This is a genomic window from Paenibacillus antarcticus, assembly GCF_001637225.1.
Classification (GTDB): domain Bacteria; phylum Bacillota; class Bacilli; order Paenibacillales; family Paenibacillaceae; genus Paenibacillus_AQ; species Paenibacillus_AQ antarcticus.
Window position 1 is genome coordinate 1 of record NZ_LVJI01000027.1, and the last position, 57,671, is coordinate 57,671.

Consider the following 57,671-nt stretch of genomic DNA (forward strand, 5'->3'; position numbering starts at 1 on the left):
TATAAGGGGAGCATATCATTTCCCAGGAGTTGTTCTTGTCCTTGCTATGCATAGAGCATTGTTTACATCTCACATACGTTGAAAATTTACATATCCGGATTAATAGCCTACCGTTTTTCTCCATTCAAAAGATTAATACCACTAATCATGCCATCCTTCCCTTATCCCGAAAGTTGCATTCTCACAAGGCTTCTCGCCCTCTTAAACATCCTATCCTTAATTAATTTTTCGTCGAAAGAATTCATCAAAAACACTTCAATTATTAACAAATGGTTTTTTCATAAAATAAATCTTCAGATTCATTTTATGTATTTATTAGATATTTACTTTTATATTGTAACTTTCATTAATATCTAATTCTCCAAACATACCTTGAGTTTTCACTTCTTATCCCCACTTATACTTGGGTTCTGCTCCAATCAGCTTGTCCCACCCTCACCTCACGAACCTCCCACTACAAACAATCCGTGCCTCTTCCTGACGTCGGTTCGTGTTCACAATGTCTTGACGATGTGCGCCACGAGTCGCAGGTTATGTTCTATAAGCATATTTCGCGCGTAGCCGTCTCCTTCGGCCATCAACTTTAAGTACTTGCTCTCATCTTTCTCGGATAGCGGTTGGGGAAATGCATTGTTCTTGACGTAAGATACCAGAAGCGTGAGTTCCTTGATAAATAAAGCGATCATACTGATCAGTCCAGACAAAGATGACACCTCCTACTGAATACAACAACCTACTGCGTTAACGGTCATTTTATTCTATGTAGGCGTGTGCCTATCTGTGCATGTACGGGGGAAATATGTATCTTAGGAAAGTAAAAAGGGCCTATTTATTCTTGTTGAACTAAGATTAGTCGACAACAAAGAAGTAATATTTAGTGCTATGGAGTAGGAAGGAGGATAGCTACAGTTGAGATAGATTTGAAAAAAACGCAAGAAAACGAAGATAACAAAAAAGGTCAACCATGGTGATAACTGACCATAATCGACCTTTTTATTGTATCGGTTTTGTGATCTTTAGGTAATAAAACTCAGATTGTACCGTGCGTACAATCGAACTGTGATGAATTCATTCGGCACTGGGTGGGAGTCAGACATCCCCCCACGCTGCAGCATTTCATGGAACGTGATTGCCCTGGTCTGTAGACCGTGATCGGTATTGATTCGTTCCCGTTTCATCCCTGTAAACTTACAGCGCCGTCTCCGGCAGTCCTAACAGATGGTTAATGTCGTCCCACAAACGTTTTTTCCAAAAACGCATACAGCATGTCTATATCCCTCTTTTTGTAAAAATTTTGAACAGAAAAGAGCCCATTATTGAGCATGGCAGCATCTGCTCGTGGGCCCTTTTCCTTATGTGCAGCTTATTGTCATCCCATCTAGAATGGCTTGGTCCGCCATAAGAGCAATCTCCATCGCGCGGTAAGCTTCGTCCAAAAGGGGCCAGGATGAAAGATTGTTCTCGATCATAGACAGGAAATAGTTCAACTGGGCGCCCGTCGGCTTCTCAGAGAAATCTATATTCATATGCCGAACGGTTCCCTTTCTGTAGTCTTCATATTCAATCATGTTCCCCAAATGCTGCACTTCGTGGGGTCGGTCGCATTTATAGATGATTCGGATCCGTCCAGCTGGACCAATAAACTCCTTCCGGTTGTCGGAGGGCATACCACTGCCCCATCCCGTTTCGAAAGAGCCGACAGAACCGTCTGACAGTCGGAGAGTAATAAGCCCGTAATTGTACGTGTAAGGCGGAACATCCTCGTCCAGCCGCTGCCCGATGCCATTAACGCTTAGAACGTCCGCCCCGGTGGCCCAGCGCATCACATCGATATAGTGAACCCCGCAGTCCACAATCGGTGATACATCCTTCAAGAGGGAAAGATGAGCCGCCCAATCCTTGGACTGCTTCAACTGGGTGAAACGCATGACCATCGGGGATCCAACAGCTCCGTCATGAATCATCTTCATGACCGCCTGGTAGGTGCTATTGTGTCGAAGGATGTGGCCAATCAGTACTTTCGGCTTGGACTCCCTAGCCATCTTCACGAACTCCAGCGTCTCCTTGGCGCTCTTGGCGATAGGCTTCTCGCATAAGACATGCTTGCCGGCGGCAATGCTTGCTTTGGCGATTTCCAGATGGGAGGACGGATACGTGGCGATTATAACGAAATCCACATCGCTTCGCTCAATGAGGATGCGATAATCGTTGCTCCAGCATTTAGCCCCGTATTTATGGGCAACTTGTGCAGCCTTCTCCTTATTCCAATCCACAACACCGACCAATCGGACCCGCTCTTCGCGTACAATGGCGTCCAAATGGAGGGTTCCCATATAGCCGCAACCGATCAATACCACTCCATACTTTTTCATAATGAATCATACCTTCCCTTGTTCACCCTCAAAGGGTTAATCTGATCTTATTCTATCGTAATCCAGTGCCTTCCTGAGTTGCAGATTTGCTCTCTGCCTGAACCACAGCAAGGGTCTCGGCAGTACTCTCCGGCGTGCATACTTCGATCGGCTGTTCATTCTGAACAGCATTCAGAAAATACACCAGCTCGTTATAATATCCGTTATCTGAAGAGCTCACGGAATGACTAATATCGCATCCGATCCGAGTGTAGCTGACGTTTCCAACCTCAATTCTCCCGATTCGTTCAGGGAGAGTTCAATACCGTCGAAGCCCTTTTTTGGCCAGCTTCGCGCATTCCAGCATCGGCCTTCCTTCCGGGAACAACCAGATGTTAATGCCCTTCTTCATATTCACGCCTCAACTTATTTGTGAAATTATTGAATTTCAAGTATGACGACTCATCGTTGTGAAGCGTTGTTCTTACCTGTATTATAGTAAATACAATGATTGATTTATTTAGTTAATGAAGATACTTTTTGGATTATTCCGTTATTAATCATCCATTTACATAATCTCACCAGAAGAGTCACTATTATCGATTACAATGAAGTAATTAATAAGATCTAAATGAGAAAGTAAGTTCTTAATGGATGTCTTATGTCTCCTTATAATGTTTTTGCAAGCTATATGGTGCCCTCCATTTTGAACACGAACCGCTACCCGTTCGATGTTAAGACGATAATCACCAAGCCCAACATAAAACATAGTGACTTCAAAATCATTCTGCCTTGCATCTCTCATAAGGCGAATAACGTTGCCACCCGCTAAGGTTGTTTCAACGGAAAAATCACGTCTATTTCGAATGCAATCCCTAGAGAGTGTAATTGCTTCTTTTCCTGCTGATATCTTATGACGTTCAGGATGATGTTAGGCATTAATTCCACGAGCTAACGCATCAGGTCCATAATTGATCGTAAGCTCTTAATTTCTTTGATAATTTCTTGCCGTCGCTCCCGAGTCGTGCTTGCTCGACAATGCTCAAGAGCAAGCTTGTAATGCTTTCGGGCGATGGATAGCTTCATATTTTTCAATACTTCCTATGAGCAATACTGTCACATCTCATCTATTCTTTCAGCACTATCAATATTAGACACTCCACATGACTAGTCTACGGGAACGTAGGCTTTTTGGTTTCCAATTTGACAATTCTGGCCCAAGTAGAAAAGCCGTGTAGAAGTTAATAACTAACTTCTAAACGGCTTTTCGTTGATTATTTTGTTATTATATCCGTTAATTCTGGTTGCAATAATGTATGAATTTCTGCTTTCTAGCTGCAATAAGTTCAAGATCATCACAACTGCTTCAGCTCAAGTAACTTTTCCTTTGGGCGGAATGTACCATCAGTATACCCACTAATTACTCCATGTCCCGCTAATACAGCAATCGATTGGTAAGCCCAGTGTGAGTCAATCTCCTTTCTGTGAATCTTGCTGCACCATCTTCTCTAACAGTAAGCGCGAGCTAATACTTTTTCAATAGCAATGATATCTAATTTAAACAATCCATGATCCTCATTTGACCGGCGTCGTAGTAATAACTAATGCCCTCTAGGTAGCACATTATGCTCCATATTACGCTATAGGATATGAGTATTATTCTTCCGAAAGAATCTTCGTTGCTACGATTGCAAGATCTTTGATGGCGACCTCGCCATCTCTGTTGACATCGGCTACTTTATGCCACCGTTTATTTAAATATTAATATCTTTTAAACAATGCTATGTCTAAGAATATAGTCAACTTTCAAGTAATTACATAATTAACCCATTTATAACCCAGCCTATTTTCACAATTTCACACCCGCCATATTGAGCACGTTCTTTTTATCTACAGCAATATATAACAAAGCCCTGGTTTATCAGGTAAATAACGATAGTTGGTTGCACGATATTCTACCCTTCCATTTAACGCAGGGCAGAGAAACTCTCCAGTTGTTGCTTCAATTTACTCCAAGACATGTATTCTCCTATGTTTTATATACAATCACCAACTCATAAAAAAGCCTGCTAATTCAGCAGACTTTGTTAAAAAACTTACTTCTCAATGCTCCCGATGTTCATGTACGGTGTAAAAATGTATCTTCGGAAAACAAACAGTGCCCGTATTTGATAAATTATTTTTATTTCTCCAAATTAAATGTCTCAATTAAATCACTAACTTCGTCTAATGTTTTGTACTGTTCTATTAAACTTTTACCCTTAATTTTATTCTCAAGATCCAGTGTATCTACAACTTGAGAAACATATGAGATGTATAGTTCTAATTTCTGTTTCATTTCATCGTTTGATACTCTACGGGTGATGATGACATAGGGGAATTAAACCTATTTATATTATCAGGAATCTTCACGTACTCACCAACAGCACCATATTTTTGGGTTAGACCAAATGAAATTGAGATCATGAGTCTCTTTTTACTCTGCATAACGGCTTCCCCCCACCATAAAATAATGTTTCACCTAGATACTTATGCGAATCGATTATTACACTACCTATTCGACACAACCCAGTTTCACCCTTTATGATGTTCATAGCAATAGAGCTGAACCTCCCTTCTAATGGTGAGTTTCAACTACTTCTTACAACCTGAATAATGAGCAAACAAAAAATGGTGATATAGGAAATGTCTCCCTGCACCACCACAATTAAATAGTATTATATTTGTTTACAACTCATTCATAGTATCGTTAAAATGCTATTTGTCGCTAACAGTCCAAGTCTGCTGATCATCATCCTCTATAATTCCGAACGTAACATCTACGATATCCGGATCTTGTAATACAAGATTTCGAATATCAAATTTAATATCATCAGCATCAGCCAGGGTTAACCCTTTTTCAAGCTCTATCAGGCCATCTACATGGTAGTAACGCCCTTCTTGCATAATCCGTAAAGAATAAATATCTTTCACATGTGGTGCTTGAAGTATAATATTCGAAATTCTTGTTTCTATTTCTTGTGGTGCTGCTACTCCAATCAGACCCACCATATTGTCGTAACCCACTTTAAAAGCAACGCCAACCATGAGTATACCAATGAGAATTGTAGTTACTCCATCCAAATAGGGCGAAGCCACAAACGAAGTGACAACGATGGTTATAAGTGCAAGAAGTGCTCCTGTTACAGCTACAAGATCCTCATAGAAAACCAGTCTCGTAGGGGGTGCTGAACGACTCACATTTTTAAATGCACCTACCACAATCCCCATACCGTGTACCTCTACTCGAGCTTCATGAAGAATTTCTTTCATCGCTTTATACAAAATAGCCCCATCAACCACAACGTTAATTACAAGTACAGTCACACTTAACCAGAAGTATCCTCCGCTCTGCTCCGGATGCTGGATTAAATGTATCCCTTCGAGGATCGTTTCGTATGCCATAACGGTAACGACGAGGACTGCAATCATACAGAAAATGTTGATGACACGCCCAAAACCTGTTGGGAAACGTCGTGTAGCTTTTTTCTCCGAGAGTACACTTCCAACAAACACAAAGCCTTGGTTAATCGCATCTGCAAGTGAATGCATAGCCGATGCAAACATGGTTCCATTTCCGCTTAATGATGCAGCAACCGTCTTAATTCCAGCCAACACTGCATTACCTGTCATAGCAATCGCAGAAGATTTATTTCCTTTTTTTATTAACTGCCAAAGCGTTTCTTTGTCCGTGGATACTGGTCTCATTGTTCCTCCTAGTTATTCGCAAGTGACGTTATTTAATCTTAAGTCTTCTTGTGAATGATATACACATTATGTACTAAAAATACAATATCAATTATTCGAAATAATTGATACTGTATTTTAGAAGTCCCGTTTTTTTATTTAGAGCTGCTATATCCATCTTGTTTCCATATGTCTACTTGAGTATTGTATCCTGCGCCTGACAATCGTGTTGAAAACCTTACTAGTCTTACCTATTTTCGTGAAAATAGCACCATAACACGAAACATCAAAGGGACACCCTATTGGATGCCCCTTAAGTAACAAGAAGATTTATTATAGTAATGAGCTTGGTACAAGACCGAACTCATTATCAAAGATTACATTGCTGTTAATCCACCGTCGATGACAAATTCAGAACCTGTTGAATAACTTGATTCATCAGATGCAAGGAACAGCACAAGATTTGATACTTCTTCAGATTGAGCTAGTCTTTTAAGTGGAATATGTTTAGCAAATTCCTTGATCGTATCAACTGCATCACCTTGTGTAACCATTGGTGTTTCAATAACACCTGGATGCACTGAGTTTACTCGGATACCCATCGGTGCTAATTGAAGAGCTGCTGCTTTGGTCATTCCACGAACAGCGAATTTCGTATCCGTATAACCAATTGCTCCACCGACTAACCCATTCATTGATGAGATATTTACGATAGAGCCATTTCCTGTCTTTTTCATAGAAGAAGCAGTTGCCTTTATTCCAAGGAAAACAGAAACTTGGTTGATGTCCACTATTTTCCGATAATCTGCTTCTGTCATGTCAAATATGGATTTGCTCATGCTAATGCCTGCATTGTTCACTAGGATGTTGACAGGACCAAATGTATTTTCTGTTTCTGCCACAACCGTATCCCAGTCAGCTGCCTTTGTTACATCTTGTTTCACAAACTTCACATTTTCCCCTAATTCTGCTGCTAAGGCTTGTCCGCCCTCTTCATTCAAATCAGTAAAAACAACTTTTGCACCTTCACTTACAAATTTGCGGACATGAGATTCTCCCATACCACGTGCGCCACCTGTGATAATAGCTACTTTACCTGCTAAACGTTCCATTCAAATCTCTCCTTTAGGTTCTTAGATGTCACTAAATTATACTATAAGTAAAATGATTTTCAAATTTTAAGGGCTTATCTTAAGCCGTTATTATTTTTAGCAGGATCTAAGTCAACATTTCTCATAAAAATAGTTTGCATCCATTTAGAGCAAGACCCTGTTTTCCAATATATTTTTCAAACTGATATGAGACTTTGAAGGTCCGAACTTGATAAGGGAATCTTGAAATTCAGCAAGTTCCTCAATCGATGCGGTTTGTACCTTAATGAGATAGTTATATTCTCCACTAATCCGAAATAAATCAGTTACTTCCATAGCCTTTTCACAAAAATTAGTGAGATCTTGGCAATGTTCTGTTTTTAATAGAATAAAAGTGGTCGTGCCTCGATTCAAATCCCTTAAATTGAAAACAGTATTATACCCAGAAATGATGTTTTTCTCTTCTAACTTGATCATTCTTTCTTTAACGGATGGTTGAGACATTGAAACCTCTTTACTGATTTGAGAAATGGACATTCGTGCATTGTACTGAAGTAATGCCATGATCTTTTTATCAATATTATCCATCATTTGCTCCATATCAATAACCCCCTGACTCATTTGGGCAAAATAAACCTATTCATCTAAAATACCTTATATTTAACAATCACATTACTATAAAAGACTTATATTTTGCATGTAACTCATGTATTAACCCAACTATAATAAATATATATTATATCAGGGAGTGATGATAGATGAGTGTAAAAGGCCTCTCACATGTAGCTATCCAAGCCAGAGATTATAAAGCAACGATTACATTTTATATTGACGTTTTAGGGTTTAAGTTAGGACATCATTGGAGTCTACCGTCTTTTCAAATTAAAGAAGCTTCCATGCTGATTTCACCTGATCAAAGAACCTGCATTGAGATTTTCGATAACGATGCCGTCATCCCCGCTCAAGGGAAGAAAGCATTGTCTGAAGACGATATAGCTCACGGTGCGTTATTACATCTCGCATTCTATGTGGATAATGTAGATGAAATCTATCAAAAAGCTATTGCTCATGGCGCAAGGGCCTTTATAGAACCGGATCACCTTTCTCTTGGAGAACCGCCTCTTGTAATAAAGAACGCTATTATTCACAGTCCTAATGGGGAAATCATCGAATTTATTGAGGATGTTGATTTTGATATGTCTACCAGAGCCCATGTAAATTTACAATAGTTGAACCATAATTAAAAGTCCCTAACCTATGACAGGTCGGGGACTTTTAATTATGCGATATGTGCCAACATTCAGTCGTTCGTCTTTCCAACAATATACTCCGAACCTTCCCCCAACAAAAAATTCTAACACCTTACATGTTTGCGTTTGAAGCCGAGTCTCCCTTTTTCTACTACCTTCTCTATATTAACTGAAGCATTCAAGAGCTTGCTTTTGGCATTACTCAGATTGACTTCTACCGGACCTACCTCCTCCGCGATTTCGACTGCCTTATCATGAAGCGGTAGATAGGATGCCGCCACAGTATATATGAAATTGTTCATCGCATATTTCGTGCGATCGGGAGCATCATGAATAGTATTTTTTATAAGTTCCAACATATCAGCGATCTTCCCTTCGGAAAATTCGCTGTCCGGACGATTGCCTAGCAGCCAGCAGTAACAGTTCCAACCCGCCGACATTTTTAGCTCCATATCGCTTGCAATCCATTTATCGGAAACTTCTTGCGCTATATCTGTTTCTGCCAAGGTAACTGCTACCACAAAATCCGATAGCATATAAAAATAAGCTCCATCAATCCACCGTTCAAAATCCGCCTCAGACATTGCTTTGGGATCGGCTATCACCCCCGCAAAGTACATTGCGTCGTAATTTCCTGTGGCATAAAGCTGTTCGGCCAATGGTTGATTGTGTTTTATTTTCTTGAAGATGGGCTTCATCTCGCCTGTAGCCACGCCAAAAAGCGGTTCATGTGCGCCATTGGATTGGTATATTTTCTTAGTGCGTTCCTTGCCGAGAGCTTCAAGCTCTTGCATAACCGATTCTAGATTCATTATTCGCACTCCTTTTTGATGGTTTGTCCTTAGGGATAAAGCCGTCTTGACTTGAATATATCATAAACCGGCATTAATTCAATGAAATCAAGGCCAAGGTAGGGGCTGCTATGCACCTTTGGCAAATGGCGGATCAATCGAGTTGCTTCAAACGGTATCGACAGGCACCTTTTTGCGGTTGTCATTTCCTAATAGTAACTAATCTTTGAAGGCAAGAGGAAGGGTTTCTTACCCCGTATAGCGGAGAGTTCGTATCACTCTATCGACCAATTTTTAGGGTACCCTCTTTTTTGGGGACAAAGGCCCACGATTTTACGGTGAATCATAGTTATTTTTTAAGATTACATGAAAGCAAGTTCCGCCATTTTCATTATCGGTAACAGTAATTGTGCCGTTATGCTTTTTGATAATACTGTCAACAATTGAAAGACCTAAGCCTGCGCCACCCATTTGACGGGAACGTGAATTGTCGACACGATAAAAGGGCTCAAATATATTCTTTTTGTTGTTTTCGGCAATACCGATGCCTGTATCTTTAATTTTGATTGAAACCTGTTCTTTACTTATTCTGTTTACAATAACATCAACCCTACCGCCATCAACATTGTACTTAATTCCGTTTTCCACAAGGTTGTAAAAAACACGATACAATAAGTCGATATTTCCATTAACAACGCTATTATCAGAATCTAAGTACAGCGTAACATTTTTATCTTTAGCTATGTGAGAAAGATCGGATATAATATCCTCAAAAATAATTTTCACACAGATGCTGCTCTGCTCTTCGTTATCGTTCATATTCGTCATATCTAACAGGTTACCGATGAGTCCTCTCAAGCGGCTTGTTTGCTTTTCAATAACGGAAATAAGAGCATCATATTCCTCGTTTGTATGATCTTTTTTCTTCTTAAATACATCAACCTTTGTTTGCAACACAGCAAGGGGTGTTCTAAGCTCGTGGGCGGCACTTGCGGAAAATCTTCCTTGCATCATAAAAGCATTATTCAACTTATCCGTCATTTCATTAAATGTTACAGTAAGCTCAGCAATTTCATCCATTGTAGGTGGCACAGATAATGTTTCAGATAGATTATGCACATTTATGTTTTTCACTTGGCCATTTAGCGTATCAAGAGGTTTCAATGCCTTGCCGGAAATATAGTAGGTTAAGAATCCCCCGCCTACTATAACGAAAAGCATATACATAATGCTATCAGTTCTAAAATCCTTTCTTGCTGTTTGAGAATCATCAGATGGAACGATCGGGGTCATGTTCCTTGACGGTAATTGAGAGCTTTCATCAACCCATCCATTTTCGCCGATCTCTTTTGCCGGGAGTGTCAAAGTTGCATCAATCCTTGTAGCCATTGTTTCAGCAGATAAATTAAGTATTAAGGTAAGACCTACACAACAAACAGTCAAAAGACCAACAATCATAACCGTAATCCGCAATCGAATTGGCATTTTTTTAAGCATTAACATCACCATACTTTTCTGATAACAAGTACCCTTCGCCGATTTTCGTTCCTATGGGGTCATAGTTCAAAACGTCCTTTAGCTTCTTTCGGAGAGTTGAAATATGAACCCGAATAGCACCGCTAAAGCTGTCCGCATTCTGATCCCAAACATGTTCAATCAGTTCTTCTTGGCTAACCACTCTATCTTTGTTAAGCAAAAAATATTCAAGCAATGCAAATTCTTTTTTTGTAAGTGAGATTTCATCTTCATTAAGAACTGCCATACGCTTTGACAAATCCACCTTAATTGCACCGCAGGAAAGCATACTACTTTCTTGCACAAACTTTCGCCTTAACAAATTTCGTATTCTTGCTTCCAACTCGGCGAAATCAAATGGCTTCTCCAAATAATCATTTGCACCTATGTTTAAACCTTTCACTTTGTCATTAACACTACTTCTTGCACTGAGAATAAGTACCTTTAAATCCGGCTTTTCATCTCGTATCTTTGCTAAAACCTCAAGCCCATCCATTTTCGGGAGGTTTAAGTCAAGTACAACTAAGTCGTAGTTCACTTCATATAAAAGCTCGTAAGCAGCTTCACCGTTGTCACAGGTATCCACTGCATAACCATCTATTCGAAGCCCATCTGCAATCGCTTCTTGCAAATCAAGCTCGTCCTCAACAATAAGTATCCTCATACGCAAATCACCTCTTTTACTAATGTACCTAAGTATAGGTTAAATCTATGTTAAGTATTTGATTCACAACAAAAGAAAATCCTTTAACAGGAATTTAACATCGTTTGTTCTACAATGGTGACACAAGTTTAGGAGGTATAAAAAAAGTTCTACAAAGCGCAATTAAAAAAAAGAAAAACTATTATAGTCGATAGGAGTAAACAAATGTTTGAAATTAAGAATGTATCAAAACAGTATAACAGTGAATTCGCTTTGATATTTCATTTAGAATTTAACAAATATTTAATGAAGGTGGAAATGTAATATGAAAAAAAGGATGATATCGTTAGTACTAATAGGATTGATGGCTAGTATGTTAGTTGGGTGTTCAGATAAACCAACAGAGGTAAATGATAAAAAGGAATCTGGGCAGACTAAAAACTTTCAAAAAGAAGAGAACGATAAAGACCGTGATCAGAAAAATAAAGATTTAAAGGAAGACGATAAAAATAGTCAAAACAATAATGAGGAAGATTGGTACGGAGAAGATCTTGATGATAGAGTAGATGACAGTGACTTGTCTAAAGAAGAACAGGCTTTAAACAGAGAACTTGGGAAACTTGATGATGGACGTTATGAAATTGAAGTCGTTTATCCTTATGAAGATCGTGTACGTTTTAATGTCTTATATCGTTTTGTAGATAAAGACAAACAAGTCAAAGATGGTGTTGGACAGGTATCAGAAGCTGGAAAGATACCTGAAAATGATGATGATGCACTTACTCTTAATCTGGATGACAAACTAAAAGGCAAAAATATTACTCGTCACGGATTATATATAGTAGAGGTTACAGATGGTGTCATTGTTTCAGTGTCCACTAGATAAGGATTTAGAATATTGTATTATAGAGTGAGGTTAAATATTATCTTAAATATATTATGATGAAATTTTTTAGCTTTACTTGATTAGAACATAATTTAACAGAATGCCATCATCTTTCAAAAGGTATACTTTTTGAAAGATTTTTTTTTAGTAAGGATTAAGATGGGTTTATTTTAAACGATTTGTTATTGAAACTGCTATAAAAGAATTTAATGAATTAACAGATAGTGTACCGACTTAACAGGGATTTAACATCGTTTATTATACAATGGTGACACAAGTTTAGGAGGTATAAAAAAGTTCTACAAAGCGCAATTAAAAAAAAAGAAAAACTATTATAGTGGATAGGAGTAAACAAATGTTTGAAATTAAAAATGTATCAAAACAGTATAACGGCGAATTCGCTTTGAATGATATTTCCTTTAAAATGGGAAAAGGATTGAATTTTATAATCGGAGCTTCGGGTAGCGGTAAAACGACTCTTTTGAAAATCATCAGCGGTATGGAACAAGATTTTGATGGCGAGGCTTACTATTGCGGTAAGAGCATTAAAGAATTAACCTCCAATGAAAAAGGCTATTATTACAACAATATTTTCGGATTTATTTGGCAGGATTTTAATTTGCTCGAAGATTTATCGGTCTTAGAGAATGTGTTGTTGCCACAGTATTTAAAAAATAATCAAAATCAAAAGTACGCTGCTACGCTTTTAACAGACCTCAAAATATTTGACCTTGCACATCAAAAAGTGAAATATCTTTCTGGTGGTCAAAAACAGCGTGTTGCTATCGCAAGAGAGCTTATGAAAAATCCACAGGTTATTATTGCAGACGAGCCAACAAGTGCCTTAGATGAAAAAACCGCAAAAACAACAATGGATATTCTGAGAGATATTTCTAAAAAAAGGACAGTTATCGTTGTCACCCATGATACCAATTTGATTGATAATCAATCTAAAATTATACACTTGGATAAGGGAGAATTAATTGCAACACCACAAGAAATTGTAACTACAACAGAAAATCTTAAGTACGATAAAAGTCATCGCTTATCTATCAAAAATGCTTTTGCACTCACCAAATCGAATGTTAGAAGAAAATTCGGGCGATTTTCAGTATCAACCCTAGCTCTAATGGTTGCAGGAATATTATGTCTTACAACTGTAAGTGGGGCAATTGGGGGCAGCAGTCAAGGTGAGTTTGACAAGCTGATTGATACTTATGGCGAAGGACTTAAAGATATTACGGTAGTTGGCAGTTTTACGAGTGCGAAAGGAACAGAAGGTAATACGGAAGAAAAGCCTAGCGCTGATGTCACACAGGATATTGGTGGCTTATATGATAAATATGTAGGCGATGAGCGTGTTGACTTTACTGCTTTTTCACAAGCGGTTGATGATATAAAAGTAACGGTTAGCGGCAAAGAATATCAAATACAAAAAACAGGCAGTGTTCCGACAATCAATAAGCTTGTAGCAGGAAACATGCCGACAGGTAAAAACAACGAGATTGTTGTCCCAGAAAGTTTTGTTAAAACATTGGGAATATCAAATGAGCAATTAATAGGCAAAGAAATTGATTTTAACGGCTCTGTTTACAATTGGGACACTGGTGAGCCTGTTTTAAAAGACGTATCCCTAACCGCTACCATTGTAGGCGTTGCAGATACTACTGCCTATGATGAAGTTGAAGGCAAAGTGATAGAGTATTCCGTTGATGACTCCTTCTTCTTCAGCAAATCCGCACTTGACGATTTGAGAGGACAAGCAGAAATTAAAAATAAACCAATGGATTTTCTTATTCGAGCAAAGACGCCTGCTGATATGATTTCCATTAAAGATGAGCTTAACGAAAACGGTATTGTTCCTCTTGGCAGATTTGAACTTGTTGAAGATATTGTTAGATTAAATAAGCAAACAACCGAACAGTCAGGTACTGCAAGTGTACTCATAGGAATTCTATCTATCGTTATGGTTATTGCTATTTTCCTTATCACAGGTTTTATGAGAAAAAGAGAATTTGCCATTTATAAAGTCAGCGGCTTTCACAATGCTCATTTGAGCCTGCTTAACTTGACGGAGATGATAACACAAACCATTACAGCGATCCTGTTGATGCTTGTTACCTCACCCCTTATTGATTTAGCCACCAAAGGCTTGTTCGGCGTAAATATTCTTACTACAAAGATGTTGCTTACGGGAGTTCTGTTGATTGCTTTATTAGCCATAGTGGCTTACTTTACAACAGCTATTGCTATCATAAAGACGAATACAACCAAAGCTTTGAAGACGGGTGACCGATAATGATTGAGATAAATAACCTTATAAAAAGATATGATAATTCAGTTATTCTTGATGATACGAGCTTTACCTTTCCAAGCAAGGGACTTATTTGCCTTCTAGGTGCATCGGGCTCTGGGAAAAGCACGCTGCTTAATATGATTGCAGGCTTTGACAGCCAGTACAGTGGCGACATTACGGTTGGAGGTACTTCGATAAGCAAGCTAAACGCCGATGAACTATGTGCGTATCGTAGAAATAATATCGGATTTATCTTTCAAAACTACCATCTTTTAAGCGGATATACCGTACTTGAGAACATCTTGCTTTCTTGTGAGCTAAATCCTTCAAGTGAAGAGGTAAATAGAAGAAATGCCCTAGAACTGTTAAATAAACTGGGATTATCACAAAAGGCTGATGAGAAAATCGAAAACCTCTCGGGCGGTCAAAAGCAAAGAGCTGCTATTGCAAGAGCGTTAATTAGCAATCCTCGTATTGTCTTAGCAGATGAGCCGACAGGGGCATTAGACCGTAGCAACTCAAATGAAATTATGGAATTGTTAAAAGAGATTTCAAAAGACCGTTTGGTTATTGTGATTACTCACGATCAAAATATTTGTAACTTTGCAGATGACGTCATTCATATTGAGAACGGAAAAATGATTTCAAAAGATATCGACACTCAAACAGATATTACTGGTGATCATAAACTTAGCTTAAATATGGATATCAAAGTATCTGCATTCAAGCTAGGGCTTAAGAACTTCAATGTTCATCTCACACGATATATTGCTGTCAGTCTGGCAATTTCCATTGGTATCCTTGCATTTATGTTGTCTTTATCTTCCGGAAATATTATGGAAAATTCCATTTCGGATTTCAAGGAAAAAAATACCGCCTTTAACAACGGCTATATCCAAGGCCAAGATGATGGAACAGTTTTGAAAATATTGAATTCCGATGAGCGTATCGAAAATGTTTATTATCAATACAAAATAACGGATGTCACTTTAAGGTTGGGCGATAAAAAAGAAATGTTGACAGAAAAATACCCAATGCCAAAGGCTACTGAAAATATGTCATACGGTACTATGCCAAAAGCAGGTCAAAATGAAATGGCCCTTAGTCCGAGTCTTGCTAAAAAGTTTGAAAATGATATTAGTAATTTGCTTGGTAAAGAACTCACCTTACAATACGGTGAGAAAGAATACACGCTTACGATAAGCGGCATTTATAATGCAGGCTACGATGATTTCTTTGTAAGTTCCGATATTGAACAGGAATTTTATAAAAATGTGGATGGTCAAAAACCCCATTCCATTAGTTACGATGTAAAAGACTTTGAAGATATTGTTTCAGTAAGTCAGATGCTTACTAACAAAAAAATTGACAGTAAAGATTCCGCCAAAGAAGTAGGAGCTTTGCAAAGTACATTCAACAGTCTTAACCACTTGTTCTTTATCGTTTCTATTTTAATTTTAGCAATTGGTTTGTTTATCAGTACAGTACTTCTGATCAAACTTCAAAATTCGAGATACAAGGAATTAGGACTGCTGTCGGCTTTAGGATTTAATAAAGGAAGCATACAAAAAATGATAGTCAGCGAAAATCTGCTTCTATCGGCCATGTCGGCTATCTTTAATGCTGTTCTCGTTGGCTGTGCTTATTTAATAAGTATGGTCTTCAGTATATCAATGGTCATTACCCTATCACAAATCTTACTGTCAATACTTTCTACAGGCGTTGTTGTTATTGTGATTAGCGTAATAGCCAGCCACAAGTTAATTCATACAGAGCCTGCAGTAGCTTTGAGAAAGTAACGATTGCAAGCGAGATAATGCACAATAGTGACAAATTAAACCGGAATTCTTAAATGCCGCCATATTCCCGACACAATCAACTGATATATTAAGTGTGTAGCAACTGAACACCATTATGAAGAATATAAAACACTCTAGGAGGAATTTAAAATGAAAAAATCACTAACAATCGCTTCACTTGTACTAGCTATATCTGCTATCGGAACATCTGTATATGCATCCAGTGACTTCGAAATTGGTAAATCCAGTGAAGCTGTCAGCATAGAAAAAATGGCAAAAGAACAAGGTATCACAGTTGATAAAATGACCGCTAAGCTTAAAGAAGAAGGAAAGCTCTTGAAAGGTGTAAAGCCAACAGACTCCACACCATCCAGTGAAGCTGTCAACTTAGAAGAAATGGCAAAAGAACAAGGCATCACCGTTGATAAACTGATCGCTAAGCTTACAAAAGAAGGAAAGCTTACGAAAGCTGCAACAACAACAGACTCCACACAATCCACACAATCTAGTGAAGCTGTCAGCCTAGATGAAATGGCAAAAGAACAAGGTATCACGGTAGATCAACTAATCGCTAAGCTTGAAAAAGAAGGAAAGCTTACGAAAGCTGCAACAACAACAGCATCCACACTATCCACACCATCTAGTGAAGCTGTCAACTTAGAAGTAATGGCAAAAGAACAAGGCATTACGGTAGATGAACTGATCGCTAAGCTTGAAAAAGAAGGAAAGCTTACGAAGGCTGCAACAACAACAGCATCCACACAATCAGAAAAAATCAATAAATAACATATAGAGCCCAGCTAGGGCTGTCACTAAAGTAAACTTCTAGTCCGGAGAGCTTTTGGGACAGCTCTGTTGTTCAATAGAATAGATATTGGTAAGACTAATACTGTGAAACATCATTATGGAAGGATGGTTATTTCCTTGAAGCGAGTATTATTAGTTGAAGATGAGCTGCCGATCGCAACCTTACTTCAAGCATATTTGGAAAAAGAGAATTATGAAGTCATGTGGAATTCGGGTGAGGGTGAAATCGATGTGATGGAGCAGTTTCTCAATTGGAAACCCGATCTCGTATTGTTAGATCTTATGCTTCCGAATGATCAGAATGGAATTGACATTTTGCATCAAATCAGGCAACTAGGAAGCTGCCCCGTCATCATTCTTACGGCACGCGGCGCTGTACCAGAGCGTCTTCAAGGATTTGACCAAGGGGCGGACGACTATATTGCCAAGCCATTTGATCCCCAAGAAGTCATGGCACGTATTCAAGCAGTACTTCGCCGCTCAGTCTATATGATAGATTCGAATATTATACGACTCGGTAGTTTGGTTATTGACGCGAGCACTCGGAGCGTTACAGTCGGAGCTGAGCAGATCTCTTTGCTTCCCCGGGACTATCAACTGCTTACATTTCTAGCGGAGCATCCCCATCAATGCTTTGAACGCGATCAGTTACTTAATCAAGTGTGGGGAATCGACTTCGAAGGTGGAGATCGTTCAGTCGACACCTCCATTAAACGGCTACGTAAGAGTCTCCAATATTGGCCAGCAATCGAGGGTGAAATCGAAACGATTAGAGGAATGGGGTACAGTATCCGTGTTTACTAAGCATCCGGGCAAGTCCATACACAACAATGTAGAAGCTAAGCAGCAAGCTACCTCTGTTTCCTTGGTGCGATATTGGACATGGCGCTATGTGATGATTCTACTCGTTATGCTTATGGGTATAGGTTTATTTGGCATGTACTGGATTCGAATGAGTAATGTGGAACAGCAGTTTCAGCTACTTGAGGCGAGATCTGCAATGATGAGCGATTCATTTAGCAAAATGGACGATTTCCTGCAATTAGGCACCATGGTGACACCTGCACATTCTTCAGAAAAAATGCCACTAGCCCCCACAGAAAATATCCCATTGCAGGAATCCCTCCCTTCGATCCCCTCAGAATTCGTCCCTTCGATTCCGGATGGTTATCAATTTCAATTATTTAACGTTTCAGGTGAGATGATTTATTTTTTCAGCAATTCATATGCGGAGGAAGGCGTTTACCTCAACTCCCCGCCCAAACAAAACGAAGTCCTTTCAGGTCAGAAAATTCGTGAGAAGGTCGATACACGCTCAGGGAAGTGGCTACGAGTTGGTGTGCCCTTCTATAAACACAACCAAATTTCAGGAACACTCTATATGAGCGCCCAATATAACGAGGGGCGTTTGCCACAAATTTACGGACTCATTGTGGTTGCATTTGGGCTTATTTCCTTATGCGGATGGGCTGTCGTTTTCGTATTATCCCGGTCTCTCACAAGGCCACTCATTCAACTGGCTAGTGCAGCGAAACAACTTTCATCAGGTAATTATCAGCCGTATTTGCCTGATCCGAGCCTCGTCAAGGAAAGTGAGATTAGCGAACTTATTCAAGCTTTTCACGAAATGACTGAACGTCTAAACCAACTTGAACGTATGCGTACCGATCTGCTCGCAGGAGTCTCACATGAGTTGCGTACGCCGATCACCTCAATCCGCGGTATGCTCCAAGCCATTCAGGAAGGCGTAGTTACAGGCAACAAAGCGAACGAGTTCATAAATATAGGGTTAAATGAAGCGAAGCGGATGCATGTGATGGTGAACGACTTGCTTAATTTTTCTTCAATGGAGTCAGGTGTAATTTACCCTAAAAAGTCTCAGGTCTTGCTTGAGCCTTTACTGAGGGAGATCATTCAGCAGTTCAATACCATCCAAACATCTACACCTGTTCAAGTGGAACTTGAGGTGCTTCCTTCCGATTTGGTATGCATCTGTGATCAATCACATTTGAAGCAAATTTTTCTCAACTTGCTAAGCAACAGCGCCGCAGCTGCCGCTGACATCATCAAGATTACTGCGAGATTGACTGAATCGAAGATCACTATCGATATTTCTGACAATGGCAAAGGGATTGCTCCCGATGAAGTTCCATATATTTTCGAACGCTACTACAGGGGGAACAGTCACCGCAAGAAAAAACAAGGACTCGGTCTAGGGTTATCCATCTGCCGGTTACTTGCCCAAGCTAATGGTGGAACAATCGAATTGCTTCAAACGTCATCCACAGGTACCGTATTGCGGCTGTCAATTCCATGCGTTTCTCAACCAATCAAGATATGAACCTCTGTCAAGTTGGTCTAAAGACAAAAAGATAGGAAGCTAACCAATATGGCTAGTCTCCTATCTTTTATATCATGTTGCCCTATCCGAGCGATAAATTTACTTCGGCCTTTGCAACAGCTGCTTCGGCTGAATTAAATTTATCGCTCCCTGCCCACCGGAATAACAAGAGGCGTGTGCGAGATCGGATCATCTATTATTTTGCACTTTAATCCGAACACTTCTTCTACCAGTTGCTCCGTAACAACCTCGCGAGGGGCTCCCTGCGCAATAATTTGACCGTTTTTCATGGCAATTATGTGATTGGCATATCTTGCGGAATGATTTAAATCATGCAATACCGCAATGATTGTACGCCCTTGTTGATTAAGATCTGTAAATAACTCCAGCAGCTCGATTTGATGAGCGATATCCAGGTACGTGGTAGGCTCATCTAGTAGCAACAACGGTGTTTGTTGCGCGAGCACCATTGCGACCCAGACTCTTTGTCTTTGCCCTCCCGAAAGCTCGTCGACAAAACGATGCGAAAGCTCGCTCGTATGCGTAAGCTGCATTGCAGACATCACTGCCGCTTCGTCTTCTTCTGTCCATTGTTTAATAAAGTTCTGGTAAGGGTAGCGACCATGCGCTACCAGATTCGCCACTGTAATGCCGTCCGGAGCTGTTGAAGATTGCGGCAGCAAGCCAAGGCTGCGAGCGACTTCCTTTGACTTATAGGTCGTGATTCCTTTCCCGTCTAATACAACTTGCCCTGCGGACGGTTTAATCAGTTTGGAAAGCGTACGGAGAAGGGTTGATTTTCCGCATGCATTTGGTCCAACGATCACCGTAAACGATCCGTCGGGTATCTTAACGGACAGGTTTTGGGATATGACCCGATCATCGTATTTAATGGTGACATCTTCAGTCCAAAGCCGAGATTCCGATTGGACAATAACTTCGCTTGACGCTGTTATCTTCATATTCCATTTCAACTTCTTTCCATCAGCATATCGCAATATACGAGACCTCAACGAGATATGTAGTTCGGCTTCTTATTTCTAGTTACAATGCCGACCGCGCCTGCCGAAACAGCACCCACACGAGATAAATTCCACCTAGAGATAGCGTTACTACGCCAACGGGAAGAATCATTCCTGAAATGACTCTCTGCGCCACGATGTCAGCCCCGAGTAATAAGAAAGCACCCATCGCCGCTATTGGCGCAAGACTCTGCGATGATTTGTTTAACCTTAAAGCGATTTGGGGAGCTGCAAGAGCAACAAAACTAACAGGCCCCATGACTGCCGTTGGAGCTGCTGTCAACATAACCGATATAAGAATCAGCACGAGTTGGGATCGTTCGATTCGGATGCCATGAGACTTAGCCGCGTCCTCACCTAACTCCATCCCTCTTAAAGGTCTGCTCATCACCGTAGCGCATATCAGTAGAACGACAACAGTTATCATTCCAGGGACTGCTTGGGCCCAACTAATTCCGTTTAAAGAACCAACACCCCACGCCGCTGCGGTAAAGGCAACCTCTGATTTACTTCTCATAAGTAGCACCGAATTCAAGCTACTCAAGATTGTCGATACCGCGATGCCGACGATAATAAGACGAAAACCCTGTGTGCCTTTGCGAAAAGCAAGTATATAGATGAGGATCGCGGTCGTAATTCCTCCGATCAAAGCGCCGGCTGCAATGCCAATGAATGAAGTCGAACTAAAAACAAGAATTACGATAAGCGCACCCGTATATGAACCTGAAGCAAAGCCAATAATGTCAGGAGATCCTAATGGATTACGTGTCAAGGATTGCAAAATCGCTCCGCTTACAGCTAATCCCGCACCGAATATGATTGCCGCCAACACACGAGGCAAGCGCCATTCGACTACGACCGTTCTTATCATCTTTGTCGCTTCACCGCTCAAAGCAGACAACACATCATTCACGCTTAATTGCAACGTACCTACCATTAATCCAAATAGCGCAATTGCAAGGGTCGCTCCAAGGAGAATGGCCGTAACCACAATACTTCTCACATCGATGCGCAGCTTCCAAATACCATTAAGTCGTATATAACGCCTGCCAAAATTAATGGGAGATATACAAATCACTCCTTCTTGCAGACAAACCAGTTCTTCGAACGGTCTGACACATTATAACCTACTCGCTGTACGTCTTCGAACAAGAATGAGCAAGATAGGCGCACCAACAAATCCCATTATGATTCCAACTGGAACTTCCGAAGGGGATATAACAACCCTTCCAATAATATCAGCAAGTATAAGCAGCACAGGGGCTACTACCAAAGAATATAGAAAAATCCAAGGCTGGCTTGGACCAACGAACCATCGTACGCAATGGGGAACCATCAGCCCGATAAAACCAATAGGACCTGCTATCGCGGTTGCACCTCCCGCTAGAAGTGTGATCGCGATCAGACCTATTCCGCGGATCAATCCCACGTTTACTCCTAAAGATATAGCACGGTCTTCACCAAATGCGATAGCATTTAACGCCGGAGCTATTGCTAACGATAATAGCACGCCAATGATGAGAAGAGGCAAGACGAACCAAAGGTCCTCCAGACTCTTTCTCTCTAATGTACCAACGGTCCAATTCAGCATGCGTGAGAAAGCCTCACTATTCATCATAGTCAATGCTGTCGTTATCCCACTCAATGCGGCCCCCAATGCAACCCCGGCTAGTGTAATTTGTACGGGCGTCGGTGATTTCCTTCCGGCGCCTCCACTAATAATATACACAATAATCGTCGCAAATAATGCACCGACAAGGGCTAACCATGTGTAGCCAGATATGGTGCTTACCGAAAATACTCCAACGCCCAATGCAACAGCAAAGGCTGCCCCAGCACTCACTCCAATAATGCCGGGGTCAGCCAATGGGTTTCGCGTCAAAGCCTGAATTAACGCTCCCGATAGTCCGAATGCCGGACCAACCGCGAGCGCTATGAGTGTACGGGGCAAACGGGAGTCTAGAATAATCGTATGATCATAACTATCAGCATTCGAGAACAGCGCCCCCCAAACGACTTCAAAGGAAAGCGGTTTGGCCCCGATCATAAGGCTTAAGAACATTACAGCCCCCAATAGGAAGAGCGCGACGATGAAGCCTATACTTCGTTGCAGCCGCAGGGAAGTAATGGTCTGCGTTTTTTTTTGTACTACTTCGTCCTTTGGCTGCTTTGCCGATACCACTGTGTTCACTCCCCAGCAACTGCCAATTTTTTAATCTGCGGGGTCATGTTATTGATTGTCCACAACAAGGAAGGAATCGTTCCCGTCGAGAATGCATTGGAAGTATCGGCATCGAGAATAATCGATCTACCGTCAACGACAGAAGGGAGTTTCTGGTAGAGCTTATTGTTTGCCACTTCGTTTGGATCTACCCAGATCGGCATAACAACCGTTATATCGGAATCCAAGAGCTCTAACTGCTCATCGGACACGTTAATATAGAAACTACCATTAGCCAGTTTCTCAACTTCATCCTTCGTCTTAAATCCAAGTCGAGTCATGAAATCAATACGAGCGTCACCCTTTACGTAGGCGCCAAAACCATCAGAGGAGTAGGCAGCTACAACAACGGTTTTATCAGCGAATTCAGGGTTTTCTTTGGCCGCTTTCTCGAAGGCAGCATCCACTTCTTTCAGCAGTGCTTCACCTTCTTGTTCTTTACCCAACGCTTTGGCTATCATTCGAACTTGATCTTCTGAGGAAGTCAAATAGCTATCTCCGCTCGCAGGAACACCAACCGTTGTCGCAATTTCTGAAAGACGTTTATAGCGCGTCTCATCCCCTGAAGACTTAACGTCTAATATGAGATCCGGTTCAAGCGCTGCAATTTGCTCATAATCCAGCTCCGTCGTTCCTAGAATGGTCGGCGATGTTTTATATGCGCCTGTGAGCCATGGACCTACTCCATCTCCGCCAAAAGCCAGCCAGTCGCTTGCTCCGATCGGCTCCACTCCAAGACTTAGCGCTGTCTCAGCATCTCCCCAACCGAGTGCTACAATTCGCTTAGGCCGCTCCGTAAGTTTCACTTGTCCAAATTTAGTATCTATGGTCACGTTGTAATCGCTAGAAACGGCAGGAGTATTACTTGGTGTCCCTGATGCTCCTTGGCTATTACCCTCATTCGGATTTGACGAACAACCCATTAATCCAAGTGCTAATGCTACAACGAGTGCTATACTGCCGAAGAACTTCGGCGTTTTGATACTTCTAATCATGTTAGTTCCCCTCTTCGTTCGTAAATGATAATGATTATCATTTATTCTAGTGAATAAATAGATTGTTGTCAAACCTAGTCATGGCTGCTCTGGCTAGCTATACCCTTTGAAACTTCAGGTATTCTACTATTTACTACTCCGAACCTCGGACCGACAGGTTCTCTCATATATGCCTATTTCACGCCCTAATCATTTAATCCTTTTCCATCGAGAATTTGCTGCATATATTTTTCAACCCTTGACACTCGAGTTTTGGATTGTTTAGGTTGAGAAAAGTGAAAAATGTATGCTCTTTGCCGCCCAGGTGTTAATGCTTCAAATGCAGTTTTCAAGGCAGGGTTTTCGTCTAATTTATTTTGAAATTCTTCAGGTATGATGTATTCTTCATTCTTCTTGAAATCCACTTCCAAACCGGATTTTTCAACTTCAATAGCTTCATAAATATAGGCCCTTAAGGTAGCTTCCATTTCAACTATTTCTTGCACATTAGTGAACCGAATCTGGCGCCCAGCTTGTACATTCTCCGTTTGTTGGATTAGAACACCATGGGTATCCTTTAACAAGGAACCTTTGATAAACAGAATCGCACAGTATTCTTTAAATCCATGGATTAAAACGATGTTTTTATTCTCAATCGTGTAGCAAGGATGCATCCACTTAAAATCTTCGGTCAGCTCACAGTCAAGAATAATAGTTCTCAGCTTTTCATATTCTTCTTTCCACTTTTTAGATTTGTTTAAATATTCATCGACCTTAGGATTCAATATACTATTTGTCATCAATGAGAGCCCCTCTTCATCACTTATTTCTTACTTGCGCCTCATAGGTTCAATTGTACTGTTTTTTTATGGATTGTACAGTTTGCGTGCAGACTCTAGTATATTTATCCTATACCAAATAAAATCTATTCAAACTCTGCACCTTCACGCACTGTTTATACACTTACCCCTATTTATGATAAGGTTTACCACGTTGTCTTAAGAGGCAAATTATAAGACCATCTCTCGCGGAATGGCCTTATGTCTATCAAACTATGATTCAAAGTGAATTCATTGCGATAAGGCGATCAACCTCATGTATTGATCATGCTTTTATCATGATTGCTCTTCCCCTTTTTGCTTCTAATCGAATACAGTATGAATAATAAAATAAACCATAACGGGGTAAATAATAGAGCCGGACGTGTTTCTTCAGCGAACAGCATAATGATGAGAATGAAGGCAAACAACGTTAAGACAGCATAATTAATAGCCGGCGTAAACGGTGCTTTGAATTTGGAGTTAGCATGTAAGTCCGGTTGGGTTTTCTTATACTTAATATGACATACGAGAACAACGCCCCACACCCATATAAAACAAATGGCACTTATCGTTGTCACGATTCCAAAAGCCTGCTCTGGAATGAGTTTACTCAAAAGAGCCCCCACAGATATGACAAACGTAGAAATGAATAACGAGTTACTTGGTACATGATTTTTATTCAGTTTGCCAAAATGAGAGGACGCTTGGTCCTTCCTGCTCAAATTAAAGAGAATCCGGCTTGTCGAGAACATCCCGCTGTTGCAAGCAGAAGCGGCTGAGGTTAGTACGACGAAATTGATAATCCCCGCGGCGATCGGAATCCCCACTAAAGTAAAAGTTCTCACGAATGGACTTTCTGCTGGACTGAGCTGCGTCCATGGGTTAATGCACAGCAGGACGAACAGAGCGCCAACATAGAAAAATAGAATCCGCAGAGGAATTTTATTAATCGCTGATGGGATATTTTTTTCCGGATTCGCTGTTTCCGCTGCCGATACACCCACTAATTCCACACCTACATAAGCGAATACAACCATTTGAAAAGAGAGTAAGAAACCTGAAATGCCGTTCGGAAAAAATCCCCCGTGTTCCCAAAGGTTTCGTATCGTCACCGATCCTGCATCCGTCTTAAACCCGATGACCAGTAAAATGATCCCAAGGCCAATCAAAGCGAGAATTGTGATTACTTTGATCAAAGCAAACCAAAATTCGAGTTCCCCAAAACTTTTTACGGTTAATAGATTAAGTCCTAATAAAACGACTAGACATGCGATGGCAGGAACCCATTGCGGGATATCAAACCAATATTGCACATATACGCCAACGGCAATGACATCAGCCATAGCTGTCATGATCCAACAAAACCAATAGGTCCAACCGGTGATGTACGCGGCCCGAGCTCCAAGGTAGTCTTCGGCAATGTCCGTAAACGATTGATAACCTGCTTTAGACAATAGAAGTTCTCCTAGTGCTCTCATCACAAAAAACACGGCAATACCCACGATTAAATATGTGATCATAATGGATGGACCTGCCTTCTCTATCGCCTTGCCCGATCCCAGGAATAATCCCGTACCAATGGTGCCGCCGATGGCGATGAGTTGAACATGCCGATTGGCTAGCTCTCTCTTTAATTCTGGTTGTGCCATACCTAGTTCCCCCTAATACAATATATTGATGCCAATAAAAAAAAGAGATTGGATGTCATCCAATCTCCAGGTTCGTAAGAATATCAAATAATCTCTGCCCTACTGATGGCGATCAGCATGACAAATACATATTCAGTACTCTTCTGTCCTTTTGCCTGAGATTGTGAACCCTTCGGCGCCGCGGAATTTCCACGGTCTCTCCAGAAGCTGCTCCTGCTAAAGTGTGATCCATAGCAATCATAGCTTGCGAATTATGAAATTATTAAATGGTAAAGCTGTTCTGATATTCTATCATATTACTTTCGATGTGAGTATTTAAACAGTGAAAAAAGTCTCTTTGAATTTTGTGGAAATTATTTACTAACATCGTACATGTTTTCGTTTGAAGCTGATCTCCACTTTATATTCCACCTGTTCCACCCGGTCGACTCCCTTCGCGATCTTAACTGCGTTATCATGAAGCGGCAGGTAGGATACTCCTAAAGTGTACATAAACTTGTTCATCGCGTATTCATACTAATGCCTTTCAAATTCGTGATTATCATCTCTTGTTCACGCATAATCTTGAGTCCTGCAATCATTCATCGCAAATATCATTTACAAATTTTTAATTGACAACCTAACTGAAGTGGATATATATTTAATGAAAATGATAATCATTATCATACATAAGGAAAAAACCATCTTTTTCCTATACACTTTCCAACCTCATAATTAATGTGAGTTGTCTCAGCAAAGGCAGTTAGCACCAGCAAAAAATATATTTCATGATAAGGACGGTACACACATGAACACCAAACGAAAGTTCTCATTAACCACATTATTCATATCCTCTGTGCTTGCAATAGCGCTAGTAGGTTGTTCTAATCAGCAAGCCAATTCAACACCCTCTCCGGCTGTGAATGAGTCAGCAAGTACCGAAGCTCCTCTAACAGAAACTCCCGCATCTCAGGACCAAAATTCCCAATATCCGATTGTGATTAAACATGCTTTTGGCGAAACAACTATTGAAAGCAAGCCTGAACGTGTGGCTACCATTCAATGGGCGAACCACGATGTCGTTCTCGCTCTTGGTGTTGTTCCTGTAGGTTTCTCGGCAGCGAACTTCGGTGTTCAGGATGATAGCGGACTTTTGCCTTGGACATCCAAAAAGCTAGATGAACTCGGTGTAAAGGACCCGAATGTTTTCATGGATACGGACGGCCTTGATTTTGAAGCTATTTCAGATTCAAAACCGGATGTCATTCTTGCAGCGTACTCCGGCATAACTCAGGAAGACTACGATCTTCTTAGTCAAATCGCTCCGGTTGTGGCATATCCGACTGCTCCTTGGACAACCACATGGCGTGAGCAAGTCACTTTAAATGCAACGGGTATGGGCATGGTAACGGAAGGCGAGCAACTCATTAAAGACACCGAGGACATGATTAACGAAAAGGTAAGCGCATATCCTCAGATCAAAGGCAAGAAAGTAGTTTGGGTTAACTTCTCGGCTGAAGATATGTCTAAACTACATATTTATACACCGGTGGACTCTCGTGTCTCTTTCTTGCATGAGTTAGGAATGGTTGATCCTGAAAGTATCACCAAATTGATTACAGATCCTAACAGCTACTCCTTGAGTTTAAGTGCTGAGAATGCTGAGGCACTTAACGATGCAGATCTAATCGTTGGATATGGTAATGATGAGTTGTATCAAGCCATTAAAGCCGATCCACTGCTTGGCAAGATCCCTGCAATCCAAAGAGGTTCGGTTGCGTTTATTGAGAGCGATACGCCATTGGTAGCTGCTGGAACGCCAAATCCACTCTCGATTTCGTATACTATTGACGATTACCTGAAATTAATTGGTGGAGCTATTGACAAGATAAATGAATAGTTCATCGATTCCGAACAATAACCAGCCAAGTTCACATATCCCGAAGAATTTCACCTTAGTTCTGATCATTTGCTTTATCCTGCTAGGCGTAAGTGTGTTTGCCTCACTGGTCTTCGGCTCTCGACCAGTGAGATTTCATGAACTGATAGACGGGTTATTTCATCAGGACGTAGACTCCTACGGGGCAAACGTAGTTCGCAAGCGGATTTCCCGAACCGTTTTCAGTTTACTTTGTGGGGCGGCACTCGGAGTTTCTGGGGCGCTTATGCAAGCCGTCACTCGTAACCCGCTTGCCGACCCGAGTATATTGGGAGTAAACACAGGTGCATCATTATTTGTGGTCTTCGGCATTGCGTTCTTGAACATAAGCAGCGCGAGTCAATATATATGGCTAGCTTTAGCCGGGGCTGCAATTACTGCAGTATTTGTATTCGGAATCGGCTCTATGGGGCGTGGCGGAGCCACGCCCATTAAGCTTGTTTTGGCCGGAGCCGCCATAAGTGCCGCGCTCTCTTCTCTGGTCACCGCTATCATGATTCCACGCTCATATGTCATGGATCAGTTCAGATTCTGGCAGGTGGGTAGCGTCGGCTCAGCGACCTGGAGTGGGATTGGTACGTTCATCCCGTTTCTGACCATCGGAATACTCATCGCCTTTATTACAGCCCCTGCACTTAACGCGCTGGCACTGGGGGACGAAGTTGCAACGGGCCTGGGCGTTCGAACAGGAATACTGCGGTTTATTGCAGCTTTCGCAGGTGTTATATTGTGCGGCGCGGCTACTGCTCTGGCTGGACCTATTGGTTTTATCGGACTGTTATCTACTCACGTCGTTCGCCTTATTCTTGGACCCGACTTACGTTATGTTATTCCTATGTCAGCAGTTGCTGGAGCAATCATTCTGACTCTATCCGATGTTGCCGGTAGGCTCATTACTAACCCAGGAGAGCTTGAAGTCGGTATAGTTACAGCCTTTATAGGAGCTCCAATCCTAATCATATTAGCTATGCGATCGAAAGTGCGTTCATTATGACAAATAACACTATTGAATTTATTATGGCGGGCAGACGTCAAAGACGTCGCCGCTGGATACTTGTTACTAGCCTCCTTGCAGCACTTGCATTCATGCTTTGCTGTGCCATGCTTTTACTAGGGAACACCATTTATCCCGCTAAAGATGTACTACGAGCGCTTTCAGGTGAGCAGCTCAAAGGCATTTCTTTTGCCGTTAGTACCATACGTCTACCAAGAATGCTTGCGGGTCTTTTTGCAGGGTTTGCTTTTGGTATTGCAGGTTACACCTTCCAGACCATGTTGCGGAACCCCCTTGCGAACCCAAATGTCATCGGGATTACGTCTGGCTCAAGTGCGGCAGCTGTTTTTTGTATACTCGTGCTTCAGACAAGCGGAGCTGTTGTTTCCCTTGCTGCGGTGATTGCTGGTCTTGTTACGGTCCTATTCATTTATATATTATCCAGAGGGAAATCATTTTCAATTGGGCGATTAATCCTTATCGGGATAGGCATACAAGCTATGCTTGACGCTGTAATCTCCTATTTTCTTGTGGTTGGCTCTGAAAGAGATATTCCCTCCGCACTCAGATGGCTCACTGGCAGCCTCAATGGCTCTCAAATGCGCGAGCTTCCGCCTCTTGTCATCATCGTGGTGATCTGCACACCTATCCTAATCGTGCTGGGAAAACACCTAAGTATATTGGAACTCGGAGAACAATCCGCTTCTTCTCTAGGCGTAGACACGGACAAGACAAGAATTGCGCTGATTGTGAGTTCCGTCTGTATGGTCGCTATTGCTACCGCTACGACGGGTCCGATAGCCTTTGTCTCCTTTCTCGCGGGACCGATCGCAGTAAGACTCGTCGGTGTCGGCTCTTCAAACGCAATTCCGGCTGGCCTTGTTGGTATTAACTTGGTTCTGGCATCAGATCTAATCGGACAATTTGCTTTTGAGTACAGATTCCCTGTAGGTATCATTACCGGATTACTCGGAGCGCCTTATCTGATCTTCTTGTTAATCCGAATGAATCGAAAGGGGGAATTATGATGAAACCAACACATATTTTCCAAGCCGAACAACTCGTAGCAGGCTATGAGAATAAAACAGTTATCCACGGTGTAGATCTTATTATACCTAGTAATAAAATAAGCGTTATTATTGGATCCAACGGGTGTGGAAAGTCTACGCTGCTTAAAACACTAGCCCGGCTTATAAAACCAGCATCCGGTAAAGTCACGCTAGACGGCAGGCCCATCGGCAAAATCCCATCCAAACAATTAGCTCGTGTGATAGGACTATTACCGCAGTCTCCCATTGTTCCGGAAGGAATTTCTGTAGCAGATTTGGTTGGACGAGGAAGGTTTCCGCACCAATCATTGCTCAGCGGATGGACCAAAAAGGACTATGAGGCAGTTGACGAAGCGATGACCATTATGGATATAACCGAGTTCGCCAATCATAATATTGACGAACTATCAGGTGGTCAACGACAGCGTGTCTGGATTGCAATGGCTCTGGCGCAACAAACCGACATCTTGTTTCTAGATGAACCGACAACTTTTTTAGATATCACCTATCAAGTCGAGATTCTTGACCTGCTCACTGACCTTAATCGAAAACACGGAACTACGATTGTCATGGTACTTCATGATATCAATTTGTCCGCCCGTTATGCAGACCATATTTTTGCCCTTCAGACAGGAAAGCTAGTCGCAGAGGGTAAGCCAGCAGAGGTAATTACAAGCACAATGGTTAAAGACATCTTCGGGCTTGATTGCACGGTGATCGAAGACCCCATTTCAGGATCTCCTTTGGTTGTACCCAAAGGGCGATATCATGTTAATAATGTTTAAAGACGATAATTTCGCATTATTTATGATAAGGCTCAGCTTATCAAGCTAATCGCGAAATTAAAGGGCACCCAATTATGATTGGGTGCCCTTTGTCATTTTTACTTTTATTTAACCCAAAGGATAATCGGTTGGGTACGCTAGTATTGCCCTAGAAGACCTTTCTTCATCGCTATTTTCTCGCAAGCATGAAACACAGTGAGCCCCAGAATTAGATATATCAGCGAATTTAATAATAAGACCCCATAGTCTGACAGAGGCAATTGTGTCAACGTTAGATCCTCTATCATCACTGTTCTAACCATATTCACTCCTTTGACGAATGGAGCGAATGCTAGCAACGGAGCTACAGTTAATGGAACAAATACAAGTCCCATCAACACAAATTGAAAAATCTGTAGAAATGCTTGAATTTGTTTCACAATAATAGCTAAGCCAGCAATCATAAAGCTAATACCTACCATACTTATCATCGTAACTACAATAATCGGGATCGTTGTCATGGGGTTAAGACTTAACCACTGTCCGGAGGTCAGCATCGCACCAAACAGCAAGAGGACCATAATAACAGACTGTAAGCCAAATTAAGCGATGATTCGTGTGAGCATGATCTTCCACACCCCCATGGGGGACATATAGATTTGTTCTAACGTTCCACGCGTCGCTTCTGTTACTACCGAGAAACCGATAAAGTTCATCGTCATCATCGTTAAGCTCCAAAAGACTACACTTACAATTGAATATTGAACATTCATATCAAAACTAGCTGGATCACCTATGAACATAATTCCAAAGAATGCAGCCAGAAATATAATATAAAAAGTGAATACTAATGCAATCGTGTTCGGTAAATAACGTTTCATCTCAATATATTCCTTACGAAAATTAGCACTGAATAGATGCAGCCATTTCATTGGTCATCCCTCCTTTTACAATCTGGACAAACACTTGTTCAAAATCAATGGTTATTCGATCAATACTTTCCACCATGGTTCCTTCCTCTTTCAAAAGATCAAACAATTCGTAGATATCCTGACTGTGCTCTAAATTCACTTCCACGATGGTTTCATGGGAGCTTGTTGTATAAGTACTTAAAGGGAATTTACTCAACAGTTTATTCTCCTGATCTACACTTAAACCCTCACCCAACTTCATTGAATATGCCCTTGTCTCAAATAACTTAAGTAAATTCTCCACCCTGTCATCAATCACAACTTCGCCTTTATTAATGATAATGACACGGTCACACAACTCCTGAACGACAGGCATATCATGTGAACTAATAATAATCGTGCGTTGTTCTTCCTTAACGATTCTATTTAAAATGTTACGCAATTCATAACTAACCTCTACATCCAAACCGAGCGTTGGCTCATCCAGCAAGATGACATCCGTATTAGCTAATAGTGCAACAGCGATGGCTAGCTTTTGTTGCATCCCCCGGGATAATCCATTGACAAGCTCATTCTCCTTATCCTTAAGGTTGAATTGCTCTAATAATTTATCCGCTTGATAGGCAACTTGCTTCCGAGAGTAACCTCGGTTACCCGCGAAATATTCTAGGTTTTCCCGGACGGTAAGGCGCCAATATAAATTTCGGTTCCCCTCTAATACAGCACTAATATGCTCTAGCGCTTTGAGTCTCTTCTTACAAATATCTAAGCCATTAATGTGTATGGAACCCGCATCCGATTCTAACAAACCACAGAGCATCTTTATCGTTGATGTCTTCCCAGCACCATTGGGCCCTAATAAACCGACAACCTCTCCACGATTCACATGAAAAGAAACATCGCGAACCGCATGGATCTTCTCTTTCATTTTTCTTTTCCCATACGCCTTGCTAATACCCCGTACTTCTATAATTTTTTCCACCCTTTAACCATCCTCTCCCGTACCATTTAAAAAGTGATTCAATTGACATATTTATTCTATTTCAGTATCTCGATTTATTTAACTGACTTCAGATGGATACTTCCTCCGTCTGAAGAATGAGATTTGTAGCCTTATGTAACAAATGTTGCCTGTGCGGCTCCGACATAACATAACGACTTCGACCGCGCACTGTGCGAAGGAGTCACAAAGAATATGCGCCATATTCCCGACACAATCAGCTGATACATATGAAAACCCCCATCTATAGAGCGAAATTAAAGATACCCTTTGCGGAATATCTACAGATGCTCACCAACGCTTGATAGACCATCTCTCAAAAAAAATAGAACCCCACGATTGAGGTTCTACATTTTACGATATCTCTATTTGGCAGTTTAACATACCGATTATACTTTGAATTTTGCAACCAGATCTTGTAATTCTTCAGCCATCGAAGACAATGAAGAAGCAGATGATGTAATTTCCTCCATCGAAGCCAACTGTTCTTCCGTAGATGCAGCTAGACTTTGTGATTCTGCTGCTACAGTTTTAGATCCGTCTGATATTAATCCAATAGAATGAACTACCTGTTCTGTACTTGCTGATATTTGTTGAGAAGCATCCGATATTTCCTGAACCTGATTTGAAACTTCATCTATATTTCGCTTTATTTGCTCGAATAATTTCCCTACAGTGTGAACGACTTGAATTCCTTCACTAACTTCCTTCACTCCAGCTTCTGTCGACACAACCACATTATGTGTACCACTTTTAATCGCAGTAACCAACTGTGAAATTTGTGTAGCTGACTGCGAGGATTGTTCTGCCAGTTTCCGGACCTCACCTGCAACCACTGCAAACCCACGCCCTTGTTCTCCAGCTCTAGCCGCTTCAATGGCCGCGTTTAAAGATAAAAGGTTGGTTTGTGCTGCGATTTCTGAAATCACCTCTACGATCAGTTCAATTTCCTTTGAGTGCTCTTCCATCTCAGTTACAGCGTTGGCTAAATCGTTCATTGTATGATGTATCAAATCCATCTGTTTGGCTGTTAATTGTATCGAATGATTTCCCTCAACAGCCTTTTGGGCTGTTTCTATCGTAAGAAAAGAAGTCATTTGTGCGCTTGAAGCAATTTGTTGTACCCCAGATGACATTTCATTTATTGACTGTACACTTTCATTTACATTTCTTGATTGCATTTCAGCATTGGTAGAAACTTCTTGGATGGACATCGTTATCATTTCGGATGCCTGACTGGTTTGTTCCGCACTTGCTGTTAACTCTCCCGAGGAAGAAGCTACCTGCTCAGAACTAATGCTAATTTGCCGCACTAAACTACGAATATTGTCAGTCATCTGATTAAATGATATAGCCAAAATACCAATTTCATCATTATTTTTCACTTTAATGTCCTCTATTGTTAAGTCACCCAGCGCAATACGCTCCGCAACTTCAGACATAGCCACAATAGGTTTGGATATCATACGCGAGCAAACATACCCAATAAAGACTGCTAAAATAAATGCAAGAATACTAAGTATAGCAACGTTCTGAATTGCATTTTTAACGATCAAACTACTTTTTTCACTTTCTTCATTCATCGATTTCAATTGATCTTTTGCAAGTTTATCAGCTATTGGATCCAGTAATGTTCCTAATGGCATGACTTCATTTACAAAAAAATCAGTTGTCTTAATATGATGCTCGTTAGCTTGAATCATCTGAATCAATTGTTCATATTTCAATTTAAACGCTTGGTTTGATTTATCAAGATGTTGTAGAGCCTCTTTAAATTCATTGATTTGAGTTAATTTTTCAGTTTCACTGATTAAACTCGTGGCATTATCATATGACTTCTTTAACTTGTCTAAAAACTCTGCATCCTTCGTAATCATAAATCCCCGTAATAAGCTATTCTCCTTTGAAACTTCAACTTGGGCCTCTAATATATTTGATAAAATTACGGCCCGCCTTTCTATTAAATCGGTATATGTACCCTCAATTTTGTTGAGATAATAAGAAGATATAACGCCTGTTATCCCTAATAAAAGTGCAATAATTAAAAACGAGCCAATTAACTTTTTACCAATCGTCATACTACCTTTAAACTTGTTTCTAATCGTAAATCTCATGTAGAACACCTCATCGTTGGATTTTGCTAGTCTTTTTTTAGAAGATAGTTTGTCAAAGCTACGTGCAACACTTCGGCCACATTAACCGTGGTACAACATATTACAATCCGTCACAGATAAAAAAGCCCCCTCACTCCCAGAGAAAAAAGGGGCTTTTTTATCTCTATTAGTAGCTGGTTAGCTTCATGTAAAGTTGTATAGCTAATACCTATACTTTCCTCTTCATTTTTCAATGAAATTGCCTTTTCGAGAGTATAGGTTTGTATTTCTTATTATGTTAGAAATTTCTAACAAACTATAATCATCATATACAAATTGTATCTATTGAACAAGGGTTTTATATCTAAATTCGACTATTTTTCCAATTAGTAATCACAAGTTCGCCATCATCGATATTTCAATTTCAGATACCTGTTCGAGGCGTACTTCAACAACCTACTTACGGATGAGTTGAAAGACTACGGTTAACCATTATTTATCGTGCTTTTCGAACTCACAATACCTTTACTAGCCCTGTTTTGCAGGCTCTTGTTTGAAAATGATTTTAAATATAGGGTAGAACACGCAGAAAGATATCGTACCATTTATTATCATTGTAATAACGTCCGCTGTTGTTTCACCAAATGACCCCATTCCCCATGTGTTGATTAATAAGTTATAGATAGGCGCTTTGTACAATCCTTGAGCTGCGGCAGCACCGATTGTTATCAGAATATACGCTAATACATACCAAAAAGCAGCCGTCCAAATATTACTGTTTGATTTAAATGTAATACTTCTCTGTGCGAAGAAATTAATAATCTGTGCAATTCCGATCGTGATTTGAACGGCAAGGAAATAGCCAAGCCCTCCTCCACCTCCTGATGCAAGTGAACCGGATGCATAATCGAATACATAATAAGCACTTCCATCAAAATTATGCCCCAACTGGAATACTTGAAAGCTTGTAGTTAGTAATGATGTCTGCGCGAATATGAGTTTAATTAATGGCATTAAAATAAGTTGTAATACTGTCATTCCAGCACTCAGTATAAAGAATACTAAGAATTGTGCAATATTCGGATGTCGTTCCTTATAGTTACTCCAAAAAATTATCATTCCACTACTTCTTTTCTTATTAATGATATTTCCTTCGCTCATTTTATTCTCCATCTCCTTTGAAGCCCCGAAAAAGGAGATACCAAGGTATCTCCTAAGAAGGATGCATCTAATATAAAATTATCGGTTTATCCATTCCAACAGCTTCAAAATTTGCTTTCGACTAATTTTCCCGCCGGTAAAGCGGTCGATTTGACGAAACGGCATGTTCAGAACAAAGTAGACGTTATTCGCTAGCAGGGGTTTATTGACTGCGTCAAAAAACTTTTTAAAGAAAAATATGACATGATAGATTGTTTTTCCCAGACCGTTCTTATATTTAGCTTGCGCAATGGTGTCATTTAACCCCAGATCCTGTTTCGGGTCCCAATAAGGTGATGGCGGTTCGTACCCCAAAAGTCGCTTATATTCCGCTACAGTTACTGCATGAACATGTCCGCTGAAGTAATGAGGAAATTGCTCCTTCGTATGTTCACAAGAGACAGAATCCCCCTTAAGGGTAATCTCTTTATGCAGGTGGATAGACTGGATTGAACTACCGATTTGAATGTCGTAAGTTCCAGGTTCAACCACCCAATCGTGAATCGTCGGATTATAATACGAATAATCGCGTTCCTCAAGCTCTATCGTGACACGTTTACTTTCACCCGGCTCTAAGTACACCTTCTCAAAGCCTTTTAACTCTCGCTTCGCTCTAAATATGGACGAATCTTGTTTCTGGATGTACAGCTGCGCAATCTCTTCTCCCGCAACTGCCCCTGTATTAGTAATGGTGAACGATGCCTGATGCTCATCAGCTACTAAATCTGTATACGCAAAGCTTGTATAGGACAGCCCATAGCCAAACGGAAACAGCACAGGTATCTCCACGGTATCAAAATAGCGGTAACCGATAAATATACCTTCGATATGTTCCGCCGTTGCCTCCTTGCCCGGATAATAAGGAGCAGAAGAAACATCGCTGTATGTGATCGGGAATGTTTCGCTGAGCTTACCACTTGGGTTGTACGCCCCAAGTAAAACACTCGTTAACGCTTCAGCACTTCCTTGTCCGGATAAATAGGTATGAACAATAGCTTTCACATCGTGTACAAACGGCATTTCAATGGCTCCGCCGCCAGCAAGAATCACCACAATATTGGAATTAACTTTCGTCAATGAACGAAGCAAGTCTAGCTGGTTCTCGCGCAAGCCAAGGTGTGCGCGGTCAATACCTTCCGCTTCGCTACCTTCGTCCAACCCCAAGAACAATAGAACTGTATCCGCTTGTTCAGCTAACGTAACGGCTTCCCTTAGTAAGCGATCATGATTTCCACCCATTCGCTTGAAGCCTTTTGCGTACCCAACAATCGGCAAGCCAGATTGACCCAGCACATCGCAGGCATTGGATAGCTTGGCAGGATTAATAAGTGAACTTCCAGCACCCTGGTAGCGTGGATTTTTGGCAAAGTCACCAATAACCGCGATTTTTTTATCCAGCCCAAGCGGCAGAATATTGCCGTCATTTTTCAATAACACAATCGAACGTTTGGCAGCTTCAACCGCTTTGTCATGGTGCTCTTCATAATCAATTCGTGGTGTGACACTATCGTTCAACTGCGTGGAATAGACCAACTCTAACAGACGATCAACGGCTTCATCCAACACTTCTTCGGCTAGCTCATTGCTTCTAACGGCTTGTACGATTTCTTGATCCGTAATCCCATTGGTCGCAGGCATTTCCAATTGATTCCCTGCTTTCAACCCTTCAACGCGGTCATTATTACCGCCCCAGTCCGTAACGACTACGCCATTAAATCCCCATTCTCCGTACAGAATATCCTGTAACAAATCGTTGTTTTCATTGGCGAAAGTGCCGTTCACTTTGTTGTAAGAGGTCATGATGGTTTTCGGTTGGCCCTTCTCAACTACACGTCTGAATCCTTCTAAATACACTTCTCTTAACGAGCGTTCATCTACGATCTCGTCAATCGTCATTCGCATATGCTCTTGGCTGTTGACCGCAAAATGTTTGGGACATGCAGAAATACCATTGGCTTGAATTCCTTTGACCATCTCGCTCGCTAATTCACCCGTTAAATAAGGGTCCTCGGAAAAATATTCAAAGTTGCGGCCGCATAACGGATTGCGCTTAATATTTAATCCAGGGCCAAGCAACACGCTCACATTTTCGCTAGCTGCTTCTTTTCCAATCGTGTGGCCAACATCATAAATCAATTGTCTGTCCCAACTATTAGCCAAAGTTGCCGCGGTTGGAAAACAAGTGGCAGGCAGACTTTTATTTAAGCCTAAGTGGTCTGCCTTTCCGCCTTGCTTCCTCAGACCATGCGGTCCATCTGTAAGCATAATGCTTGGAATATTCACTCGCTCGATCGCTTTTGTATTCCAGAAATTTGCGCCAGACATGAAAGACGCTTTTTCTTCTAATGTCATGCTTTCAATTAATGCTTTATACTTCAATCTTTTCACCCCAAATTTAAGCCATCTATTATTTATTCGAATAAGTAGGTTTGCAGGATTGTATACAACACATGCTGAACACTTGTGCGAACTCCATTTGCAATACCTGAAGGATCCTTCTCGTACGCTTCTTCTAACAATTTCTCATTTTTACTTGGTGTCATAATATCCAACATGAGATCATTGCCAGCTACAACCGCAGCCGGTGCTTTCATAAAGCCAAAGACTGCATCACTTGAAACAAACCCATCAAAGCCCCATTCTTTGCGCAGAACATCATTTAACAAGACGGAATTCGCTCCGGCCCACTTTGTCCCGATAATCGAAAAGCTAGACATTGCGCCTAATGGGCTGCTTTCTTTGACCGTAATCTCAAACGGCTTCAAGTAAATTTCGCGCATCGCTTGCTCGTTGGCCCATATCAGATTTCCTGAACGAGCATTTGTTTCTTGATCGTTCATCGCAAAATGCTTCATGAAGGCAATAATGCCTTGATCTTCCGCACCGTTTATCATAGATGCTGCCATTTTTCCTGAAAGCACTGGATCTTCGGAGAAGTATTCGAAGTTACGGCCGCCTTGTGCCGTACGGTGAATATTCATCCCCGGTGCGTACCAACCTTGAATGCCATACGCACGCGCTTCTTTACCGACTGCTTCTCCCATTTGATAAGCCAGATCATTGTTCCATGTTGCTGCAATGACGATTTCAGACGGATAGGATGCTGCTTCGACTGGCTTAAAGAAATAACTATATCCAGCCGGTCCGTCCATCAATAACGTTTTCGGAACACCCAAACGCTCTACTGCCATCGTTCGATATGCGCCATTTGCTACATAATCGATCATCTCGTTCAATGTAAACTGATCCATGAAGGCCGCCCATTTCGGATCATCGAAAGCTAAGCCTTTCAAATCCTTCAATACTATGCCGTTATCTGCACCAACCGTCGGCAATGCTAGAGTTGAATCTTCCGTCTCTTTCGAGAATGCCTCGAGCACATATTGCGGTGCGTCATGGCTGATATTCTTATCAGATGGATACGTCTTCTTCCAATCATTCCGCGATAAATACGTTATTTCGCCTTTTGCTAGATCAAAGCGATTCTCATAAGCCGTTTTCGTATCCTTATCTTCTTTATAAATCTTTTTCTTAGCGAGCTTAAAGTCATAGCTTGCTACGATATCATGGACGTTACGAGCCACTTTAATGGCATATGTGCCCGGATCTAATACATACGCTTCTTCTACGTTCATATCATAAGAAGCCATCTCCTCGGTAGCAAACGTTAGGGTAATCACTTCCGATTGACCGACTTCCAACAGAGACGTCTTAGCATAGGTGGCTAATTCGATTGCCGACTTTTCAATTCCGCCCGCAACATATGGAGCTGAATAATACACTTGAACGACATCTTTTCCAGCCCTGTCGCCAATATTTTTCACTTCGACTTGTAGTTCAATCTTCTCTTCCGACAATGTCTGATTCAGTACCTTCCATTCGAAATCCGTGTAGCTTAATCCATGTCCATAAGGATATAACACTGTATCTTGATAGCCTTTTTCGTCGTTCAAATAGAAGGTTTCATAGAATCGGTAACCCACATAGATGCCTTCTTGATAATTGAGAAATGAGTAATTTAAATTATTATATTTATAGTCTCCAAAGTTCTCGCTAGCCGGAGACGATGAGTTATCATAGACATACGTATCCGTAATACGGCCCGATGGATTGATATTTCCTGCAAGAATATTCCCTAATGCATTTGCTCCGTAAGGACCCGGTGTTCCTATCCACAATACTGATTTAATGGATTCGTATTCTTCTACGAAACCAAGCTCCAGCGCATTCCCCGCATTAACCACAAGTGTCACATGATCAAAGCTTTTTGAAACCTTTTCAATTAATGCGCGCTTGTTTGCTGTCAATTTCAACTGCTCCGCGGTCGCATCGCTAGCTTCTGTGCTCTCACTAGCAAAGACGATAACCGCATTTTCCGAATACGCTTTCGCTTGTGCTATTGCTTCGTCCGACAAGTAATCGATTGTGGGTTCATCGCTTGAATTTCCACCTAACATGCCTTTTACAACTTGAATGATACCCGTGCTTGCCTTGGCCCCCACTCCCGCTTCTGCACCAACTTCTTGATACCGCTGATAAAGCTCTGTATTGTACGAAATGCCGGCATTCTCCAAGCCTTCAAACAGATCAACCGCTCGGGAAGTATCCCCAGCCCCCGATCCTCCGCCACCATAACGCAGTTCTAACGCCGCTAATCCGAAGACGTTAACCTTTTTATCCTGCAATGGCAGTTGATTCTCTTCATTCTTCAATAAGACAATGCCTTCATTCGCGATCTCTTCAGCTATTTCCCCTCCGTGTTCGCGTGCTGCAAGTGCCTCAGGCGAATCGGTTACGGCCGTAATATGTTTTCCTGTCAACGCATCGATGAGACCAGAAGCGAGTGTACCGAATTGTACGAACAGGAATATGACAATAAGCGCTGCTATCGACCAGCCGGTGAACCGCCTTGGTCTGTTTTTAATTTTCTTGTATCGTTTTGCTTCTTTTTTCATCGCCCTACGATCTTTACGACTTAGAGCTTTCATTTCCATTGTTCTTTGTAGCTTTTGCTCTTTGCGTAATTGTTTGTCCTGTGCAATCGCTGCTTTTCGTTTCTCTTCCGGCAGCCCCCTAATTTCTTGTTTTCGTACTCGAAGCTTAGTTTTATCTTGCTTCACCTTTTGCACGATTTCATTTTTCTTTGCTTGTTTGGTTTTGAAATAGTCCAACACAGCGAGACCCCCCGGTTTCGTCTTTCATTTTTTCTAATCTTAATATAGCGCTTACATTATAACTATGAGGATCTTGCCAAAAAAAAAGCTAAATATTGCTATCATCCGATTTCCCACAAAATCGGAAGAGCAATATTTAGCAGTAATCATTGATTTTTTCTAGGTCAATCATCACGATCCCGAATATCGGAACCTCGAACTCAAGTGTATGATGTCCCTTTATTTTCAGCTGATCGACGCTTCTCGAAGGTCGATTGATCGCATTCCAATAGGTAATATCTTCTAACGACAACTTTTTGCATTTCCTTAAATCAGCAAGGTCCAATCGTTGATCTATCTGCTCAGGCGTTAATCGTTGCTTGATCAATCGGTATGACCCTTCAAGGTTTGTAAGTTCTAGCTTTACAAAAACATACGGACTTCTTGCCTTATGCCAAGCTAATTCGAATTGTTCATTATTTTGATTGATAATCAGATGTAGTTCTTCCTCTGGATAAACGGATAAAATACGGTAATTTTCTTGCTGCTTTGTCACGATACACGAATCATTCTTGAACACAATTTCGTCAAACAGGCGGTTCACAAACTCTGTCGCATACCAATTGTCCTTGTAACGGCCATCCGGTGTAAATAATGACAGCTTACTTGCCAACTCGTCTGGGAAATACTCAAACAGCTTCGCCGAATCGAGTGACAACGGGGGGAAGTAGTGGCCTGCAATTTCATTGTGATTGATTAGGTTTATGTATTGCCAGATGCTTGCATTTGCTTGCGCTAGATCCGAATAGGCGTGTAGATAATCATCCTGTTCGTACACAAGCATTTGGTCCAAAATACGATTCTGATCTTTCATGTTCGTATTCTGACCAATGACCCGAATGTAAGCTTCGTCGAAAAGATGATCAAGCGCAGCTTCGAGTGAAATCTTGCGCATACGCGTCCAGTCATCAATGCAATAAATGGTATTATGGCAGACCATATCAAGCGACACCGCATCTTCGGGCGGCATTGGAAAATGAATGACAATGTTCTTATAACCCTTAAAGGTTGAAATGGCATTCACTAGTGGCAGACATAATTCCCCACTATTTTGCAATTCATAGAAGCAGCGGAACTCGTACATCCATTCTTGGCTTGTCAAATAATTTTGCTGTAGATGGAGATTTAATTCAGTCACTACCGTTTGAAACCATCCCTTGTTATGAAAGCCCCGCTCCTCCCAATCATCGAAATCTATGGTTTGAAATTGTAGGTAGGGCAACATCCCGACAGACACAATCTGTTGCAACATTCGATCCAACTCTCTAAACGAACAAACGAGATTGCCTTCTTTCATCTGTAAATCCAATTTTTTAAAAATACGGGTGACCGCTACCCACTTCACCCCAAGGCGCCCACGCACTTCGAGCAATCGGTCATCCCTGAGCTCGCCCTTTACTTTTAGCACATGATTAACCTTTGAATACCTACCGATCGTTTTATGCAAATCTAATTGAACCTCGATGCGATCAGGGGCAATAGGTGAAGCAGCCGGTAAGTCACCTAGAGGCACATACGCCGATAATAAAGCTAATACATCTTGAGACAGTACCCCTTCGACACGATTCTGTATCTTTTCTTTTTGACGATCTTCACGAAATTCAGCAGGTGTAAGATGATATCTCATTTTAAATGCCTCGTTAAATGAGCGTACATTGGGAAAGCCGTTGGCTAAAGCAATCATGACAATCTTGTCGTTCGTACTTTCCAGCATTCGTAAGCTATGAAACAATCGTACTTCTTTAATGTAGTTACCGATTGAAATCCCTAAATGTTTCTTAAAGGAATGCGCCAGGTAATATTTGCTACTATAGGACTTTTCAGCAATCTCATCCAAGCTGAGTTTCTCGGCATAATTGATATTAATATATGATACAATTTCTTTCACCTTGTCCGAAGCAGCGTGTGATTGCTCCTTTTCGTCAGCCGACCCAAGATACCGATGTAACAGTCCGATTAAACGTTTCGAATATCCTTCGATGATATAGTCAGAACCTTCTCCCGGATAAATCATCTCGATATACAAATACGCCATACCATTTTTCACAAGCTCATATCCATCTTTTTTGTACACCATCGATAGTGGAATGTTAAGCTTAAATGATGGATACTCTTCTTGATACTCATTGGTTAGAAACTTTACCGTGAGCGTCGCATTCTCTTCACTGCCAATCACACGAACAATATCACCTTTATTCAAAACGAAAATATCACCTGTCCGAATCAAAATATCAGAACCGTTTCGCATAATTTCCAGATAACCAGAAAGAACAAACCATGCCGTTAACTCCGTCATAAGCAGAAAATCCACTTCCTCAATCGTTTCGATTGCAGCCAATACAATTTGATCAGATCCATATTTCTTCTTATTCAACATCAAACAATCTCCTCTTCCGATGTGAACATCTATGTTGTTCTAACCGTAAATACGATAGCGGTATCCATCCCTATACATTATAAACCATTCCTTCATCTCTCCGATGATACAATTCACCTTGTCCCTTTAGTGACTGAACAAAAAAGCATCCCAAGGGATGCTTTTTTGTTCAATCATATTTATTCCAAGATTGCCCTTGCTACTAGCGCTAGATCATCAATATTAATAAATCCATCTTTGGTTACGTCAGTACGCTTCACTTGCTGCCAATCCGCACTGTTCGAATCTTTACCGTAGTTTGCTGCTACGAGAGCAAGATCACCAATAGTTACTTTCCCGTCTTGATTCACATCTCCTGGAATACCAGCTGTAGTCACCTGAATTGTGAAGGAAGAGGATACGCCCTCAGATTCCAAGCCCAGATTATTCCCCATAAGCGCTTTGGAAACCTTGATTATCCCATTCGTCGTCTGTGACACTGCCTTTGATTCAAAAGATAATTTCAATAATTTCATATCTCCTGTTATCGCAAATGCGGAACCCTCACTAATTACAATCATTCGGACTTGACCCAATGTATCTTTTGTAGTGAGTAATTTAATCCCTTCTTGCATAGATGTAACCGACACGAAACTCATGACGTCCGAATCGTATTCAATTGTAAGATCTAGCGCATATACGCTATCTGTCACACTTTTCAATCCGAACTCCATTTCGAACGGCTGGCCATCTCGTACTGTAACTGGACCAGATAATTCTGTTATAGGTCCACCTGGTATAACTTCTCCATTAGCTTTTAATTCATTTACTGCTGTATTCAGTGCTGTGATTGCCAGATCAATCTCTTCTTGTGTAACTGTTTCGGAGTCTAATACTACTGTCGCGATATTGATTGCTTCTTGCAACTTAGCCTTCGTTCCTAATGGGTACTGTCCTGGCTTCGTGCCTTCAATCGCCAGATCATACACGGACTGTGCTACTTTAATTGCCTTACTTAGCTTTGTTGTGTCAATTGAGAAGGTTTTGACATCACTAATCTTATACCATCCTGTATCCGTCATTACATCCTTAACAGCCAGTTTAATAGCCGGTGTATTATCTTTCGTAGTATCTACAATGGCTACAGCCAATTCATAATTGCCATCAGGAACACCATCTAATTGTAAAGATCCAGAGTAACTATACCTTTCACCTTTAATCCAATCAGAAGGTTCTGCATCATCGATCATCATTTTTACCGGTTGTTGCGTATCCGGATCAAGCAAGGCAAAAGCAACCTTGTATTTATAACCCCAATTCAGCAGATCATTTGGAAGTTTACCCACTCCTGTATTCTTCCATGAATGATAGATCTTATATGATTTATTAGAATCCATCACCGCAGGGTAACTAACGTCATTTAGTACAAAACGATACCCGCCTTGTAACGCAAACTTCTCTACGAGATCTGCATTGTTCGTTGCAAACTCTATGACATCTTCCGGATGCCGTAGATCCAGTGTATTGGCATGCGTATATAGTGCATCATTGACAACTCTTGTTAACATGTCATGAATCGGTTTATTCTTGCCATCGCAAGAGGAAGCTCTTGATACGAAATTTTGGTAACAATTTTCTGCGAATACCGGGACATCCGGCCAACGCGCAACAATTCGATCCTTTTGTGTCTGATCAAAGTATACAGGACTGCCGTAACTGTCTCTTCTGAGTATGAAACCTTTTTCTTTGTAAGCCCAATCTTGTAACGCCATATCAAAACTACTTGCATCTTGTTGACCGAGTAATACATGCTTAAATTTGTCCGCATATAAATTGACAATCCACTTAAACGTATCGTCTTTCTCTGCCTTCGTCATGCTGTGACTAAATGTATACATCTCGCCCCAGTAGCCCATGCCTCCAGCATCGACAAAATCTACAATACTAGGATCATCGTACTCCTTAGAGAATGCTTTAACAAAATTTTCGAACTTCGCTCTGAATACGAGATCAGTTACAATTGGTGACTTAAAATTACTGTTAGATGCAGTACCTACTCCTCTGGCTCCAGCATCAAAAACAAACTGTGGCGTAGCTTGCATATGTACGTCTTGGCTGTCTATAACAACGCGGAAAGCCAGTCTTATGTTACGGTCTAAAGCCCCTTGGACATATTTTTTGTAGTTTTCATCCTCATTCCATGCATAATGTCCTTCTGTCGGTTCCATACGTGACCAAGGTACACGAATATAAAGAATATTTGCTGATTCTCTATGAGGGTCAACCGTTTCCCAGTATTCCTCTGCAGTCATCCCCGTCATCGCATTTCCGGGACCACCAAATTCCTCAACATATAACATCCAGCCCATCGCCGGATTTTTTATAATGCTTGTTGTGTCTTCTATCGGTGTCTTAATCATATAATCATCAGCTGGCTTAACTAAGACCTTAACTTGAAGAGCTACAGTGTATGCTTTCGTCTGATCTGAAAGTTTCATAACTTCCAACACGAGCGAAATTTTCTCATCATTCGTTAAGGGTGCTATCGTTCCGTCTAAACCTATAATATCTTCCCTATCCGATGATTGAATTCGAACTTCGAATCCCTGAGGCACATCTGGAAGTTTAATCTTGGATTGACCTCTGGCTGGTGACGCGATACTTTTAATTGATTCAGCCACACTATTCGCAGTTAATTCAATATTTCCCCACACTCTTAGCTCCATAATTGTATAATGTCCCCATACCGTAGCTGCAGATTTCACTTTGAGACGAATTTTACTAGCAGTAATTTCAAGGATATCGATATCCAAGGTTTCCGCAGCCTGTTCATTTTTATTCCAGACAAGCGTAATATCAGATTTAGCCAACTTCCATGTTCCACCATCAAAATATTCAATATCTATTGTCTTAATTCCTTGACTTGGACCAAAATTTCCAGACAGTGATATTCGGCTTGTAGTCACCAATTTAGAACCCCAATCAAGTTCAACATAAGCAGGCATTGTAGGATTCCTACCACTTGCCCATCCAATTTCCATATTATTATCATTGATGCCATGGATCGTATTCTGACTTGTACCCGCTGTAGTACTTGCAATGGCCTGTAATGCAACATTCGTCACTTCCATAGTCGTATCAGCTGACACCCTTGGTACATAATCTAACATATAGGTAAACATCATGATGCAAATAAGGAATAAAGAAACTGTTTTCTTCACGACACTCATCTCCTTAAATGGACTTAATTCATGTTTTCGACTCCCAATGACAAATGATAGCGCTTACTAAAATAACGAAAGATATATCGTCATTTGCGATTATGTCAGACAGTTATCCTGATGCGATCTAAGTTCGTTTGATAATACCGGCTTGCCACCCCCTATTCATTTCCCGTCTCATTATTTATCGCAAACTCTTGGTCTGATTTCATTATACAAAGCCCAGAAATTCACAAGTATATATAATCTATGGATAAGATGTGGATTCTGTTATGCAAATCCTCACATTTTACCTTTATCTAAGTTATCGCTATATTTTTCGTAGTTTTAGATATAGTTTTCGTAATTTTGTCTATATCGATCTCCTTTAGCCGTCATAGTACTTCTCAATGGGATACCCTTAAACCCGTTCATTATTACCGTCACAGTCCGTAACGACTACGCCATTAAATCCCCATTCTGTGTACAGATTATGTCTAACGGCGAAACTAAAGGGCACCTGATTGGGTGCCCTAATAATTAGTCATTTTTACTTATATAAAACCCAACAGATGAACGTTATTTAAATCTTTAAATTTGAATCTATCGAGTTCAATGATGTTCTTTTATGCCCCTATACAATTAATGATTTTAAATTTCTTCATTGAAACGAAACAAGTCGCGCGATTCCCATATGAAAATGATTCGCACGACTTGTTATTTATTTTTACGCTTTTCCACCTAGCAAATGTGCCCCGTATTTAGGAAGAATGGTATCCTTAGTATAAGCATCAACTTGACGAAGTGTTTCAACGATCGTCGGCATATCCAATGCCTTTACAAGTTCATTAATCGCTTGAACACCTGCATCTGCATGAGCTTCTCTTTCTTCGGGTGTTTTCAAAAGCAGTGTAGCCATATGATCAGATGGTTCGTTGAAGTAAGAACCTACTGCACCGGATTGATAAGCATATTTTCCTAATGCATTACCAGGGTTTTTACTCATCCCAGCTAACATATGTTGAACATCATAAGTAACAGAATGAGATTCAGGTACATTTAATGGAACATCTTCTAATCTACCTAAAACTTTATATGCACCAATGCTCATATCATGGAATGTTTCCATTAGATTAAGATTGACCGATTCTGCAGCTTTTAACATATCAATATACAGGACAGGTACTTTAGTTTCATCGAAGAAATCACGAACCATACCACTTACTGTCAAATAAGCTGGACCATGACTGGTGACATAAATTTGTCTTCTAAAACCTTGTTTTAGTAATGACTTAGCAATCTTGTCTAAATAAGTCATTCCATCTTTTACACTCATTTGAATCGTTCCCCGACCTACATTCGTGCCGCCTGCGAAGAAATAAGGTAAGTTGTGCAACACAATCCCATCTGATTCCTCAGCCATTATTATAGCAATAGCTTCCGCTAAGACTGTTTCAGAATCTAGTGGTAAAGCTCCATGGGTTTCCGTTACTCCAACCGGAACATATATAATATCATTACGATCTAAATATTGTTCGACTTCCCCATTTGTCATCTTTGAAAGGAATCTAGTACGCATTTAAACCACTCCTACTATTTTATTTGATAAGAATTCACTATAAAAGGAACTCCTAATTAAGACGTTTTAAGACGTTCTACTTATTTTTAATGCTGCATACATTTCATTTGTTCTCTTTTCATTTAGGTTATAGATTATACCTACACCGAGCAACATGATAACGAATGCAATAATTGGAATACCAGTGTACATTTTTAGAATACCTTCTGCCACTTCTGGAGATTGGGATTTTGCTCCACTAACGAAACCAACCCAACCTAAAGCGTAACTTCCAATAGCAGAGCCTAATCCCATTCCTGCTTTACGAGCAAAGGAATATAGAGAAAAAAGTGTTCCTTCGTAATGTTTCCCAGTTTGAAGTTCTGCATAGTCGATACAATCTGTTACAAGAGCCCAGACCACCATAACAAAAACAGATGAACCGATTGTTGCAAGGTTATATACAACCATGAACACATATACACTTTCAATTGTTACTAATGTCAATATCAGTGTTGCAACTAAACTGAAGATTGCTGTAGCAATAACTAAATTTCTTTTATTAAACTTTGCAACCAGTTTAGGAACGATAGCGAATAATATGAGCGTAATACCAATACTAATGAAGGAGTTAATAGCAAAAGCGCTCGGCATATGATAACGTTCGGCAAAGACCATTGGAGCTAATTGACTCACACCATTTATCATAAGAAGTGAGCCAATTGATGCAACCATCATTCCGATCAACGGTCTATTTTTAATAGCTACTTTAAATGCTTCCTTAAAACTATAATCGGATTGTATTCCTGGTTGATTATCATCACGTATACGTTCTGTTGTTAATCTTACAAGTCCTGTATATGCTAATACTGATAAAATACTAAACACAATTGCAATTTGGAAGAATGCTTCTGGGACGACAGATCCAGATTTATCATAGATAAACATTGGCACGAAAGATAAGAATCCAAGTCCAACAACCATACCCCCAATAGCACGAGCACGAGATAATTTTGTGCGTTCAACTGGATCATTTGTAATAACAGATGCAAGAGAACCGTATGGGATCGAATCGGCGGTATAAGCAACACAGAAGAATAAATACACGAATACTACCCAAACATGAGTTGCTGTAGTTCCCCAACTAGATACATTAGCAAAAGCTAATAAACAAGAAGCTGCTAATATCCATTTAGAAATACTAATATAAGGTAAGAATTTATCTCCAGATTTCCCTAATTTCCAGCGGTCTGGAAGAGTTCCCATAATCACATTACAAATGGCATCAAAGAATTTACCTAACAAAAACATCGTTCCCATAAAGTAAGGACTTACACCCAATACATAGGTACAAAAGATTAAGAAAAACCCACTTATATATAGGTTAACGAAACTTCCTCCAATATCTCCTAGCGCATATCCAACTTGGTCTCTTGCTCCAAACTTCTTCATGTAACTCCTCCTCTGTCTTATTTATAAAGTTAATAGTCCCTTCACACGCTTAAAACGTTGAGTTAACTCCCTCCTGTTAACCGCTTACATTTTTAGTTGAACAATTGAATTCCTTTATTACATAGAGCCGTGTATTTTTTATTGGTAAGCGCTTTCTTTAGTGCTTGAATACAAGTATACATCGAATAGAAAAGAAACTTTTGTACTACAATTGCATGTTTTTACAGTATAATTGCATGTTTTTTTCTCCGAAAAATGAAAATATAAATAGGCGCATGATTTCTCATGCACCACTAACAAGGTACGTACTGCCACATACGTCTTTTCAAGATATCCTTCGTTTATCATTTCTTAATCTTCTTTTTAAACTCTAAAGGAGTTACCCCTTCTACCTCTTTGAAGAATTTAGAATAATATTGGGGGGTGCTAAATCCTATCATCATGGAAATTTCAGTCATGGAAAGATTAGAGAAAAGGATAAGCTCTTTTGCTTCTTTTATTCTTCTCATATTTCGATAATTACTAATGGTTATTCCTTTTTCTTTCTTAAACACACGCATTAAATGTGAAGAATGAACATGTAATTTGCCTGCCATTTCCTCCATTGAGATGTCCTCCGCAAAGTTCATCTCGATATAGTTTTCTGCTTTCTGTACAATTGATAAATTGTCCCTTTTAGATTTTCGAATGGTAGTATCAGAATATTCAGTTACCATATTTGAATGAATCTTATCTAGCTCAGCAATGTTTTCGGCATGCTCGATCATTATTGCATATTTTTCTGATGAAAAGTGGCTTTGCAATGGGCTTAACCCTCCCTTTTCAGCAGCATAACTATAAAGGGTATTGTGTGATAATAAAATATTTTTATAGGATCGAACTTTATTATTGGGGACTCTATTAAGAATGTTTAATGGCTCGTCTCTAAATTTCTGAGAAGCGTCCCTTTCATATTCGATTATCAAATTCCTATCACCCGTTTGAATACCATAGAGTAATTTTTCCCGTAAATGATGGACAGATTCAATGTATTCAGGCGTAAGCCCATTTCGATTCATATTGGAATTCGGAGTCTCTGTGTGCAGATGTTCCTTCATCTACTATCCCTGCCTTATGTATTCTACTTTTGGATCGTATTATATCATTCCTTACGACTGTATGTATTAAAATCTATTATCTGTGAAAGTACGTATAGAGGATTTTAGAGGGAGACATCTTAGATGCGACTCCACCTTTGTTCATCAATGGTTCCTGTTATCGGCATAGCACAAAATCGAGGTTCTGTGATCCATGAATCCATTACATTGTCGCTTAATCCTCCCCAACTTTCCCTAGTAAAACAACTTCAGCACTCCTTTCCTATGACCATAAAAGTTTCAAAACACACGAACTGGTTTAAATATATCATTGTACTCATTTAACAATAATGTACATCTCAGTCCTACATAGAAAAGGCGGTAAGTATATGATTCAATTTCAAGGGATTAACAAGGTATATGAGAATGGTAATGTCGTGCTTAAGGATATTAATCTTACGATCAAAGAAGGTGAGATCACCGTATTAATTGGTCCCAGTGGCTGTGGGAAAACGACGACGATGAAAATGATCAATAGATTAATTAAACCCTCCAAAGGAACAATAACCCTCCATGGCGAGGATATCTCTACGATGGATCCAGTAACACTTCGCAGGAAGATAGGTTATGTAATTCAAAGTATTGGACTGTTTCCGCATATGAATATTGCTAAAAACGTAGGCGTAGTTCCCCGCTTGCAGAAATGGGAAAAGAAAAAAACAGAAGCAAGAGTAGACGAACTTTTAAAGATGGTAAACTTAGATCCAGACTTATATCGCAATCGTTACCCCTCAGAATTAAGTGGAGGACAGCAGCAGCGAATCGGTGTCATTCGTGCTTTAGCTGCGGATCCTAACGTTATCCTCATGGATGAACCTTTTAGTGCGTTGGACCCCATTAGTCGCGAACAGTTACAAGAAGAGCTAATTCGTCTACAACAAGAATTGAAAAAGACGATTGTCTTCGTTACTCATGATATGGATGAGGCTATCAAAATTGCCGATACCATCATATTAATGAAGGATGGTCACGTCATCCAAACCGGACACCCAGAACATATATTGCGTCATCCGGCGAATGATTTCGTGAAGAACTTTTTTGGAACGAAAAGAATGCATGAAAATGCGCTAGAAGCACCCACAGTAGATGAAGTGATGGTAGACAATCCAGTAACGTCCTATCCATCTAGAGGTCTTGCCTCAGCCATGAAAATCATGGAGAAAAGACGGGTAGACTCCTTGTTAATTGTTGATAAAACCAACCATCTGGAAGGTAGTGTGTCGATTTATCGCGTGTTGGATCAATATGGTGAAGAAACCAAAACTGTAGCTGATGTCATGGTACCTGTTGTACATTTCGTACAAAGCGGAACTTCTCTATCCATTGCTCTAAATATCATGACTGAATATCAGTTGTCCAATTTACCTGTTGTAAATAGCAACAACCAGTTAATTGGACTTATTACTAGAGGAAGTGTCGTAAGCCATCTGGCAGAAGTCTACTCTCCTGAACTTGATGGGGGCGTTGTCGATGCCGAAATCTAATTTTCTTGTCACTTATTTAGAATTTCTACAGGAGCGTTATTTGGACATATTGACCGCCATACAACAGCACTTGATCATCACTGCCACATCCATCCTTCTGGGCATATTCGTTGCTGTTCCCTTAGGTATGTTTTTGGCGAAAAATAAGATTAAATGGCTACATACGTTGATTTTCACTATAACAAATATATTCCAAACGATTCCAAGCTTAGCTCTTCTGGCTCTGCTCATTCCACTCATGGGTATCGGGATAAAGCCAGCGATCTTTGCTCTATTTCTTTACTCTTTATTACCTATTCTACGAAATACATATGAGGGATTCAGCTCAGTTGATCCGGCAATGCTAGAATCCGCACGAGGTATGGGTTTCAATGCCACTCAACGTCTGCTGCAAATCCAACTTCCACTGGCGCTTCCTTATATCATGTCTGGTATACGCGTCACTACGGTATATATTATTAGCTGGACGACCCTTGCAGCATTAATTGGTGCAGGAGGTTTAGGAGAGCTTATCGTTTCTGGTATTGGAGTAAACAAGAAGGAACTTATCATAACAGGAGCCGCTTCTGCGATCTTGTTGGCATTACTCGCTGATCTCTTATTCGGAGCTATTGAAAGATGGGCTTCTACTAAAAATAACAAAAAAAATAAATTGCAGGTGGACAAATGAGAAAACTAACAACATGGGTTGCCACCTTAAGCTCAATTATCTTATTATCATTGGTTGTCTCTGCATGCGGTAAGGCTGACAACGATACGATAAAGATAGGTACGCAAACCTACACAGAAACCAAAACTCTAGCTGAAATGTATAAAGTCTTAATTGAAGAACGCACCAAATTAAACGTCGACATTGTACCCGATCTTGCATCGAGTCCCATTGTCATCACGGCAATGAAGAACAATGAAGTTCAGATGGGTACCTTGTATTCCGGAGAGATTTTCAATAATCATTTTCCAGTGAAAGACACCAACGATCGTCAAGAAGTTCTACAACAAGCCCAAGAGGGGTTTGACAAAAACTTTGACTTCAAATGGTATGACTCCTATGGCTTTGAGAATGCATATGCATTAACTGTGACTCAGGATGTGGCTAATCAATATCATTTGGATACGGTATCTGATCTACAGAAACATGCTAAAAGTATGAATATTGGCGTGGACTCCACTTGGCTTGAACGAGAGAATGACGGTTACAAAGCCTTCACCAAGTTTTATGGATTCTCATTCAAGAAAACACTTCCGATGGAAAGTTCATTAGTCCATAAAGCGGCGGCTGACCGAAAAGTCGATGTTGTCGTTGCGTATACGACTGACTCCGGCCTCAAACAATATAACTTAAAGACATTAAAGGATGATAAACAATTCTTCCCACCCTATGATGCATCTCCTGTCGTCAGAAACGAAACCTTACAGCAACACCCTGAATTGAACGACATGATTTCTTTGTTAATAGGGAAGTTGGATACTTCCACCATGAGTGCACTTAACTATGAAGTTGAAGTTAATAAACGCTCACCGAAAGAAGTCGCCTATGAATTTCTGAAATCCATTGATCTTCTCGACGCTGACTTAAATCCACCTAGATCCGATCTCAATCTCTTAGAATATGTCAAAGAGAATGCCGGTTATCTATTACACTTAACATGGGTGCATATTGTCATGGTAATCAGCGGTCTTGGGCTGGCTCTCATTGTGGGTATTCCACTTGGTGTACTCAGTGCCCGCAGTAAAAAACTAGCAGCTATTATCTTGCCAGTAGCGAACTTTATTCAAGTTATTCCAAGCCTAGCTCTATTAGCTTTACTGATGATCGTCCTTGGCTTAGGATTTAAGACCGTTGTTGTTGGTTTATTCCTATATTCTTTGCTACCGATTATTCGTAACACCTATGTAGGTTTAAGTCAGGTGAATCCGGGTATAAGTGAAGCCGGCAAGGGTGTCGGTATGAGTAACATGCAATTGCTACTCCAAGTGCAACTTCCCCTAGCACTCCCATTCTTAATGGCTGGAATTCGCATAGCAGCGGTTATTGCTATCGGTGTAGCCACGCTTGCTCCGCTCATTGGTGGTGAAGGACTAGGACGTGAAATTTATTCCGGCCTTAACCTTCATAATAATATCAAAATTTATGCGGGTGCGATTCCCGCTTGTCTACTTGCTATTCTCGCTGATATTTTCCTCGGTATGCTTCAGAATAAGCTGAAGCACCGTAATCAATAGCGAACGTGATTACATTAAGAAGAGGGAACGACTCCACATACGAGTCGTTCCCTCTTTTCCTACTTATGTAATGTTCTATCCACAAATAATCTATAACCCTATCCCTTAATCCGCTTATAAGTCTCTTCATCCGATACAATATACAACCTCGCACCCTCAGGAATAGGTTGGTCAAGCTTACGGTTGATACTAAGGTCACTACGATCGGACAATAGCGTAGCTCCCTGTCGAAGCAGGTCCTGAAAAGCCTCACCGTACGTCTTCCAATCCCGATTAAGTGGTATCTCATATATATCGTCTCCATACTGACGACTCAGCAATTGTGTAATAACCTCAGAATTACCTTCTTGCAAAGCTGATCTTACGGCTAATCTGGAGATCGCATCATGTGACAGTACGAATTCGTTCACCTGAACGTGCCGAAAGTTCTGAATGTTCTTCTCTTGCATAATTTCTACTGTCGTATGTACTTGTGGTGCAATCCGCTCAATACTAGAGGCAATCAGGAGGGATTTACCGTCGATCAAGGAAGCTTCATCAATGCGTGTGTCACCGAAGACGATTGCAGCCTTAGCCCCTGTAATATTAGCCTTGAGGAGAATCTCATCACTTGATGGATCACCACTAATAAAGTGGACATGATCCATATGTTCCAACGGATGGTTGCCCGTCTCATCTATGATTACGATGTGAGATTTCGATGAATAACATAGAATCTCATCTACCGCTGCCTGTGCTTTCTTACTCCAATTAATCAATATGACATGATCCTCACCACGAAAGCTCAATGTTCCCGCTCCTCTCCTTCTTTGCACCTCTGCGATAGAGTCAATCACCTTTCCGATAACTAAGCTCAACAGCCCTATACCAAAGATATATAGAAACATCGTAAATAGCTTTCCGATGTCTGTTTTTGCAAAGTAATCACCATACCCTACTGTAGCCATCGTTGTCATGACCCAGTAAAATGCATTAAACCAGTTACCAAAGGTGTTAGGCTCCAGTAAATATACGATCGTTGCACTCATTACAATAAAGATAAGGATGATCAACCCAATGACCCTTTTTCTTAAGCGCATCATCTTCGTAGATATCCTGATAATAAAATGCACCTGTTCACCCCTTCTCCGTAACTAATAAGACGACCTCTCGGGTAAAAGAACTCGAGAGGCCAGCCTTATCTATTTTGAACATGCAATTTATGAATTAGATAATTAAACTACTAACAGCAAATGCCGTTCCGATAAACACCATACATAACATCATACCTACAGCCACATTTCCCTTTTGTAGATGTTCAGACACCCTAAATCCCGGAGTCAATAATTCAAAGATCCAATAAGCGGCAATTAGGCATACGTAACCAACAGCGAACCATAACATCATGAACCATATCAATGTATTTGTATAAGCAGCTACACCCAGAATAATGGCTGTGGACATAAACTTCCCACCCAAAGCCAGTGCTACAGCTACATTGCCCTTCTTTAACTCTTCCATGTCATTAAAAGGAGTCATGCAAATAAATATGACCATACCTAACAATTGAAGAAAAATGATGACAAGAACACTTACTATCAAATTAACAACGATCATCAATTAGCCCACCCCCTAAATTTCGCATAGGCCGAATCATAATCGGCGAAATCATGCACTTCTTCCAACACTACAGATACAGTCTTTTGTTTCTCCAATGCTGTATAACGCTTATCGTCAATCGGTTGCTTGATCCGATTACCCGAAGGTAACTGAATCACAGCAAAGTTTCTCGTCTTATCTTTTAATTTAGTCTTGTATACACCTACAAGATCAACATCGGTTGTTATCGACACTTTGAGATTCGTTAGATCTGCCGCAGCCGTCTTCTGGTCTCCATAGGATTTGATAGCCGTCCAAGAGGATAGTCGGATTTCGTTACGCTTATCAGCATCTGTTACCAACTCAGCATCCATGAACTGCAAGGTCCAGATTTTATCACCCGTTGCATAGTTCCCATCATTAGGTAGAAGCTCGTTATCAGGCAAGACCGTCATATCACTACCGATCAAATCCCCCACCGTGCCCTCCACCACCCGATAATCCCATGGTACTCGCGATACGCTATCTGTAGTCTCTACAGGCGATTCCGTATCGAATACACTATCCTGACTACCGGAGCACGCACTTATCAACAACAGTGTTAAAAGCACACAACATACCATTACGCTATTTCTAAATGTTCGTGCTACTCTATTGACTCTCATTAATTGTTGCATCTTCATACGTAATTATCTCACTCCCAACGCAATAAATTGACTAGCATTGCCTGTAATCAGTCCGCCTGCACGACCGAGCAGACCACAAGGCTTCCCATTAATCATAAACATACCGGTCAACAGGTGAAATTCACCGTCTTTTGTGTTAATCTTCGCTAACTCAGCTCTTTTTTGATAAACAGAGGGAAATAACACACTGCTATCAAAGCCATCCTCATCCTGAAGTTCCAATATTCCACCTTCATCAAAGAGACGAACAGAACCACCCTCACGGCCAAATACTGATTTAGACACAAAGTTTCCGGAAAACACCGGTTTGTTATATGTAGGTAATATGTAGCTTTCAATCGCTTTGCGCTCTTCTTCATCAAATAGTAGGCCTAACTCATACATTCCCCACACTGCTGCCATAAGTCCCTTGGATTGCAATATTATACTATGTGGTGAATTGAAGATCTCTAGCTTCCCGGTCTCAATTGCATAAGCTAACGCTTCGCCGCCTTCATCAATGGCCATCCATTCCTTAGGATATAGAGCGAACATCCGCTTAATAATACGACCCTCACCATCTTTTACGACGCCATTATCAATGGATAAATCAAGACAATCTACACATTGAATATCAAGACCACTATGCCTTACAAGTGCTTCGATGGTACCCGAATCCTCTCGATGAGATCCG

At 40.7% G+C, this 57,671-nt stretch carries 49 protein-coding genes, 4 pseudogenes and 1 riboswitch (1 of these 54 running past the window's edge); of the genes and pseudogenes, 16 read left to right on the top strand and 37 right to left on the bottom strand.

Features of this window, described 5'->3' with window-relative positions:
• Positions 1–503 precede the first annotated feature (503 nt).
• From PBAT_RS17730 to PBAT_RS17755, 12 genes and pseudogenes are all read right to left on the bottom strand, one after another.
• Positions 504–704: pseudogene (locus PBAT_RS17730) on the bottom strand (RNA polymerase subunit sigma-70); the annotation flags it as partial.
• A gap of 312 nt (positions 705–1,016) precedes the next feature.
• Positions 1,017–1,178: a hypothetical protein gene (locus tag PBAT_RS25645; RefSeq protein ID WP_169810132.1), complete on the bottom strand. Its 162-nt coding sequence runs from the start codon at positions 1,176–1,178 to the stop codon at positions 1,017–1,019.
• A 174-nt stretch (positions 1,179–1,352) separates the two neighbouring features.
• Positions 1,353–2,372, bottom strand: coding sequence for a Gfo/Idh/MocA family protein (locus PBAT_RS17735; protein ID WP_068651426.1), 1,020 nt, complete (start codon positions 2,370–2,372; stop codon positions 1,353–1,355).
• Between the two features lie 52 nt (positions 2,373–2,424).
• Positions 2,425–2,592 (bottom strand): hypothetical protein, encoded by a 168-nt coding sequence (locus PBAT_RS25310; RefSeq protein WP_157091326.1) that lies wholly within the window; start codon positions 2,590–2,592, stop codon positions 2,425–2,427.
• Positions 2,593–2,919: 327 nt separating this feature from the next.
• Positions 2,920–3,156: a hypothetical protein gene (locus PBAT_RS26010; protein ID WP_068651428.1), complete on the bottom strand. Its 237-nt coding sequence runs from the start codon at positions 3,154–3,156 to the stop codon at positions 2,920–2,922.
• Between the two features lie 146 nt (positions 3,157–3,302).
• On the bottom strand, positions 3,303–3,437 hold the full coding sequence (locus tag PBAT_RS26250) for a hypothetical protein (RefSeq protein WP_276326590.1): 135 nt from the start codon (positions 3,435–3,437) through the stop codon (positions 3,303–3,305).
• 269 nt (positions 3,438–3,706) lie between these two features.
• A complete protein-coding gene (locus tag PBAT_RS26405) occupies positions 3,707–3,841 on the bottom strand; it encodes an S-layer homology domain-containing protein (RefSeq protein ID WP_084403216.1) in 135 nt (44 codons plus the stop codon).
• 374 nt (positions 3,842–4,215) lie between these two features.
• Positions 4,216–4,372: pseudogene (locus PBAT_RS26410) on the bottom strand (SF0329 family protein); the annotation flags it as partial.
• Between the two features lie 313 nt (positions 4,373–4,685).
• The gene (locus PBAT_RS25320) at positions 4,686–4,838 is read right to left on the bottom strand and encodes a hypothetical protein (protein WP_157091327.1); all 153 of its coding nucleotides are present in this window, start codon (positions 4,836–4,838) and stop codon (positions 4,686–4,688) included.
• A 270-nt stretch (positions 4,839–5,108) separates the two neighbouring features.
• Positions 5,109–6,098: a cation diffusion facilitator family transporter gene (locus tag PBAT_RS17745; RefSeq protein WP_068651430.1), complete on the bottom strand. Its 990-nt coding sequence runs from the start codon at positions 6,096–6,098 to the stop codon at positions 5,109–5,111.
• A gap of 356 nt (positions 6,099–6,454) precedes the next feature.
• Positions 6,455–7,189: a glucose 1-dehydrogenase gene (locus PBAT_RS17750; RefSeq protein WP_068651432.1), complete on the bottom strand. Its 735-nt coding sequence runs from the start codon at positions 7,187–7,189 to the stop codon at positions 6,455–6,457.
• Positions 7,190–7,333: 144 nt separating this feature from the next.
• Positions 7,334–7,768, bottom strand: a complete 435-nt coding sequence (locus tag PBAT_RS17755) for an Lrp/AsnC family transcriptional regulator (RefSeq protein ID WP_068651434.1) — start codon at positions 7,766–7,768, stop codon at positions 7,334–7,336.
• A gap of 158 nt (positions 7,769–7,926) precedes the next feature.
• Here PBAT_RS17755 and PBAT_RS17760 point away from each other — a divergent pair, with 158 nt between their 5' ends.
• Entirely contained in the window at positions 7,927–8,397 is a 471-nt protein-coding gene (locus PBAT_RS17760; RefSeq protein WP_068651436.1) for a VOC family protein, read from the top strand.
• Positions 8,398–8,522: 125 nt separating this feature from the next.
• Here PBAT_RS17760 and PBAT_RS17765 read toward each other — a convergent pair whose 3' ends face one another.
• The 3 genes from PBAT_RS17765 to PBAT_RS17775 form a co-directional block, all read right to left on the bottom strand.
• Positions 8,523–9,230: a DNA alkylation repair protein gene (locus tag PBAT_RS17765; RefSeq protein ID WP_068651438.1), complete on the bottom strand. Its 708-nt coding sequence runs from the start codon at positions 9,228–9,230 to the stop codon at positions 8,523–8,525.
• A 312-nt stretch (positions 9,231–9,542) separates the two neighbouring features.
• Positions 9,543–10,706, bottom strand: a complete 1,164-nt coding sequence (locus PBAT_RS17770) for a sensor histidine kinase (RefSeq protein ID WP_068651440.1) — start codon at positions 10,704–10,706, stop codon at positions 9,543–9,545.
• On the bottom strand, positions 10,699–11,388 hold the full coding sequence (locus PBAT_RS17775) for a response regulator transcription factor (protein WP_068651442.1): 690 nt from the start codon (positions 11,386–11,388) through the stop codon (positions 10,699–10,701). Before PBAT_RS17775 ends, PBAT_RS17770 begins: the two co-directional genes overlap by 8 nt.
• Positions 11,389–11,692: 304 nt before the next feature.
• Between PBAT_RS17775 and PBAT_RS17780 the strand changes: the two genes are divergently transcribed.
• The 7 genes and pseudogenes from PBAT_RS17780 to PBAT_RS17805 all read left to right on the top strand — a co-directional run bounded on the left by PBAT_RS17780 (position 11,693) and on the right by PBAT_RS17805 (position 19,496).
• Positions 11,693–12,253, top strand: a complete 561-nt coding sequence (locus PBAT_RS17780; protein WP_068651444.1) for a hypothetical protein — start codon at positions 11,693–11,695, stop codon at positions 12,251–12,253.
• A 163-nt stretch (positions 12,254–12,416) separates the two neighbouring features.
• Positions 12,417–12,491: pseudogene (locus PBAT_RS26495) on the top strand (hypothetical protein); the annotation flags it as partial.
• A gap of 117 nt (positions 12,492–12,608) precedes the next feature.
• Entirely contained in the window at positions 12,609–14,552 is a 1,944-nt protein-coding gene (locus tag PBAT_RS17785; protein ID WP_068651446.1) for an ABC transporter ATP-binding protein/permease, read from the top strand.
• On the top strand, positions 14,552–16,348 hold the full coding sequence (locus PBAT_RS17790) for an ABC transporter ATP-binding protein/permease (protein ID WP_068651448.1): 1,797 nt from the start codon (positions 14,552–14,554) through the stop codon (positions 16,346–16,348). The genes PBAT_RS17785 and PBAT_RS17790 overlap by 1 nt, the downstream gene beginning before the upstream one ends.
• A gap of 150 nt (positions 16,349–16,498) precedes the next feature.
• Positions 16,499–17,134: a hypothetical protein gene (locus tag PBAT_RS17795; protein ID WP_068651450.1), complete on the top strand. Its 636-nt coding sequence runs from the start codon at positions 16,499–16,501 to the stop codon at positions 17,132–17,134.
• A gap of 138 nt (positions 17,135–17,272) precedes the next feature.
• Positions 17,273–17,959 (top strand): response regulator transcription factor, encoded by a 687-nt coding sequence (locus PBAT_RS17800; protein ID WP_068651452.1) that lies wholly within the window; start codon positions 17,273–17,275, stop codon positions 17,957–17,959.
• The gene (locus tag PBAT_RS17805; RefSeq protein WP_248912437.1) at positions 17,910–19,496 is read left to right on the top strand and encodes a HAMP domain-containing sensor histidine kinase; all 1,587 of its coding nucleotides are present in this window, start codon (positions 17,910–17,912) and stop codon (positions 19,494–19,496) included. Before PBAT_RS17800 ends, PBAT_RS17805 begins: the two co-directional genes overlap by 50 nt.
• Before the next feature lie 140 nt (positions 19,497–19,636).
• Here PBAT_RS17805 and PBAT_RS17810 read toward each other — a convergent pair whose 3' ends face one another.
• The 6 genes from PBAT_RS17810 to PBAT_RS17835 form a co-directional block, all read right to left on the bottom strand.
• Positions 19,637–20,458: an ABC transporter ATP-binding protein gene (locus PBAT_RS17810; protein WP_068651562.1), complete on the bottom strand. Its 822-nt coding sequence runs from the start codon at positions 20,456–20,458 to the stop codon at positions 19,637–19,639.
• A gap of 82 nt (positions 20,459–20,540) precedes the next feature.
• Positions 20,541–21,521 carry a FecCD family ABC transporter permease gene (locus PBAT_RS17815; RefSeq protein WP_246168283.1) on the bottom strand — a complete coding sequence of 327 codons (981 nt, stop codon included), beginning with the start codon at positions 21,519–21,521 and terminating at the stop codon, positions 20,541–20,543.
• 117 nt (positions 21,522–21,638) lie between these two features.
• Positions 21,639–22,700 carry a FecCD family ABC transporter permease gene (locus tag PBAT_RS17820; protein WP_068651456.1) on the bottom strand — a complete coding sequence of 354 codons (1,062 nt, stop codon included), beginning with the start codon at positions 22,698–22,700 and terminating at the stop codon, positions 21,639–21,641.
• A gap of 5 nt (positions 22,701–22,705) precedes the next feature.
• Positions 22,706–23,734, bottom strand: a complete 1,029-nt coding sequence (locus tag PBAT_RS17825; RefSeq protein ID WP_068651458.1) for an iron-siderophore ABC transporter substrate-binding protein — start codon at positions 23,732–23,734, stop codon at positions 22,706–22,708.
• 185 nt (positions 23,735–23,919) lie between these two features.
• A complete protein-coding gene (locus tag PBAT_RS17830) occupies positions 23,920–24,513 on the bottom strand; it encodes a YdeI/OmpD-associated family protein (protein WP_068651460.1) in 594 nt (197 codons plus the stop codon).
• A 293-nt stretch (positions 24,514–24,806) separates the two neighbouring features.
• A complete protein-coding gene (locus tag PBAT_RS17835) occupies positions 24,807–26,183 on the bottom strand; it encodes an amino acid permease (RefSeq protein WP_068651461.1) in 1,377 nt (458 codons plus the stop codon).
• Between the two features lie 133 nt (positions 26,184–26,316).
• A riboswitch (glycine riboswitch) is annotated at positions 26,317–26,397 on the bottom strand.
• A gap of 573 nt (positions 26,398–26,970) precedes the next feature.
• On the opposite strand from PBAT_RS17835, the gene PBAT_RS17840 reads away from it, so the two are divergent.
• The 4 genes from PBAT_RS17840 to PBAT_RS17855 are packed head-to-tail and all read left to right on the top strand — an operon-like array spanning position 26,971 to position 30,929.
• Positions 26,971–28,062 carry an iron-siderophore ABC transporter substrate-binding protein gene (locus PBAT_RS17840; RefSeq protein ID WP_068651463.1) on the top strand — a complete coding sequence of 364 codons (1,092 nt, stop codon included), beginning with the start codon at positions 26,971–26,973 and terminating at the stop codon, positions 28,060–28,062.
• A complete protein-coding gene (locus PBAT_RS17845) occupies positions 28,055–29,095 on the top strand; it encodes a FecCD family ABC transporter permease (RefSeq protein ID WP_068651465.1) in 1,041 nt (346 codons plus the stop codon). The genes PBAT_RS17840 and PBAT_RS17845 overlap by 8 nt, the downstream gene beginning before the upstream one ends.
• Entirely contained in the window at positions 29,092–30,123 is a 1,032-nt protein-coding gene (locus tag PBAT_RS17850) for a FecCD family ABC transporter permease (protein WP_068651467.1), read from the top strand. The genes PBAT_RS17845 and PBAT_RS17850 overlap by 4 nt, the downstream gene beginning before the upstream one ends.
• Positions 30,123–30,929: an ABC transporter ATP-binding protein gene (locus tag PBAT_RS17855; protein WP_068651469.1), complete on the top strand. Its 807-nt coding sequence runs from the start codon at positions 30,123–30,125 to the stop codon at positions 30,927–30,929. Before PBAT_RS17850 ends, PBAT_RS17855 begins: the two co-directional genes overlap by 1 nt.
• A gap of 137 nt (positions 30,930–31,066) precedes the next feature.
• Here the strand turns inward: PBAT_RS17855 and PBAT_RS26015 are convergent, their stop codons facing one another.
• From PBAT_RS26015 to PBAT_RS17910, 12 genes are all read right to left on the bottom strand, one after another.
• Positions 31,067–31,429 (bottom strand): hypothetical protein, encoded by a 363-nt coding sequence (locus tag PBAT_RS26015; RefSeq protein ID WP_246168284.1) that lies wholly within the window; start codon positions 31,427–31,429, stop codon positions 31,067–31,069.
• A gap of 81 nt (positions 31,430–31,510) precedes the next feature.
• Positions 31,511–31,840, bottom strand: a complete 330-nt coding sequence (locus tag PBAT_RS26020) for a hypothetical protein (protein WP_246168285.1) — start codon at positions 31,838–31,840, stop codon at positions 31,511–31,513.
• Entirely contained in the window at positions 31,812–32,801 is a 990-nt protein-coding gene (locus tag PBAT_RS17865) for an ABC transporter ATP-binding protein (RefSeq protein WP_068651471.1), read from the bottom strand. Before PBAT_RS17865 ends, PBAT_RS26020 begins: the two co-directional genes overlap by 29 nt.
• Positions 32,802–33,208: 407 nt before the next feature.
• The gene (locus PBAT_RS17870) at positions 33,209–34,933 is read right to left on the bottom strand and encodes a methyl-accepting chemotaxis protein (protein WP_068651473.1); all 1,725 of its coding nucleotides are present in this window, start codon (positions 34,931–34,933) and stop codon (positions 33,209–33,211) included.
• Between the two features lie 507 nt (positions 34,934–35,440).
• The gene (locus tag PBAT_RS17875) at positions 35,441–36,073 is read right to left on the bottom strand and encodes a hypothetical protein (RefSeq protein ID WP_068651475.1); all 633 of its coding nucleotides are present in this window, start codon (positions 36,071–36,073) and stop codon (positions 35,441–35,443) included.
• A gap of 78 nt (positions 36,074–36,151) precedes the next feature.
• A complete protein-coding gene (locus PBAT_RS17880) occupies positions 36,152–38,464 on the bottom strand; it encodes a glycoside hydrolase family 3 C-terminal domain-containing protein (protein ID WP_211267838.1) in 2,313 nt (770 codons plus the stop codon).
• Between the two features lie 59 nt (positions 38,465–38,523).
• Complete coding sequence (locus PBAT_RS17885) at positions 38,524–41,283, bottom strand: glycoside hydrolase family 3 N-terminal domain-containing protein (RefSeq protein ID WP_149466376.1); 2,760 nt, start codon at positions 41,281–41,283, stop codon at positions 38,524–38,526.
• Positions 41,284–41,422: 139 nt separating this feature from the next.
• Positions 41,423–43,702, bottom strand: a complete 2,280-nt coding sequence (locus tag PBAT_RS17890; RefSeq protein ID WP_068651481.1) for a helix-turn-helix transcriptional regulator — start codon at positions 43,700–43,702, stop codon at positions 41,423–41,425.
• A gap of 179 nt (positions 43,703–43,881) precedes the next feature.
• Positions 43,882–46,902 (bottom strand): dockerin type I domain-containing protein, encoded by a 3,021-nt coding sequence (locus PBAT_RS17895; protein WP_068651483.1) that lies wholly within the window; start codon positions 46,900–46,902, stop codon positions 43,882–43,884.
• A gap of 706 nt (positions 46,903–47,608) precedes the next feature.
• Entirely contained in the window at positions 47,609–48,460 is an 852-nt protein-coding gene (locus tag PBAT_RS17900; RefSeq protein ID WP_068651485.1) for a creatininase family protein, read from the bottom strand.
• A gap of 66 nt (positions 48,461–48,526) precedes the next feature.
• Positions 48,527–49,891: an MFS transporter gene (locus tag PBAT_RS17905; protein WP_068651487.1), complete on the bottom strand. Its 1,365-nt coding sequence runs from the start codon at positions 49,889–49,891 to the stop codon at positions 48,527–48,529.
• A gap of 344 nt (positions 49,892–50,235) precedes the next feature.
• Positions 50,236–50,988, bottom strand: a complete 753-nt coding sequence (locus PBAT_RS17910) for an AraC family transcriptional regulator (protein ID WP_068651489.1) — start codon at positions 50,986–50,988, stop codon at positions 50,236–50,238.
• 368 nt (positions 50,989–51,356) lie between these two features.
• Here PBAT_RS17910 and PBAT_RS17915 point away from each other — a divergent pair, with 368 nt between their 5' ends.
• The 4 genes and pseudogenes from PBAT_RS17915 (at position 51,357) to PBAT_RS26025 (ending at position 54,734) form a co-directional block, all read left to right on the top strand.
• Complete coding sequence (locus tag PBAT_RS17915; RefSeq protein ID WP_068651491.1) at positions 51,357–52,511, top strand: ABC transporter ATP-binding protein; 1,155 nt, start codon at positions 51,357–51,359, stop codon at positions 52,509–52,511.
• Positions 52,498–53,181, top strand: a complete 684-nt coding sequence (locus PBAT_RS17920; protein WP_068651493.1) for an ABC transporter permease — start codon at positions 52,498–52,500, stop codon at positions 53,179–53,181. The genes PBAT_RS17915 and PBAT_RS17920 overlap by 14 nt, the downstream gene beginning before the upstream one ends.
• A 137-nt stretch (positions 53,182–53,318) precedes the next feature.
• A pseudogene (locus PBAT_RS24865) lies at positions 53,319–53,999 on the top strand (glycine betaine ABC transporter substrate-binding protein); the annotation flags it as partial.
• Positions 54,000–54,062: 63 nt separating this feature from the next.
• Positions 54,063–54,734, top strand: coding sequence for an ABC transporter permease (locus PBAT_RS26025; protein ID WP_420848796.1), 672 nt, complete (start codon positions 54,063–54,065; stop codon positions 54,732–54,734).
• A gap of 98 nt (positions 54,735–54,832) precedes the next feature.
• Here the strand turns inward: PBAT_RS26025 and PBAT_RS17930 are convergent, their stop codons facing one another.
• The 4 genes from PBAT_RS17930 to PBAT_RS17945 all read right to left on the bottom strand — a co-directional run.
• Positions 54,833–55,816 (bottom strand): potassium channel family protein, encoded by a 984-nt coding sequence (locus PBAT_RS17930; RefSeq protein ID WP_338045647.1) that lies wholly within the window; start codon positions 55,814–55,816, stop codon positions 54,833–54,835.
• A gap of 124 nt (positions 55,817–55,940) precedes the next feature.
• The gene (locus tag PBAT_RS17935; RefSeq protein WP_420848795.1) at positions 55,941–56,330 is read right to left on the bottom strand and encodes a DUF350 domain-containing protein; all 390 of its coding nucleotides are present in this window, start codon (positions 56,328–56,330) and stop codon (positions 55,941–55,943) included.
• Positions 56,330–56,935 (bottom strand): signal peptide protein, encoded by a 606-nt coding sequence (locus tag PBAT_RS17940; RefSeq protein ID WP_420848797.1) that lies wholly within the window; start codon positions 56,933–56,935, stop codon positions 56,330–56,332. Before PBAT_RS17940 ends, PBAT_RS17935 begins: the two co-directional genes overlap by 1 nt.
• A gap of 66 nt (positions 56,936–57,001) precedes the next feature.
• Positions 57,002–57,671, bottom strand: partial view of a glutathionylspermidine synthase family protein gene (locus PBAT_RS17945; RefSeq protein WP_068651500.1) — the 3' portion only. Its footprint extends 539 nt past the window's final position; 670 of the gene's 1,209 nt are visible here — the last part of the coding sequence; the start codon falls outside the window, past its right edge; its stop codon occupies positions 57,002–57,004.

Coding starts and splice junctions, on each gene's coding strand:
- PBAT_RS17785 (WP_068651446.1), top strand. CDS start 12,609: ATGTTTGAAATTAAAAATGTATCAAAACAGTATAACGGCGAATTCGCT.
- PBAT_RS26010 (WP_068651428.1), bottom strand. CDS start 3,156: ATGAGAGATGCAAGGCAGAATGATTTTGAAGTCACTATGTTTTATGTT.
- PBAT_RS17910 (WP_068651489.1), bottom strand. CDS start 50,988: ATGAAGGAACATCTGCACACAGAGACTCCGAATTCCAATATGAATCGA.
- PBAT_RS17835 (WP_068651461.1), bottom strand. CDS start 26,183: ATGGCACAACCAGAATTAAAGAGAGAGCTAGCCAATCGGCATGTTCAA.
- PBAT_RS17845 (WP_068651465.1), top strand. CDS start 28,055: ATGAATAGTTCATCGATTCCGAACAATAACCAGCCAAGTTCACATATC.
- PBAT_RS17855 (WP_068651469.1), top strand. CDS start 30,123: ATGAAACCAACACATATTTTCCAAGCCGAACAACTCGTAGCAGGCTAT.
- PBAT_RS17775 (WP_068651442.1), bottom strand. CDS start 11,388: ATGAGGATACTTATTGTTGAGGACGAGCTTGATTTGCAAGAAGCGATT.
- PBAT_RS17810 (WP_068651562.1), bottom strand. CDS start 20,458: ATGAAGATAACAGCGTCAAGCGAAGTTATTGTCCAATCGGAATCTCGG.
- PBAT_RS25320 (WP_157091327.1), bottom strand. CDS start 4,838: ATGCAGAGTAAAAAGAGACTCATGATCTCAATTTCATTTGGTCTAACC.
- PBAT_RS17770 (WP_068651440.1), bottom strand. CDS start 10,706: ATGCTTAAAAAAATGCCAATTCGATTGCGGATTACGGTTATGATTGTT.
- PBAT_RS17795 (WP_068651450.1), top strand. CDS start 16,499: ATGAAAAAATCACTAACAATCGCTTCACTTGTACTAGCTATATCTGCT.
- PBAT_RS17760 (WP_068651436.1), top strand. CDS start 7,927: ATGAGTGTAAAAGGCCTCTCACATGTAGCTATCCAAGCCAGAGATTAT.
- PBAT_RS17905 (WP_068651487.1), bottom strand. CDS start 49,891: ATGAAGAAGTTTGGAGCAAGAGACCAAGTTGGATATGCGCTAGGAGAT.
- PBAT_RS17825 (WP_068651458.1), bottom strand. CDS start 23,734: ATGATTAGAAGTATCAAAACGCCGAAGTTCTTCGGCAGTATAGCACTC.
- PBAT_RS26250 (WP_276326590.1), bottom strand. CDS start 3,437: ATGAAGCTATCCATCGCCCGAAAGCATTACAAGCTTGCTCTTGAGCAT.
- PBAT_RS17750 (WP_068651432.1), bottom strand. CDS start 7,189: ATGGAACGTTTAGCAGGTAAAGTAGCTATTATCACAGGTGGCGCACGT.
- PBAT_RS17890 (WP_068651481.1), bottom strand. CDS start 43,702: ATGTTGAATAAGAAGAAATATGGATCTGATCAAATTGTATTGGCTGCA.
- PBAT_RS17850 (WP_068651467.1), top strand. CDS start 29,092: ATGACAAATAACACTATTGAATTTATTATGGCGGGCAGACGTCAAAGA.
- PBAT_RS17875 (WP_068651475.1), bottom strand. CDS start 36,073: ATGAGCGAAGGAAATATCATTAATAAGAAAAGAAGTAGTGGAATGATA.
- PBAT_RS17930 (WP_338045647.1), bottom strand. CDS start 55,816: ATGATGCGCTTAAGAAAAAGGGTCATTGGGTTGATCATCCTTATCTTT.
- PBAT_RS25645 (WP_169810132.1), bottom strand. CDS start 1,178: ATGAAACGGGAACGAATCAATACCGATCACGGTCTACAGACCAGGGCA.
- PBAT_RS17915 (WP_068651491.1), top strand. CDS start 51,357: ATGATTCAATTTCAAGGGATTAACAAGGTATATGAGAATGGTAATGTC.
- PBAT_RS17840 (WP_068651463.1), top strand. CDS start 26,971: ATGAACACCAAACGAAAGTTCTCATTAACCACATTATTCATATCCTCT.
- PBAT_RS17745 (WP_068651430.1), bottom strand. CDS start 6,098: ATGAGACCAGTATCCACGGACAAAGAAACGCTTTGGCAGTTAATAAAA.
- PBAT_RS17920 (WP_068651493.1), top strand. CDS start 52,498: ATGCCGAAATCTAATTTTCTTGTCACTTATTTAGAATTTCTACAGGAG.
- PBAT_RS17900 (WP_068651485.1), bottom strand. CDS start 48,460: ATGCGTACTAGATTCCTTTCAAAGATGACAAATGGGGAAGTCGAACAA.
- PBAT_RS26015 (WP_246168284.1), bottom strand. CDS start 31,429: ATGACAACGATCCCGATTATTGTAGTTACGATGATAAGTATGGTAGGT.
- PBAT_RS17755 (WP_068651434.1), bottom strand. CDS start 7,768: ATGGAGCAAATGATGGATAATATTGATAAAAAGATCATGGCATTACTT.
- PBAT_RS17940 (WP_420848797.1), bottom strand. CDS start 56,935: ATGGTATGTTGTGTGCTTTTAACACTGTTGTTGATAAGTGCGTGCTCC.
- PBAT_RS17830 (WP_068651460.1), bottom strand. CDS start 24,513: ATGACAAATAGTATATTGAATCCTAAGGTCGATGAATATTTAAACAAA.
- PBAT_RS26020 (WP_246168285.1), bottom strand. CDS start 31,840: ATGAAATGGCTGCATCTATTCAGTGCTAATTTTCGTAAGGAATATATT.
- PBAT_RS17790 (WP_068651448.1), top strand. CDS start 14,552: ATGATTGAGATAAATAACCTTATAAAAAGATATGATAATTCAGTTATT.
- PBAT_RS17765 (WP_068651438.1), bottom strand. CDS start 9,230: ATGAATCTAGAATCGGTTATGCAAGAGCTTGAAGCTCTCGGCAAGGAA.
- PBAT_RS17780 (WP_068651444.1), top strand. CDS start 11,693: ATGAAAAAAAGGATGATATCGTTAGTACTAATAGGATTGATGGCTAGT.
- PBAT_RS17735 (WP_068651426.1), bottom strand. CDS start 2,372: ATGAAAAAGTATGGAGTGGTATTGATCGGTTGCGGCTATATGGGAACC.
- PBAT_RS17935 (WP_420848795.1), bottom strand. CDS start 56,330: ATGATCGTTGTTAATTTGATAGTAAGTGTTCTTGTCATCATTTTTCTT.
- PBAT_RS17870 (WP_068651473.1), bottom strand. CDS start 34,933: ATGAGATTTACGATTAGAAACAAGTTTAAAGGTAGTATGACGATTGGT.
- PBAT_RS17880 (WP_211267838.1), bottom strand. CDS start 38,464: ATGACATTAGAAGAAAAAGCGTCTTTCATGTCTGGCGCAAATTTCTGG.